The sequence below is a fragment of the Empedobacter sp. R750 genome, from assembly GCF_030324345.1.
GTDB classification, from domain to species: domain Bacteria; phylum Bacteroidota; class Bacteroidia; order Flavobacteriales; family Weeksellaceae; genus Empedobacter; species Empedobacter falsenii_C.
In genome coordinates, this window is sequence record NZ_JACAGF010000018.1 from 1 (window position 1) to 57,671 (window position 57,671).

At 30.4% G+C, this 57,671-nt stretch carries 62 protein-coding genes (1 of these 62 running past the window's edge); 47 read left to right on the forward strand and 15 right to left on the reverse strand.

What is annotated here, in order from left to right; genetic code table 11:
- Positions 1-224 precede the first annotated feature (224 nt).
- Positions 225-914: a hypothetical protein gene (locus HXZ74_RS14705; RefSeq protein ID WP_286476073.1), complete on the forward strand. Its 690-nt coding sequence runs from the start codon at positions 225-227 to the stop codon at positions 912-914.
- A gap of 217 nt (positions 915-1,131) precedes the next feature.
- Complete coding sequence (locus HXZ74_RS14710) at positions 1,132-1,908, forward strand: 2OG-Fe(II) oxygenase (RefSeq protein WP_114998560.1); 777 nt, start codon at positions 1,132-1,134, stop codon at positions 1,906-1,908.
- 26 nt (positions 1,909-1,934) lie between these two features.
- On the opposite strand, the gene HXZ74_RS14715 is transcribed toward HXZ74_RS14710, so the two are convergent.
- The 6 genes from HXZ74_RS14715 to HXZ74_RS14740 all read right to left on the reverse strand — a co-directional run bounded on the left by HXZ74_RS14715 (position 1,935) and on the right by HXZ74_RS14740 (position 7,983).
- Positions 1,935-3,020: a DUF1972 domain-containing protein gene (locus HXZ74_RS14715; RefSeq protein ID WP_114998558.1), complete on the reverse strand. Its 1,086-nt coding sequence runs from the start codon at positions 3,018-3,020 to the stop codon at positions 1,935-1,937.
- Complete coding sequence (locus tag HXZ74_RS14720) at positions 3,020-4,198, reverse strand: glycosyltransferase family 4 protein (protein ID WP_286476075.1); 1,179 nt, start codon at positions 4,196-4,198, stop codon at positions 3,020-3,022. Before HXZ74_RS14720 ends, HXZ74_RS14715 begins: the two co-directional genes overlap by 1 nt.
- Positions 4,182-5,423, reverse strand: a complete 1,242-nt coding sequence (locus HXZ74_RS14725) for a hypothetical protein (protein WP_114998555.1) — start codon at positions 5,421-5,423, stop codon at positions 4,182-4,184. The genes HXZ74_RS14720 and HXZ74_RS14725 overlap by 17 nt, the downstream gene beginning before the upstream one ends.
- A 7-nt stretch (positions 5,424-5,430) precedes the next feature.
- Positions 5,431-6,666, reverse strand: coding sequence for an oligosaccharide flippase family protein (locus HXZ74_RS14730; protein ID WP_114998553.1), 1,236 nt, complete (start codon positions 6,664-6,666; stop codon positions 5,431-5,433).
- A gap of 9 nt (positions 6,667-6,675) precedes the next feature.
- Entirely contained in the window at positions 6,676-7,461 is a 786-nt protein-coding gene (locus tag HXZ74_RS14735) for a hypothetical protein (RefSeq protein ID WP_286476077.1), read from the reverse strand.
- A gap of 333 nt (positions 7,462-7,794) precedes the next feature.
- Positions 7,795-7,983, reverse strand: a complete 189-nt coding sequence (locus tag HXZ74_RS14740; RefSeq protein ID WP_038336022.1) for a hypothetical protein — start codon at positions 7,981-7,983, stop codon at positions 7,795-7,797.
- A gap of 39 nt (positions 7,984-8,022) precedes the next feature.
- Between HXZ74_RS14740 and HXZ74_RS14745 the strand changes: the two genes are divergently transcribed.
- Complete coding sequence (locus HXZ74_RS14745) at positions 8,023-8,967, forward strand: DUF6427 family protein (RefSeq protein ID WP_114998549.1); 945 nt, start codon at positions 8,023-8,025, stop codon at positions 8,965-8,967.
- Here the strand turns inward: HXZ74_RS14745 and HXZ74_RS14750 are convergent.
- Both HXZ74_RS14750 and queD read right to left on the reverse strand, forming a co-directional pair.
- Entirely contained in the window at positions 8,902-9,729 is an 828-nt protein-coding gene (locus tag HXZ74_RS14750) for a UDP-2,3-diacylglucosamine diphosphatase (protein WP_114998547.1), read from the reverse strand. The two genes, HXZ74_RS14745 and HXZ74_RS14750, sit on opposite strands and share 66 nt — an antisense overlap.
- A complete protein-coding gene (gene queD / locus HXZ74_RS14755) occupies positions 9,705-10,157 on the reverse strand; it encodes a 6-carboxytetrahydropterin synthase QueD (RefSeq protein ID WP_180905560.1) in 453 nt (150 codons plus the stop codon). Before queD ends, HXZ74_RS14750 begins: the two co-directional genes overlap by 25 nt.
- A 34-nt stretch (positions 10,158-10,191) precedes the next feature.
- Between queD and HXZ74_RS14760 the strand changes: the two genes are divergently transcribed.
- On the forward strand, positions 10,192-10,857 hold the full coding sequence (locus HXZ74_RS14760) for a ComF family protein (protein ID WP_280035031.1): 666 nt from the start codon (positions 10,192-10,194) through the stop codon (positions 10,855-10,857).
- A gap of 27 nt (positions 10,858-10,884) precedes the next feature.
- Complete coding sequence (locus HXZ74_RS14765) at positions 10,885-12,642, forward strand: Ig-like domain-containing domain (protein WP_286476079.1); 1,758 nt, start codon at positions 10,885-10,887, stop codon at positions 12,640-12,642.
- 20 nt (positions 12,643-12,662) lie between these two features.
- Here the strand turns inward: HXZ74_RS14765 and HXZ74_RS14770 are convergent, their stop codons facing one another.
- The 3 genes from HXZ74_RS14770 to radA all read right to left on the reverse strand — a co-directional run bounded on the left by HXZ74_RS14770 (position 12,663) and on the right by radA (position 14,895).
- Positions 12,663-13,073, reverse strand: a complete 411-nt coding sequence (locus HXZ74_RS14770) for a DUF2752 domain-containing protein (RefSeq protein ID WP_280062275.1) — start codon at positions 13,071-13,073, stop codon at positions 12,663-12,665.
- Between the two features lie 4 nt (positions 13,074-13,077).
- Complete coding sequence (locus tag HXZ74_RS14775) at positions 13,078-13,455, reverse strand: CD225/dispanin family protein (protein WP_280062274.1); 378 nt, start codon at positions 13,453-13,455, stop codon at positions 13,078-13,080.
- Between the two features lie 75 nt (positions 13,456-13,530).
- A complete protein-coding gene (gene radA, locus HXZ74_RS14780; protein ID WP_125349136.1) occupies positions 13,531-14,895 on the reverse strand; it encodes a DNA repair protein RadA in 1,365 nt (454 codons plus the stop codon).
- Between the two features lie 198 nt (positions 14,896-15,093).
- Between radA and HXZ74_RS14785 the strand changes: the two genes are divergently transcribed.
- From HXZ74_RS14785 to HXZ74_RS14805, 5 genes are read left to right on the forward strand one after another with little or no spacing between them, the layout of a single operon-like run.
- Positions 15,094-15,903, forward strand: a complete 810-nt coding sequence (locus tag HXZ74_RS14785; protein WP_286476081.1) for a hypothetical protein — start codon at positions 15,094-15,096, stop codon at positions 15,901-15,903.
- Entirely contained in the window at positions 15,896-16,366 is a 471-nt protein-coding gene (locus tag HXZ74_RS14790) for a hypothetical protein (RefSeq protein ID WP_286476083.1), read from the forward strand. The genes HXZ74_RS14785 and HXZ74_RS14790 overlap by 8 nt, the downstream gene beginning before the upstream one ends.
- Before the next feature lie 46 nt (positions 16,367-16,412).
- Entirely contained in the window at positions 16,413-16,685 is a 273-nt protein-coding gene (locus tag HXZ74_RS14795) for a hypothetical protein (RefSeq protein WP_286476085.1), read from the forward strand.
- Positions 16,678-17,460, forward strand: a complete 783-nt coding sequence (locus HXZ74_RS14800) for a hypothetical protein (protein ID WP_286476087.1) — start codon at positions 16,678-16,680, stop codon at positions 17,458-17,460. Before HXZ74_RS14795 ends, HXZ74_RS14800 begins: the two co-directional genes overlap by 8 nt.
- Complete coding sequence (locus HXZ74_RS14805; RefSeq protein ID WP_286476089.1) at positions 17,453-18,229, forward strand: hypothetical protein; 777 nt, start codon at positions 17,453-17,455, stop codon at positions 18,227-18,229. The genes HXZ74_RS14800 and HXZ74_RS14805 overlap by 8 nt, the downstream gene beginning before the upstream one ends.
- Positions 18,230-18,386: 157 nt before the next feature.
- On the opposite strand, the gene HXZ74_RS14810 is transcribed toward HXZ74_RS14805, so the two are convergent.
- From HXZ74_RS14810 to panC, 3 genes are all read right to left on the reverse strand, one after another.
- Complete coding sequence (locus tag HXZ74_RS14810) at positions 18,387-19,406, reverse strand: lysylphosphatidylglycerol synthase transmembrane domain-containing protein (protein ID WP_286476091.1); 1,020 nt, start codon at positions 19,404-19,406, stop codon at positions 18,387-18,389.
- 23 nt (positions 19,407-19,429) lie between these two features.
- Positions 19,430-19,777, reverse strand: a complete 348-nt coding sequence (panD, locus tag HXZ74_RS14815) for an aspartate 1-decarboxylase (RefSeq protein WP_038336011.1) — start codon at positions 19,775-19,777, stop codon at positions 19,430-19,432.
- An 85-nt stretch (positions 19,778-19,862) separates the two neighbouring features.
- Positions 19,863-20,705, reverse strand: a complete 843-nt coding sequence (panC, locus tag HXZ74_RS14820) for a pantoate--beta-alanine ligase (protein WP_286476093.1) — start codon at positions 20,703-20,705, stop codon at positions 19,863-19,865.
- A gap of 118 nt (positions 20,706-20,823) precedes the next feature.
- Here panC and HXZ74_RS14825 point away from each other — a divergent pair, with 118 nt between their 5' ends.
- The 6 genes from HXZ74_RS14825 (at position 20,824) to HXZ74_RS14850 (ending at position 27,997) form a co-directional block, all read left to right on the forward strand.
- The gene (locus HXZ74_RS14825; RefSeq protein WP_114998530.1) at positions 20,824-21,636 is read left to right on the forward strand and encodes a glycogen/starch synthase; all 813 of its coding nucleotides are present in this window, start codon (positions 20,824-20,826) and stop codon (positions 21,634-21,636) included.
- Positions 21,637-21,651: 15 nt separating this feature from the next.
- Positions 21,652-23,262, forward strand: a complete 1,611-nt coding sequence (locus HXZ74_RS14830) for a DUF4270 family protein (RefSeq protein WP_286476095.1) — start codon at positions 21,652-21,654, stop codon at positions 23,260-23,262.
- Positions 23,263-23,307: 45 nt separating this feature from the next.
- On the forward strand, positions 23,308-25,155 hold the full coding sequence (gene glmS / locus HXZ74_RS14835) for a glutamine--fructose-6-phosphate transaminase (isomerizing) (RefSeq protein WP_286476097.1): 1,848 nt from the start codon (positions 23,308-23,310) through the stop codon (positions 25,153-25,155).
- Positions 25,156-25,258: 103 nt separating this feature from the next.
- Positions 25,259-25,846 (forward strand): riboflavin synthase, encoded by a 588-nt coding sequence (locus HXZ74_RS14840; RefSeq protein WP_286476098.1) that lies wholly within the window; start codon positions 25,259-25,261, stop codon positions 25,844-25,846.
- 2 nt (positions 25,847-25,848) lie between these two features.
- Complete coding sequence (locus HXZ74_RS14845; RefSeq protein ID WP_286476100.1) at positions 25,849-27,297, forward strand: sensor histidine kinase; 1,449 nt, start codon at positions 25,849-25,851, stop codon at positions 27,295-27,297.
- 49 nt (positions 27,298-27,346) lie between these two features.
- Positions 27,347-27,997: a tRNA1(Val) (adenine(37)-N6)-methyltransferase gene (locus HXZ74_RS14850; RefSeq protein WP_286476102.1), complete on the forward strand. Its 651-nt coding sequence runs from the start codon at positions 27,347-27,349 to the stop codon at positions 27,995-27,997.
- A 192-nt stretch (positions 27,998-28,189) separates the two neighbouring features.
- Here the strand turns inward: HXZ74_RS14850 and pckA are convergent, their stop codons facing one another.
- The gene (pckA, locus tag HXZ74_RS14855; RefSeq protein WP_286476104.1) at positions 28,190-29,761 is read right to left on the reverse strand and encodes a phosphoenolpyruvate carboxykinase (ATP); all 1,572 of its coding nucleotides are present in this window, start codon (positions 29,759-29,761) and stop codon (positions 28,190-28,192) included.
- A gap of 228 nt (positions 29,762-29,989) precedes the next feature.
- On the opposite strand from pckA, the gene HXZ74_RS14860 reads away from it, so the two are divergent.
- The 31 genes from HXZ74_RS14860 to wecB form a co-directional block, all read left to right on the forward strand.
- On the forward strand, positions 29,990-30,226 hold the full coding sequence (locus HXZ74_RS14860) for an acyl carrier protein (protein WP_038336002.1): 237 nt from the start codon (positions 29,990-29,992) through the stop codon (positions 30,224-30,226).
- 13 nt (positions 30,227-30,239) lie between these two features.
- Positions 30,240-31,493, forward strand: a complete 1,254-nt coding sequence (fabF, locus tag HXZ74_RS14865; RefSeq protein WP_038336001.1) for a beta-ketoacyl-ACP synthase II — start codon at positions 30,240-30,242, stop codon at positions 31,491-31,493.
- Positions 31,493-32,245 carry a ribonuclease III gene (gene rnc / locus HXZ74_RS14870; protein WP_286476106.1) on the forward strand — a complete coding sequence of 251 codons (753 nt, stop codon included), beginning with the start codon at positions 31,493-31,495 and terminating at the stop codon, positions 32,243-32,245. Before fabF ends, rnc begins: the two co-directional genes overlap by 1 nt.
- Before the next feature lie 4 nt (positions 32,246-32,249).
- Positions 32,250-32,708 carry an IPExxxVDY family protein gene (locus HXZ74_RS14875; RefSeq protein WP_280045920.1) on the forward strand — a complete coding sequence of 153 codons (459 nt, stop codon included), beginning with the start codon at positions 32,250-32,252 and terminating at the stop codon, positions 32,706-32,708.
- Between the two features lie 32 nt (positions 32,709-32,740).
- Entirely contained in the window at positions 32,741-34,183 is a 1,443-nt protein-coding gene (pyk, locus tag HXZ74_RS14880) for a pyruvate kinase (RefSeq protein WP_286476108.1), read from the forward strand.
- A gap of 129 nt (positions 34,184-34,312) precedes the next feature.
- Positions 34,313-35,305, forward strand: a complete 993-nt coding sequence (locus HXZ74_RS14885; protein ID WP_286476110.1) for a mannose-1-phosphate guanylyltransferase — start codon at positions 34,313-34,315, stop codon at positions 35,303-35,305.
- A gap of 101 nt (positions 35,306-35,406) precedes the next feature.
- Positions 35,407-35,826, forward strand: coding sequence for an adenylyltransferase/cytidyltransferase family protein (locus HXZ74_RS14890; RefSeq protein ID WP_286476112.1), 420 nt, complete (start codon positions 35,407-35,409; stop codon positions 35,824-35,826).
- Positions 35,826-36,842 (forward strand): NAD-dependent epimerase/dehydratase family protein, encoded by a 1,017-nt coding sequence (locus HXZ74_RS14895; protein WP_286476114.1) that lies wholly within the window; start codon positions 35,826-35,828, stop codon positions 36,840-36,842. The genes HXZ74_RS14890 and HXZ74_RS14895 overlap by 1 nt, the downstream gene beginning before the upstream one ends.
- Positions 36,839-38,182 (forward strand): nucleotide sugar dehydrogenase, encoded by a 1,344-nt coding sequence (locus tag HXZ74_RS14900; RefSeq protein ID WP_286476115.1) that lies wholly within the window; start codon positions 36,839-36,841, stop codon positions 38,180-38,182. Before HXZ74_RS14895 ends, HXZ74_RS14900 begins: the two co-directional genes overlap by 4 nt.
- 7 nt (positions 38,183-38,189) lie before the next feature.
- Positions 38,190-39,236 (forward strand): dTDP-glucose 4,6-dehydratase, encoded by a 1,047-nt coding sequence (rfbB, locus tag HXZ74_RS14905; protein WP_286476116.1) that lies wholly within the window; start codon positions 38,190-38,192, stop codon positions 39,234-39,236.
- Positions 39,237-39,389: 153 nt separating this feature from the next.
- Positions 39,390-39,740 carry a four helix bundle protein gene (locus HXZ74_RS14910; RefSeq protein WP_114998499.1) on the forward strand — a complete coding sequence of 117 codons (351 nt, stop codon included), beginning with the start codon at positions 39,390-39,392 and terminating at the stop codon, positions 39,738-39,740.
- Positions 39,741-39,822: 82 nt separating this feature from the next.
- Positions 39,823-40,383: a dTDP-4-dehydrorhamnose 3,5-epimerase gene (gene rfbC / locus HXZ74_RS14915; protein ID WP_286476117.1), complete on the forward strand. Its 561-nt coding sequence runs from the start codon at positions 39,823-39,825 to the stop codon at positions 40,381-40,383.
- Positions 40,384-40,582: 199 nt separating this feature from the next.
- Positions 40,583-40,945, forward strand: a complete 363-nt coding sequence (locus HXZ74_RS14920; RefSeq protein ID WP_038335987.1) for a four helix bundle protein — start codon at positions 40,583-40,585, stop codon at positions 40,943-40,945.
- A gap of 262 nt (positions 40,946-41,207) precedes the next feature.
- A complete protein-coding gene (rfbA, locus tag HXZ74_RS14925) occupies positions 41,208-42,068 on the forward strand; it encodes a glucose-1-phosphate thymidylyltransferase RfbA (RefSeq protein ID WP_286476119.1) in 861 nt (286 codons plus the stop codon).
- A gap of 17 nt (positions 42,069-42,085) precedes the next feature.
- Complete coding sequence (locus HXZ74_RS14930) at positions 42,086-42,427, forward strand: phosphomannose isomerase type II C-terminal cupin domain (RefSeq protein ID WP_286476121.1); 342 nt, start codon at positions 42,086-42,088, stop codon at positions 42,425-42,427.
- A complete protein-coding gene (locus tag HXZ74_RS14935) occupies positions 42,424-43,407 on the forward strand; it encodes a mannose-1-phosphate guanylyltransferase (RefSeq protein WP_286476123.1) in 984 nt (327 codons plus the stop codon). The genes HXZ74_RS14930 and HXZ74_RS14935 overlap by 4 nt, the downstream gene beginning before the upstream one ends.
- A 25-nt stretch (positions 43,408-43,432) precedes the next feature.
- A complete protein-coding gene (locus HXZ74_RS14940; RefSeq protein ID WP_286476125.1) occupies positions 43,433-44,953 on the forward strand; it encodes a lipid II flippase MurJ in 1,521 nt (506 codons plus the stop codon).
- Complete coding sequence (locus tag HXZ74_RS14945) at positions 44,950-46,038, forward strand: glycosyltransferase family 4 protein (protein ID WP_286476127.1); 1,089 nt, start codon at positions 44,950-44,952, stop codon at positions 46,036-46,038. Before HXZ74_RS14940 ends, HXZ74_RS14945 begins: the two co-directional genes overlap by 4 nt.
- A gap of 126 nt (positions 46,039-46,164) precedes the next feature.
- Positions 46,165-47,070 (forward strand): glycosyltransferase family 2 protein, encoded by a 906-nt coding sequence (locus HXZ74_RS14950; protein WP_286476129.1) that lies wholly within the window; start codon positions 46,165-46,167, stop codon positions 47,068-47,070.
- Positions 47,067-48,059 (forward strand): CgeB family protein, encoded by a 993-nt coding sequence (locus HXZ74_RS14955; protein WP_286476131.1) that lies wholly within the window; start codon positions 47,067-47,069, stop codon positions 48,057-48,059. The genes HXZ74_RS14950 and HXZ74_RS14955 overlap by 4 nt, the downstream gene beginning before the upstream one ends.
- Position 48,060: 1 nt before the next feature.
- On the forward strand, positions 48,061-49,176 hold the full coding sequence (locus tag HXZ74_RS14960; RefSeq protein ID WP_286476134.1) for an EpsG family protein: 1,116 nt from the start codon (positions 48,061-48,063) through the stop codon (positions 49,174-49,176).
- 13 nt (positions 49,177-49,189) lie between these two features.
- Complete coding sequence (locus HXZ74_RS14965) at positions 49,190-50,182, forward strand: glycosyltransferase family 4 protein (protein WP_286476136.1); 993 nt, start codon at positions 49,190-49,192, stop codon at positions 50,180-50,182.
- 3 nt (positions 50,183-50,185) lie between these two features.
- Complete coding sequence (locus HXZ74_RS14970; protein ID WP_286476138.1) at positions 50,186-51,193, forward strand: glycosyltransferase; 1,008 nt, start codon at positions 50,186-50,188, stop codon at positions 51,191-51,193.
- A 117-nt stretch (positions 51,194-51,310) separates the two neighbouring features.
- Positions 51,311-52,447, forward strand: coding sequence for an N-acetyl sugar amidotransferase (locus tag HXZ74_RS14975; RefSeq protein ID WP_286476140.1), 1,137 nt, complete (start codon positions 51,311-51,313; stop codon positions 52,445-52,447).
- Positions 52,444-53,058: an imidazole glycerol phosphate synthase subunit HisH gene (gene hisH, locus HXZ74_RS14980; protein ID WP_286476142.1), complete on the forward strand. Its 615-nt coding sequence runs from the start codon at positions 52,444-52,446 to the stop codon at positions 53,056-53,058. Before HXZ74_RS14975 ends, hisH begins: the two co-directional genes overlap by 4 nt.
- Before the next feature lie 3 nt (positions 53,059-53,061).
- The gene (locus HXZ74_RS14985) at positions 53,062-53,832 is read left to right on the forward strand and encodes an AglZ/HisF2 family acetamidino modification protein (RefSeq protein WP_286476144.1); all 771 of its coding nucleotides are present in this window, start codon (positions 53,062-53,064) and stop codon (positions 53,830-53,832) included.
- 2 nt (positions 53,833-53,834) lie between these two features.
- Entirely contained in the window at positions 53,835-54,869 is a 1,035-nt protein-coding gene (locus HXZ74_RS14990) for a polysaccharide biosynthesis protein (RefSeq protein WP_286476146.1), read from the forward strand.
- A gap of 58 nt (positions 54,870-54,927) precedes the next feature.
- The gene (locus HXZ74_RS14995; protein WP_286476148.1) at positions 54,928-55,341 is read left to right on the forward strand and encodes a WxcM-like domain-containing protein; all 414 of its coding nucleotides are present in this window, start codon (positions 54,928-54,930) and stop codon (positions 55,339-55,341) included.
- Between the two features lie 46 nt (positions 55,342-55,387).
- Positions 55,388-56,542: a polysaccharide biosynthesis C-terminal domain-containing protein gene (locus HXZ74_RS15000; protein ID WP_286476150.1), complete on the forward strand. Its 1,155-nt coding sequence runs from the start codon at positions 55,388-55,390 to the stop codon at positions 56,540-56,542.
- 20 nt (positions 56,543-56,562) lie between these two features.
- The gene (locus tag HXZ74_RS15005; protein ID WP_286476152.1) at positions 56,563-56,904 is read left to right on the forward strand and encodes a four helix bundle protein; all 342 of its coding nucleotides are present in this window, start codon (positions 56,563-56,565) and stop codon (positions 56,902-56,904) included.
- A gap of 49 nt (positions 56,905-56,953) precedes the next feature.
- Positions 56,954-57,671, forward strand: partial view of a non-hydrolyzing UDP-N-acetylglucosamine 2-epimerase gene (gene wecB / locus HXZ74_RS15010; protein ID WP_286476154.1) — the 5' portion only. It continues 449 nt past the right edge of the window; only the first 718 of its 1,167 coding nucleotides appear in the window; it begins with the start codon at positions 56,954-56,956; the stop codon falls past the right edge of the window.

Genomic DNA, 57,671 nt, shown 5'->3' on the forward strand with positions numbered 1-57,671 from the left:
ATTTTTTATTCCTTTCATAATTGTAAGATAAGTATTATATACCTTTTCTTACTCTGGAACTTTCGTTAGGATATCCAATGTTATTTCTTGTAAGTAAATACTCTCAAAAATTAACAACTTATATATCATTATACTTTGTTATTATTTCCTTTCCATTGATGGGATCTTTTGCAAATTTATTAAAAGATCAAGATCAATTTCAGACTACAATTGTATATGATGTAATGTCAAAAACAGATTTGAATGGAAAATATTTAATTGTAGATGGTCAAGTACCGTGGTCAAGTCAATCAGAGAACTTAATTTATGGATATGATTTTATTAATTATTTACATATAAAATTTTTAGGAAATCAAAATTTTGGATTAGAGGAATTTTTTGTTTTGAAATCAAATAATTTATATAATATTAGTTTTCTTAAAGATAAAAGAAGAGAGGAGGTATTAAATAATAAAATGAACATTCCAATTATAAATAGAACAAGTTTCTACAATTTGAGAGCAGATGGAAAGCATGTTATTATAGATTTTAATAAAATAGATATTTTTATTCCGGAATTAATTAATATTGAATTAAAGCCATCAGAAAATGTTACTGGTAATTTTGATATTGTAACAAATGATAAAGAAATTTATTCTATAAAAGGTTGGGCAATTATTTTTGGAGCAAATAGTATTAAAGATAATGTGAAATTATTACTAATTGGAGGTTCAAAAATTTATGTATCTGAACTTTCTAAAGAGAAGAGATTAGATGTTAGTGAAGCAATGAATGGACAATATAATGACTCTGGTTTCTCAGGCAAAATAAATACTAATACAATGGACAAAGGAGTATATAAACTTGGGTTGATTATTGAAAATGAGAATGAGAAAAAAATCTTAATAAAAGACAATAAAATTACGGTTAAGTAAGAGTAATAAGTTTATGTATTTTTAATCATTGAAAATATGTATCTATTTTTGGGTTGGTCAAAGTTGCAAAAAGACTAAATTATAATTCTGTTCAAAAAATAATGAAATTACAATTATTAATTTAGAAATGAAGAGGGTTCAAAATAACCTTAATTATAAACAATAAAAGGCTAAATTTATAGTTATAAAATAATATCTAATCAAACAAAGAATTACTATGATTAATTTTGACATACTTGAAAAAAAATTAGATGAACTAAGGTTAGAATATCTAATAGCTAAACCGTATCCCCATCTTATTTTAGATAACTTTTGTGATGAAGAAAAACTAATAAAGGCATATAATAGTATTCCAGAATTAGATAATAAAAGTAGAGATTATGCTTTTGCAAATAACAAATTTGAGAAATCAAACTATAAAGTTTTAGGATCAGAGTTAGAAGAATTATATAAGGACTTATCTTCAGACCGTTTTAATAAAATATTGTCATATATTGTTAATAAAGACATATTTGTAGACCCTAAAAATCATGGAGGAGGATTGCATCAAGGTAAAAAGAATAGTTTCTTAGATATGCATTTAGATTTTAATTATCATCCAATAAATAAGAATTGGTATCGAGAATTAAATCTATTACTTTACTTAAATAAAGATTGGAAACCTGAATACAAGGGAGATTTGAAATTAGTTGATTTACGTACAGATGAACAAGCTGAAGTTGGAGTTCCATTTAATCGATTAATTATTCAACAATGCGCTCCATATACATTACATGGTTATGAAATGACCAATTTTCCTGAAGGGGTATATAGAACTTCTATTGCAACATATGCTTATCAAGAGCATAAAGTACATATTGAAGAACCTAGGACAACTGATTGGCATCCGAATGAAGATGCATCTTTTTTTAAGAAGCAATTAGCTAAAAACTATAATGTCTTAGTACAAACAAAAAATAAATTTTTTGGATCTGGAACTGCCAAAAATCAATAAAAAAAGGAAGATTTATCTTCCTTTTTTTATTGATTACTTTTCAAAAGATAATAATATTTTTCGTTAATCATATTCCAGCTAAATTCATTTTCTATAGCAGCTGTATTTTGATTAATTTTTTCTAATTCATTTTCTTTATCTAAAGTGTCATAAAGTTGTTTTACTTCATTTTTGTTAGAAAAATAAAATGCATTTTCTTTTAGAACACCTTTGTTAAATTCATTATTATTAGCACAAATTAAGCAGTTGGATGCCATTGCTTCTAATAATGAAGGGTTTGTACCACCAACAGAATGCCCATGAAAATATAAACGAGAATAATAACGAATATTGTTTAATTCTTCGAAATTATAGATACCTCCTGTAAAAATAATGTTAGAGAAAGCTTTATATTTTTCTTTTAAAAACTCACCGTATGGTGTTTCATGTTTTCCAATCACTAAAAAGGTTTCTTTTTTTGTAGAGGTAGCTACTCCGTCCAAAATCATTTCTAAGTTATTTTCGGGTTCAAATCGAGCAATTAACAAACTATACTTATTTTTTTCGATATTATATTTTTCTAAAATAGAATCATTAGGATTAATAAATATATCGGCACCGTAAGCAATATAAGTAGAATCTTTGTTGTATTTATTTTTCAGATAGGTTTGTATTCCTAAAGAATCTGCTATCAAATGATCAGAATGTTTCGCACCTAATTTTTCAGCATATTTAAGGAAGTTTTGTACTTTTTTGGAATATTTGCTACGTTTCCATTCTAATCCATCCATGTTGGTTATGATTTTAGCTTTTTTTGGCATTAACCACCACCATATGGTACTACTTGTGTAACCTAATTGTAAGATGATATCAAAATTGCGTTTGCGAGCATCTAAAATACAATTTAAGTCGTAGAGAAATTGTCCGGCAGTTCCCATTTTATCTTCAGGATCTTTGCAATGAATTAGTTTGACTCCGTTGAATATTTTTTCTTTGTATGGATGCAATGAAGAATTGTAGACATAAACATCTTCCCCTTTGTTTGTTAAATAAACGGCAAAAAACTCTGCAAATTGTTCAAATCCACCATGGTAGTTTGGTATACCTCGAGTTCCTAAGATGGCTATTTTCATTAAATTAGTTTTTTACAAATTATAGCAATATTATCAACATATCTGTCTACATTAAATTTTTCTAGCACAATTTTCTGTCCATTTTCTCCATAAAGAATTCGTTTTTCTTTATCTTCAGTTAATTCTTTCATAGCAGACACTAACTCTATTAAGTTGTTAGGTTCAAACTTTATTCCTGTAATGTTGTTGTCAACAATTTCTGTAAGTCCACCGTGATTAGCAACTATTACAGGTTTTTTAACCAACATAGCTTCAATAGCAACTAACCCAAATGACTCAGGTTCTTTAGAGGGAATAATAACAATATCCATAGCTTGCCAATAAGGATAGACATTATTGACAAAAGGAACAAATTTAACATGATTTGTTAGCTGATATTCTTTTATTTTTACTTCCATTTGATCTAAAAAATCTTCTTTTCCAGGAGCAGGAGATCCTACTAAAAGTAAATAACTGTTTGGGTATTCTTGATGAATTACTTGAAAAGCATCAATCAATATTTCAATTCCCTTTCTATCGCTAATTCTACCAATATTACCATAAATAAGACTGTCATGCGTTGAATTAGGAAATAGGGATAGTCTTAATTTATTTACATTTTCATTTGTTTCTATGATTGGATTTATATCAATTCCATTGTAGACCAAATTTGCTTTTTTTAATATTTTTGAATCTTCATTGACCCAGCATTTCATTGTAGATTTTGAATTGTAAATAACAGTATCAACTAGTCTAGATTTGATAAGTTTATAATATATTTTCACAAAAAGTTTTGGTGAGTGAATAATTTCATGACAATGCCAAATATGTTTTGTTTTAAACCAATAAGCATAGACATTTCCAAGCATTACACTAAAAGCATTTGTGTAAATTAATTTTACATTATTTTTTTTTACAATCTTTCTAAGTTTAATTACACTTAGAATAGAATCTTTTGCTAAACCAAGAAGATATTTTAAAGAAAACATCTTTTTATGAAGTTTAAGTACTGGGATATAGTGATATTCTATATTATATTTATCTAATTCTAAATTTAATAAACCAGGTTGTTGCATTATAACAATAGGATCAATATTGTAATTGGTTTTAAGACCAACAACTAAATCTAGCAATGTTTTATCAGATCCATATAATTCTGATGATTGATTAATGAATATAATTTTATGTCGTTTTTGCATTTTTCAGAATTTCATAATAAGCTAATAAACCTCCAACAAATAAAGATTTGTTATCTAATTTTAAATAAAAACCTAGGAATACTAAACTGGATACAAATAGGAATATACCAGTGCTATTGATAAGTAGCTTTATTGCATCTAATTTTGGTATAGCTGTTTTTTTCTTCATAAAAGTCAAGTAAAGAATAGAGGATGTGTATATAATCAATCCAAGTATTCCTGTTTTTAAAAAAATTGTTGTAAAACCATTGTGCAAAATAGGGGCATGTCTTACTTGTGTTCCATCATTTGTCCACATTAGAGAACCATAATTTACACTTGAACCAAATCCGCTACCTAGCCAGATTCCACTTTCATCTTTATTTAAAACTTGTAAAATCGTTATTTTAGTTTCATATGATCTAAAGTTATCATGAAACCTAGGTGAGTTATCGTTTACGACATAAGGATCATAAATCTCTTTTGGAGCATTTTTAATTTTGTATAAAAAATTCTCAAAACCTGTCGCACCTCTAGAAGGATTCATGTCATAAATTATTTTATAACCGAATGCTCCAATAATTATTAAACAAGTTAAAGTAATTATTTTAAAGCGATTTAATTGAAATAAGCCTAATAACCCACAGCACACAATAAACATTTGAATTAAATTGGTTCTTGCTAAATATAGACACAATGATATACTTATTATTGTAAGTAATATAAGTCTTTTTTGTAAAGAGAATTTTAAACCAAATTTTTTATGAAATAGTAGAATGATAACAGCAAATGTTTCAAAATCAGAAAAATAACCACCGTGATATCTAATCTCATTTACATAACGTATGTGATGAATAATAAAAGCATTTGCTAATATAGTGAGGTGAATAATTGCAATAACTAATGAGCAGTAAATAATGGTTGTGAAAAAATTATTATCCTTGCTTCTGAAGCATTGATAACCAATCAACAAGCCAACGATTGGTTTTATGAAATATGAAATATCTCTAATAATTTCGTATAAATTATAGTTATAATAAAAAGATCTTATTGTACCAAGTAATACTATAACAACAAAAAACGAACATAAAAACAAAATACTTTTCGAGTAGTATCTTTTTATAGTTACACATAATATAATCAACCATACAGCTAAACTTAATTCATAATTATTGATATACGAAAAACCTACTGCTATTAAAAACAACAGTTGATAAGGCCATTCGGATGATAATTTAATTTTCATAAAATTGTTAAGCTTTAATTTTTTTGATAATATTAATTGAATATAATGATATAATAATTAGCTCTACAGTAATCATTGAGATAAAAGCTCCTTTTAAACCATAATAATTAACAAAAAAGCTTAATAAAACAATCGATAATGAACACATCAAATAGATAATATGAGTATATGTTCTTGATAAATTTATTGCGAACATTAACTGTCTTAACGCTTGAGAAATAACTAATAAAATAGGAACAATTAATGCAATTTTTAAAATCTCTATAAAGGTTGATACATCTTTTGTGGTAATATGGAAATATGATAGTATAAAATTCTTTGAGAATAGAATTACAATAATACCAATGGTAATAAAGAATAAATTAGCAAGATGATATAACTTCCAAATTTTTAACCCTTTTTTTAAGTTCTGTTCTATGTCATAACAAACAGTTGGATAACTAAAATTGAAAAACATAAATGTGAAAGTCCTAAATACACTAAAAATTTGTTCGATTATACGATATAAACCAGCCATTGATGCTCCTGTAAAATACCCTACTATTAATATCGGAAAATACTGATAAATAGATAAACAAAACTCTGAAACACAAATGTTAAAATCTGCTCTCAAAGTTTGAATTCCTCTTTTGAAATTTATTTTCTTAAAACTTATTTTATACTCCTTTTTATAGAAAAATAGAAAAAATATATAAACAATAATCCCACTAGTTCCTAGATAAAAATTAGCCCATATGTAGTCATCTTGTTTTTTTATAAAGTAAAAAATGCAACCAATATAAATGATTTTTGAAATCACATTTAGAGAAGCAATTACTTTAAACTTTTCTAATCCTTGTAAAAACCAATTGGGATTAATCAATTGAGAAATAACAATAGGTAAGCTTAGAAGCAATAATTTTTTTTCGTAAAAATTGGGAAATATTAAGCTTCCAATTAAAAATAAACAAGAAATACAACCAAAAATGATAATTTTATAGGAATATGTATTACTAATTATATTATTTATATACCTGTTATTCTTTTTGTTAATTACAATATCTTTTGTTCCATTTAAATAAGAACTATAATCAACAATACAACATAATATTAAACTAATAGAAAATGCAATCCCAATTTTCCCTAACCCATCTTCTTTACATATATTCATTAAATAAGGCATCACAATTAAAGGGCTAATCAAATTAATTGATTGCCCAATTGCATAGACTATAAAATTGGTTATTTTAGTTGGGATTTTCATCCTAAAAAATTATTTTGTTTTTCTAGACAAAGAAAATAATAGAAATAAACCAATTAAAATCAAAGGGAATATAAGGTGATACTTACCATTAATGCCAGAAATATCAAGAATGTTTTCTGAATAATTTAATGGTGTTATAATATATTTTAGATTGTGTTGATGAACCTTTAACTGTTGAGCTTCTTCAACTAATTTTATTTTTTCTTGAATAAGACTATTTAATTGAGAGTCTCCATTAACTGAAATTGTAGAATTATTATTAGGAAACAAACTTGCTTTTTTTAAGATTCCATCAATTTGATAAATTGTAGAATCATTAATAGCAATTTTATCTTTTACATTTTGTAAAATTTCAATTCGAAAAACTTCATAAGTTTTACTTGTATTTAAATACTTAACAATATTACCTAAAACCTTTTCTTCAATTTTTTCATTTGAATTAATAGTAATCAAATGATTTGTGAAATTTTTGCTTGTAGAAGGATCTTCTGCAACTTTTTTAGCATCATCATTTTCAGATAGTGTTTTAAAAATTTCATAATAATTATTCTCTTGATTTAAAAAACTGTAAAGATTTGTAATCGGTTTTACACTAATTTTAGTAATCTTAGAAGTTTTATTTATCCCAATTTTATTTAAGAAAATAGTATCGTTCTGTTGAATTTTTGAGTTTAATAATATTATTTTTTCATTCAATAAATCAACTGAATTAAAGTTTGGAGTTACGATTATATTACTCTCATATTTTTCAGCATATCTATTATAAAAAAAGCCACCAATTCCTCCAATAATCAACAATGATATTAGAATAAGAATATTTTTCTTTATAAATAGAAATGTTTTGGGAATAAAACTCAATGTATTTTGTAAACCTTTTTTTATAGAGTTTGATACCTGCAATAAATCAATTTCATTATTCTCTTGTTGAGTAGAATTATTATCCATTTTATCGTGTATGTTTAGTTTTAGTAATTCAAAAAATTTAATTATCGATCTACAAGTCGTTCTTCTACAACGTAGAAAAATAGGATTTATTCTACGTTTAGGAGACAAAAAAAACCTCTTATAAAATTTATAAGAGGTTTTTCGAATTAATTCGAAAATATATTTTATACAATATAAGATAAATTATCTTTCGTATCTTTTTTCATTTTCGGTTCCAAAGCTAGCGATTTTATATAACCACCATCCAAGTAATGCGCATCCGATGAATGTAAATAACCATCCAAAGATAACACCAACTGGAGATAATAAGTTTTCAAAAGTCCATTTGAAAATATCACCAATCGCAAAAAATAAATCAGTTATAACTCCCATATTCTAGTTTATTGCTTAATTTGCATCAAAGTTAATAAAATGTTGGTTAATCTACTTGACAAAAGGAATTTTTTTATACAGATTTTTATCATTGTGCTGTTTACATTGCTTGGAGCAACGAATTTTAACAGTATTGATCTGAGTAATTTAGAAAAATTAGGCGTAGTCCTGACGATTTTGACGATTGCTTTTGTGGGGTATATCGACAATACAAATGATTTAATTTCGACTTCTTCCTACCCAACTTTTACTTACATTTTGTGGATAATGCCTTTTATTGCAGGTTTATCAGATTATAGAATTGCTGGAAGTTTGTTGCTTGTGACTTATGTAACAGTGCAATTACTCTATTTTGAGTCCGAAAAAAACGATACGTACAATGCTTTTGATATAGGCGTTTTCATGAGTTTTGCAATACTATTAAGTCCGCCACTTATTTTCTTAGGAATTGTAGTTTTCACTTATTTCTTAACTTTAAGAGTTGTAGAACCAAAAATTCCTATTCTTGGTTTTCTAGGATTTATTCTTCCAATATTAATCGTTGCTCAAGTAAGTTTTCTGCTTGATTATTACTTTATGTTCGATTTTTATAAAGAACAATTGATGTTAACAATAGTGCATTTCGAATGGAAACAATTGTTTTTAGTTCCCATTGTAATTATTCTAATTTATTCAATTATTAATCATTTTAAGAATGTGAATAAATTGACAGCACAAAAGAAACGAATCTTTTTGTTGATGCATTTTATGTTTGGAACAATGTTGATTACGTATATTCTTTACGGAGGAAATAACGATGCTTATCTTGCCTTCTTAGGTTTTAGCATTATGTTGATGTTAACAAGATATTTTAGCGAAAGCAAACCCAAAATAGAATGGCTAAAAGAGGCATTTCTTTGGGTTTTTATGATTTGCTTGCTAATCTATAATTTTTATGATAGAATCCCGAGATTCTTCTCCTTGATTACGGAGGTAAGTTTTTAATTCGAATTCTTTTCCATCAAAAATACCATAAGTAAAGTAGTTAATCCAATCGCCAAGATTGATATGACGCGCTTTGCCTATCGCAATCTCCATTGGTAAATGTCGATGTCCATAAATTAGATAATCGTAGTATTTTCGATGCAATTGTTTACGGCTATACATGATTAACCATTCGTTGTCAACGCCCAAAAAATTAACATCTTCATCACCCGAAATCATTTTATTTTTTCGCGAAGCTGTAATTCCCAACCACATTGCCAAATCGGGATGAAGTAGATAAAAAAGAAATTGACAAACTTTGTTAGTAAAGACCTTTTTCATTCGTTTGTAGCCTTTATCGCCAGGTCCTTTTCCGTCACCATGTACAATAAAAAAATCTTTTCCATTGATGATAAAATCTTGTTTGTCTCGAAAAACAATTGCATTGATTTGTTCTTCCAAATAATCTTTCATCCATAAATCATGGTTTCCAACAAAGAAATAAATTGGAATTCCACGATCAGAAATTTCGGCTAATTTTCCTAAAACACGTACAAATCCTTTCGGAACAACGTGTTTATATTCGAACCAAAAATCGAATAAATCGCCAATCAAAAATAAAACACCACAATCGTCTTTTATTTCGTCAAGCCATTTTACAAACAATTTTTCGCGCACCAAACTATCTTTTTCATTCGGAGCACCAAAGTGATGATCCGAAGAAAAATAGGCTTTTTTACCAGCTTCTAACTGAATGTTTATTGGTTGTCCTCCGCTAACCATTCTGCATAAGAATTTTCAGTTTCGTGTAATTTCAAAGCAACCAAATCGATATTCGTTGGTAAAAGTGGTTTAATTTTATCCACAATCCACAAAATCATGTTTTCAGCAGATGGTTGATAATCTGTAAAAACAACATTGTGTCCTTCTGCTAATAATTTTTCTCCTAATGTTTTGTGAGGCGAATTTTCGTTCAATAAAATGGCGTGATCAAAAAGATTAACAATTTCTTTGTTCACAATTTTTTTCAAATCCCCAAAATCCATCACCATTCCAAGTTTCACATCGTTTGTGTCCTCAGAAGGCGTTCCTTTCACAGTTACAAATAATTTGTACGAATGTCCATGTATATTTTTACACTTTCCGTCATAACCATGCAAAGCATGTGCAGTTTCGAACGTAAAAGCTTTTGTAAGTCGAATGATTTTCATTAAATTTAGTACTAAACTTTAATTTGCAAAGGTAATGGAAATCAAAACAATCGTAAATTCTTTGGTTGATTTATTTTTTCCGATGCGTTGTTTGGATTGTCAAGACGTCATTCAACCTTCGCAATTTCTGTGTGTTTCGTGCTCAACCAAACTTGTTTTTACGCATTTTAATTTTGATCAAAATAATCGAGCTTATGATAAATTGAGAAATTTTTGCGAGGTCGAAAACGCTTTTTCTTTGTTAGAATTTAAACATCATAATACAACGCAAGCCATTTTACACGAAATGAAATATAGGAATCGTCCAGAAATTGGAATTGATTTAGCGCAATTGATTAAGTTTGATTTGAGTGATTATGACGGAATTATTCCGATTCCATTGCATTCAAAACGATTGAAAACAAGAGGCTACAATCAAGTAGAAAATTTTGCACTAACGTTGGCTGAAATCAACCAGATAAATTATTTTTCGGATGGATTAATCCGAACTAAATACAATTCATCTCAAGTAAATGAAGACAAAAAACACCGATTGGAAAATTTGAAAGATGCGTTTGAAATCAATCCAAATCTTAAACCTGGACATTATATTTTGATTGATGATGTCTTAACAACTGGTGCAACAATTGCATCGGCAATAAAAAAGTTTAATCTTTCTGAAAATTTTAAGATAAGTGTAATTACCATTGCTTGTGCTTAATAACAAGCTTTTTCTTAACTTGCGCCCATGAATAAGACGACACGTTTTTCGCTTTTGATGTTAACCATTTTGACGGTTATTTCTTGTGCAAGACAAGGTTCACCAACAGGAGGACCTAAAGATGAAACTCCGCCAGTTTTCCTAAAAGCTGATCCAGATACATTGGCTACGAATGTAGATGTCAATTTGCAAGAGGCTACAATCAACTTTGATGAGTATATTCTTCTGAAAGAATACAGTAAAAATGTGGTTGTTTCGCCATCGTTTCAGATTCCTCCAATTGTGACGCCGCAAGCTTTAGCGAAGAAGAATATTTCGATTAAATTTCAAGAACCATTGTTACCAAATACAACATATAGTTTCAATTTTGGTGATGCGATTCAAGATTTTAACGAAAATAATAAGTTATCAAACTTTCAATATGTTTTTTCGACAGGTAGTTTTATCGATTCGTTGAAGGTAACAGGTCGTGTAAATTCGTCTTATGATTTCAAATTACCAGAAAAGATATTGGTCGGGCTATATAAAGTAGATAGTACATACAAAGACAGTATCATTCTGCAAAAGAAACCATATTACATTGCGAGAGCCAATGATAAAGGAGAATATCAATTAAATTATTTGGCTTCGGGTAAGTATAAATTAATTGCTTTTGAGGATAAGGTAGAAAATGTGATGTACGATTATGGAAAAGAGCGTTTGGCTTTTCATAACGAACCAATTGAGCTGAATGCGAATCAACAAATCAACTTGAATTTATTCAATCAAAAACCAGATTATCGTAAACCTGAAGCGAGTTTTAAACAAGAAGGTTTAATTGTTTTTAAAACGACAGGAGCAACGGATGATGTTACGATAACGCCGGTTGGGAAAGAATTCAAAACGGCTTATATTCAGAAGTTTCCAAGACAAGATTCGATTAATTTTTGGTTCAATCCAAAGGTGGATACAATTGTAGGAAGAAGTGCAAAATTGAACTTCAAGGTTCAACATAAAGATCAAATTGATGAAGTAAGTGCATTATATTCAAAATCGAATACAGAACGAAAATTAGAATTTAAAGCATTAAATGATCAAAAATTAGCACCAAATAAACCATTTAAAATTCAGGCAAATGCGCCAATAAAATCATTGGATTTATCTAAAATTTATGTGTTTAAAGATACAGTTTCAATTCCATTCAAAGTTTCCATTGATACAGTGAATGCACAGAACTTGAATTTTGCTTTTGAGAAAAATTTGGATGAAAAATTTGAAGTTAATATCTATCCAAATGCTTTGACAGATGTGTTAGGAGAGAAGAATGATACGCTTGCTTATCCAATAAAAATGGGAACGCGTGGCGATTTTGGACATTTAAAATTAACGCTTCAAAATACTCCAAGCAAACCATTTATCTTACAATTTCTAAAAACAGATAAAGACTTTACAGTGATTGAAGAATTATATAATCCAGCAAATAAAAACTATTTCGAATTCAACTTTATTGAACCAGGAGAATATTTGTTCCGTTTATTGGTTGATGAAAATGAAAATGGAAAATGGGATACAGGCGATTATTTATCAGGTAAACAGCCCGAACCAATTTATTTGTATCCAGAGCCAATCAAAATTAGAGCGATGTGGGATGCGACTGAAACATGGGTTTTAGGTGAGGCAAATCAACCCGTTTCTTTACCAAATGATGACAAAGATTCGGACAAAAATAGAATACGTCGAGGAGAATTGAAAGAAGGCGAGGAGCGCCAAAATCTACGAACAACAAATAAGAAATCAGAGGAATAGTTCTCTGATTTTTTTTGATTCTAACTTTCTGGTGCTAAATATATAAAAGGAGAAATAGGAATATTTCTCAAAATAGAATAAACCAAAAGGAAGATTAAGAAATTTCGCGCAAAACTTGCAGGGAGATGTAATTTGCCTGACATTGGTTTGCCTAAAAAAATATTTCCAACAATAGCATAATACAATTGTACACAAATGTAAAGTGCAAAAGGCAAAATAAGATTGTAACGTAAGGATTGTAAAAGATGTCCGTGAACAAGCAAGGAAAAAGCGCGCTGACCACCACAGCCAGGACACCACAAACCTGTTATTTCATGAAACATACATTTGATAGAAAACGGACTTTGGTTGCTGTAATAACTATAAAAATAGACAATTACCAAAATGGGTAAAAGCGTTGCTAGTCCATAAACCAAAATCCGTTTTATCATATGATTAATTTCCGTTAGAGCTTTCTAAAATACTTTTATATTGCTCCATATAAGCATCCATACCTCCTGTAATTAACATCACAACATTAATAATAACACCGATTACGCCTAAACCAATTGCAATGTAAGCTAATAATTTAGAATTTTTAGCTGCTTGTTCAGCACCTGTATAATCACCAATATTGTGTTTTGTATTCACTTGATTTGCAAAAACAATTGCAATAATACCCACAATAGTACCGATGCAACAAGGAGAACAAAGCCCTAAAACAGTACCGATGATGGCCAAGACAAGGTTGTTTTCTGGTTTTGGTTTAATTTCTTCAAAAGAAGATTGTTGAGGTTGATTAAAATCTTGAGTAGATTGGTTAGAATAATCCATAATAATGTTTTTTAGTTTCGAATAAAAATAGAAAAAATAATGTATAAATCAAGTGTTTATAAAATATTTAATATTCTATTGAAATAGCATACGATATAAATCTTCAACTTTTGAGATTCTAACGATTCGAATTCCAAAATCTGTATCTTTTATTTTATTGTATTTTGAAACAAAAATTGCGTCAAAACCTAATTTTTCAGCTTCGGTAATGCGTTGTTCAACACGATTTACAGCTCTAATTTCTCCACTCAAACCAACTTCTCCCGCAAAACAACAATTATCTGGAACAGCAGAATCTTCACTTGATGAAAGAATTGCCGCAATAACAGCCAAATCAATTGCAGGATCATCCACTCGAATTCCACCTGTAATATTCAAGAAAACATCTTTCATATTCAATCGAAAACCTGCACGTTTTTCTAAAACTGCTAACAACATATTCAATCGTTTGGCATCAAAACCAGTCGCAGTACGTTGTGGAGTTCCATAAACTGCCGTTGAAACCAAAGCTTGAATTTCAATCAACATCGGGCGAACACCTTCCAAAGTCGCTGCTATTGCATTTCCGCTTAGTAATTCATCTTTCTTCGTGATTAACACTTCAGATGGATTTGTGACCTCTCTCAAACCAGCGCCTTGCATTTCGTAAATTCCAATTTCGGCAGTTGAGCCAAAACGGTTTTTATTTGCGCGTAAAATTCGGTAAATATGGTTGCGATCGCCTTCAAATTGTAATACAACATCTACCATATGTTCCAAAATTTTTGGTCCAGCAATTACACCTTCTTTCGTAATATGACCAATTAAAATAATCGGTGTATTAGTTTCTTTCGCATATTGAATCAACTCAAAAGTTGTTTCTCGAATTTGCGAAATACTTCCTGGAGATGATTCTACATAAGTGGTTTGAAGCGTTTGTACAGAATCGACAACAATCAGTTGAGGTTGAATTTCTTTGGCATGCGCAAATATTTTTTGCGTATTAGTTTCGGGTAAAATAAAACATTGATCCGATTCAATTCCGATTCGTTCGGCACGAAGTTTTACTTGCGAAACAGATTCTTCTCCAGATACATATAAGATTTTAATCGTATCTAACTTTAAGGCAACTTGCAACATCAATGTCGATTTTCCAACACCAGGTTCTCCACCAACCAAAATCACTGATCCAGGAACAATTCCACCACCTAAAACCCTGTCTAATTCTTGGTTTTTCGTTGAAATTCTTATTTCTCCTAATGGATTTATTTCGCGAATATTCAGGGCAAAAGTTTTTTCTTTTTTGTCCGATTTATCTTTCCACGATTTTTTTTCGTCGCCTTTGTCTACAATTTCTTCAACAATGGTATTCCATTCGCCACAACTTTTGCATTGTCCCATCCATTGCGCGGTTTGCGTGCCACAGTTTTGGCAGAAATATGTAGTTTTTGTTTTAGCCATAGTTTCAAATTTAGACAAAAATAATGTTTTATCGCGACAAGATATGGAGTTATAAGTGTGAAAAATTTTAATACAACAACTAAAAAACGTTAATAATAATTTACTTTTTTAACAAATTATCAACTTTAGATAAAGTTGAGTTAAATATTGATTTTCAATCATTTTCTCGATTATTTTTAATCATGTTTTAAAATGCCAATGAAAAGAACTTTACTTCTTAGCTTTTTTTATATTTTTTGTATTTCTGCCAATGCACAATCGACTTTAATTTCGGGGAAAATTATGGTAGATAATGCGGATGAAATCGTTAATCTTGATGATTTTGTAATCGAAAATTTAACGTCAAATGCACGAACAAAATCAAATGAAAAAGGTCTTTTTTCGATTCGAGTTCAGCCAAACGATGTTTTACTTTTCAAACAAATAGGAATTGAAGAACGTCAGCTTAAGATTTCTGAATCAATGATTAGAAAGGGTTTTATAGACGTTCATCTAAATGTTGAAGTGATAGAATTATCCGAAACGAAAATAAAACCGCTTAAAAAGAATTGGAAAGAAAATATTAGCAAAGAAGAAACGCAAAGCGAAAAAATCAATAAAAGTTTAGGTATTAATGAAGAGTTTAAAAATGATATGGTGAAAGCCTATTTTGCTTCGGAATATCTTCGAAAATTAAGAGTTCCCATTCGTTATGAAAATGTGATGGGTTTGATAGAGCAATATTCGGACAAAGAAGTGCAGACGTATAAACATTTTCTGAAAAAGAAAAACCTTGATAAATATGATAAAATCATTCAGCTCAAAGATTATTTCACCGAATATTATTTTGAGCATGATTTGAAAATTCCAAAAGGAAATATTCTTGATTTTATTCATTATTGCTTTGTTGAGTTTAAGTTAGAACCACTTTTAAAAGCAAATAATTATGATAAAATCACTTTAATTTTCGAAGAACAAGCACCAAATTATCTTTCTACTATCAACCAAAAAACAATCGAATATGAATAAATTTTTATTCTTTTTATTAATCATTTCATCAAGTTATCTTCAAGCACAAAGCACTTTAATCACAGGAAAAATTATTGTGGATGATACAGAAGAAGTTATTGATTTGGAAGGAACTTCGATTGAAAACTTAACGACAAAAGCCAAAACAAAAGCAAATAATGTTGGCTTATTTTCGATAAATGTGAATTTGAATGATGAATTGTTAATCAAACATACGGGAATTGAAGAAAGAAAATTGAAAGTTTCGGAAACTATGATAATGAAAGGTTTTGTGACGATTCACGTAAATATTGAAGTGATAGAATTGAAAGAAGCAAATATCTCGAAATTAGATAAAAATTCGCTCAAAAATTTGGGAAAAGAAAAATCATTTCAAGAAAAATTGAATGATGAAGCGGGGTTTACTTCTCTAGAATTTAAAGCGGAACTGAATCTTAAACATGATGAAGAAATGGTAAAATAGAACGATTAAACAAGTTGGTGGGGTTAATTTACTTGGGTTGTTAAATGTGTTTAAAAGTCCAAAAAAGCGAATAAAAAATCCAGTTCCGATAAAAGTTGTGAAAGAAGATCAATTGTCGGCGTTGCATAAATTTTTTACGACTTATTATTTTGTGAATGATTTGAAAATTCCAGAAGGAAAAATAAACGAGTTTTTGGATTATTGTTATTCAAATTTTGATTTTCCGAAATTGTTGAGAGATAATAATTTTGATGAAATTCTTTTTGTAATTGAAGAACAAGCGTCGATTTATTTAGCAAAAATGAAGAAAAATGAGTAGAATAAAATACCTTATATTATTGAATTTGTTGAGCGTTTTCACATTTGCGCAGACGACTTTGATTACCGGAAAAGTGGTGATTGATGATGGAGTTGCTGGGCAAGATGCGGTGGACAATATTTTGGTGACAAACGAATCGACGAATGCGAAAGCGTTTACAAATGCGAGCGGAATGTTTTCGATTAAGGCGTCTGTTGGAGATGAATTGATTTTTACGCACGATTTTTATATCGAACGAAAAATCAAAATTACATCGGATATTTTAGCAAAAGGAATGTTGACGATTCATTTGAATATTGAAACGATTGAACTTGCTGAAGCGCGAATTAATACGTTAGACAAAAACTTTAAGAACAATATCAAGCTCAAATATGACCAAGTTGATGAAATGTACAAACAGTTGAATTTGGGAATTGATCCGAATTTGCGCTTCAGAAAAATCGATCCTAATGCGACATCAAATATTGGAAGTTTTGGATTATTGAATCCTGCGGCTTGGATTACTGCGATTTCAGGTCAACGTAAGCGAGAAAAAAATCAGTACGAATATTTCAAAAAAGAAGATAGAATCAAAGATTTGGAGAATTATTTTACACCAAATTATTTCATCGAAACATTGAATATTCCAGAAAATAAAGTCAGTGAATATGTAAAGTATTGTTATATTAATTTTGAATTAGATAAATTGGTCACAGCAAATAATTACGACAAAATAACTCAGATTTTAGAGGAGCAAGCGCCGATTTATTTGTCAAAAATCCAAAAGAATGAATAAAATTTTATACGTTATAATTTTTGGTTTGATAAGCACTTTTTCTTTTGCGCAAACAACTTTGATTACAGGAAAAGTGGTGATTGACGATGGTGTTGTTGGACAAGATGCTGTGGATCATATTTTGATTGTGAACGAAATGACTAATGCCAGAGTATTGACAAACGAAAATGGAATGTTTTCGATCAAAGCTTCTGTTGGAGATGAATTGATTTTTACGCACGATTTTTATATCGAACGAAAAATCAAAATTACATCGGATATTTTAGCAAAAGGAATGCTGACGATTCATTTGAATATTGAAACGATTGAACTTGCTGAAGCGCGAATTAATACGTTGGATAGAAATTTTAAGAATAACATCAAGTTAGAACATGGAAAAGTAGATGAAATGTACAAACAGTTGAATTTGGGAATTGATCCTAATTTGCGCTTCCGAAAGATAAATCCTAACATGACTTCTACAATTAATAATAACGGGTTGTTGGATCCTTCTTTGTGGATAGCATCTATTTCTGGGCAAAAGAAAAAAGATAAAAAACAAAACGAGTATTTCAAAAAGGTAGATAAAATCAAAGATTTAGAGAATTATTTCACTTCAAATTATTTCATCGAAAGTTTAAATATTCCAGAAAATAAAGTCACCGATTATGTGCGATATTGTTATGCGAATTTTGAATTAGAAAAACTCGTAAAAGAAAATAAATACGATAAAATCACAGAAATTTTAGAGGAACAAGCACCTAAATATTTGGAAATGATAAAGAAATAAAATGTATATTTAATAAAACTTATTAGTTATGGAATTACTTTTTGTACTATTAGACAATCTTATTTTCTTTCTAATTATGAAAATATTTTATAAAATAAATCCTTGGGAAATCAATAAAATGGTAAAACTTTGGAATCGTAGCTTTGGAGGTATGTAACTATTGTGTAGAATCTCGTCGAATTCGTGCGATTTTGTAAATAGCAATCAATCCAAAACTAATCATCGATATAACTTGAGCCATATAAAGAATTAACCCAAAATAATCGCCAATTGCTCGTCCTTCATGCTGATCTCCACCTTTCGCAAGATAAACAGCCGAAAATGCAATCGACATAATATACGGATAAGCCAAACCGCCCGAAACAGGCAAAATCATTCCCAAAGATCCTGCAATCAAAAGAAATAAACCTTCTGGAATTCCAAAATTTTTGGTGTCTGGAAAAGCGAAGAAAACAAGGAAAGTCATTAAAAAATAACAAATCCAAAGTGCGAAAGAATAAAAGATGAATAAGCCTCTTTTTTCTAATTTCGAGATTGATTTTATACCTTCCCAAAGTCCAAATAGAAAGGTTTTGATTTTTTCAAAAAACTTTAATTGACTAATTTTTTTCCAGAAAATAGCGATTAATCCAATTCCTAAAACAAGAATTCCAATTGCGATGTAATGTTTTAAGAAAGAAGGTTCTGTTGTTGGTTGGTGCGCCTTTTCTTTGTTTCCTAATTCTACAAATTTGATGAATGTTTCATAATTGAAAATAAGTGTTAAACCGAAAAATAATCCCAAAAATAAAACGTCAATTACACGCTCTAAAACTACTGTTCCGAAAGATTTCTCAAACGGGACTTTTTCCATTTTATAGAAACTTGTTGCACGAGCCACTTCGCCACTTCGAGGAATGGTCAAATTCATAAAATATGCAAATGCAATTGCCCAAAAACCAGATGAGGTTTGTGTGTTGTAGCCCATTGGCTTTAGAAGAAGATTCCAACGAGCGGCGCGTATCCAATACGTGAGAATACTGATTGCCATAGATGCAAAAATCCAAAAATAATTGGTTTGTTTTAAAACTTTTGCAACTCGTTCGAAATCAATTTGCTTCACTGTTACCACGACAAAAAATACGGCTAACAATGAAGCAGTGATTAAGAAGAGCGATTGTTTGATCTTACTCTTCATATAAATTATTGAAAATTAATTTCTTAATCTAAACGATTGTTCTCGTTAGGGAAAACAATTGTTGGTTCGTATGTTTTGGCTTCCTCAAACTCCATCATCGCATACGTAATGATGATAACTGTGTCACCAACTTGTACTTTACGCGCTGCAGGTCCATTCAGACAGATTTCGCCACTTCCACGTTTACCTTTTATAATATAAGTTTCAAATCGTTCGCCATTCTCTTGTACCACGATTTGTACTTTCTGACCCACAACCATATTGGCAGCATCTATCAAATCTTCGTCGATTGTAATACTTCCGATGTAGTTTAATTTTGCGTCTGTTACCTTAACTCTATGTATCTTAGAGTGAAAAACTTCTACCATCATAATCTTGCAAAGTTACACTGAACTTATAAATTTCAAAACCTGTTTCAATATTTTTCTATTGATTTGAGAAATTTATTATATTTAATTAAAACTGAATATTATCGATTAAACGTACATCGCCTGCATAAGCAACGACAAATCCACGAATATGTTTGGCATCAGAAAAATGTTCGATTGACAACAAGGTTTCTTCATCTGTGATTTCAAAATATTCTAATTCGAAAGGTGAATTTTTGAATTCATTTTCGACGAAAGCTTTTACTTCAGCAACATCTTTTCCTTCTTTTTTAAGCGTTATAGCTTGTGATAAAATTGAATAAATTTGTGGTGCATCCGAAGTTTGTTGCGTTGATAAACGTGCATTTCTTGAACTAAATGCTAAACCAGAATCTGCTCTGTGAATTGGCATTGGAACAATTTCGACATCTAAATTCTCTTGTTTTACCATTTCTTGAATGATACGAATTTGTTGAAAATCTTTCTCTCCAAAATATGCTCTTGTTGGCTGAACTGCTTTGAATAATTTGCAAACAATTGTAGCTACTCCATCAAAATGTCCAGGGCGAGAAGTGCCTTCCATCACTTGGTCTATTGTACCAAAATCGTAATGTTTTGCACCTTCATTTGTTTCATATAAATCTTCAACAGTAGGCATATAGACAAAATCACAGCCATTTTTCATTAACAATTCTTTATCATTTTCCTCAGTTCGAGGATATTTTGCTAAATCTTCTGGATTATTAAATTGTGTTGGGTTAACAAAAATGCTAACGATTGTGTAATCATTTTGAGCTTTAGAAGCTTTTACTAAAGACATGTGACCTTCGTGTAAAGCGCCCATTGTAGGGATAAATCCAATGGTTTTGTTTTGGTTTTTTAACTCGTCGATTGCGGGAGTTAATTTTTCCTTTTCGTTAAATATAACCATAACACTGATTTGTTAAAAAAAAACTAATATCTCGCAAAGCTACTATAAGCAAATAATATATCAACATTTTTTTGTAAATTTGTGCCTTATTATTCATTAGGAAAAGAGAGTAGAAATTATGGAAGGAAAGCGCATATTGTATGTAACAACAGAAATGGTACCTTACTTTCCTGAAAATCCGATGTCTTCACAAGCATTAGATTTGCCAAAAATCATGCAAAGTAGTGGTGCAGATGTAAGAATCTTTATGCCAAGATTTGGAGCAATTAACGAAAGAAGACACCAATTACACGAAGTAATACGACTTTCAGGTATGAACATGATTATTAATGATTTGGATCAACCATTAATCATTAAAGTCGCTTCTGTTCCAGGAGAAAGACTACAAGTGTATTTTATTGATAACGAAGAATATTTCAAACGTAAAGAAGTTTATGGAGAACATAATGGACTATTTTCTGATAACGACGAACGTTCTATTTTCTTCGCAAAAGGAGTTTTAGAGACAGTAAAAAAATTAAACTGGAAACCAGATGTTGTTCACGTAATGGGTTGGATGTCTAGTTTAGTACCATTGTATCTAAAAAAATATTATTCTGACGATCCTTTCTTTCAAGATGCGAAAGTTGTTGTTTCTTTATTTGACAACGGATTTGAAGGAGAATTAGATAACGAATTAGTTAAAAAATTAGCTTTTGATAAAGTAGAAGCTGATGTACAAACATATTTAGAAAAACCTACACATTTGGGTATGATTCAAGCTTCTTTAGAATATGCTGATGCAGTTGCGAAAGGAGAAGAGATGATTCCAGAAGATGTGAAAAACTATATCAACCAACAAAATATTCCTCTATTAGACTATTGTTCTAAAGAACAAGCAAAAGAAGTTTACAATAACTTTTATCTTGAGGAAGTAATGAACTCTAATTAAAATCTATTTAGATTAATGAAAAAATTTTTGAATGTCCTTTCTGTATCTGTTGCAATGATGATTGGAATGGGAGCAATTGTTTCGTGTGAGAATGAAACACTAGGATTAGATAACAATGTGATTGGAGGTGAGGCAGAAGGAAATGTAAAATCCTTGGATGTTATTGCTTTTAATGCCAATTTTGACACGCTTCGTACAGATAAGTTTGTACTTCAAAATGGAGCTTTTGGTGTGTACAATGAGCCAATTTTTGGTTCTACATCTTCTAAGTTTTATACACAAATTAGACCTTCGTCTATTGGAGATCAAGATTTTGGAACAGAACCTAAAGTAGATTCTGTGAATTTGGTAATTCCAGTTTATTACAGCACGACTAAAGATCCAATTTCTAAAGATACGATCAATCTTTCTAAACCAGGAGAGAAACCAAAAGATACAGATACAATCCAAATTACAACAAAGTATGCAGTTGACTCTTTGTATGGGAATAAGGATTTAACCATGACGTTGAAAATTAAAGACATTCATACAGTTTTATATAAAGACACGAAATATTTTTCAACATTAAGTGGCCTTGAATCTCCAATTTCTGTTAATTCAAGAGTAATCGGAAAAGCTACAATCGGAAAAACAGTAACAGGAAAAGTTGTTAAACTAAAAACTGGAACTTCTAATATTTCTGAGGTTGTTCCTGGTTACAAAGTTTCTTTAGATCCAGATTATTTTGACGAAAAAATTATTAAAAATGCAAAAACAGGATTGCTTTCTGATTACGCAACATTTATTCGTGAAAATATCAAAGGTTTAGAGTTTTCTGTAGAAGAATCAAATGGATTTATTGTCAATTTTAATCCAAACAAGATTGATTTGAATATGTATTATTCTAAAAAGAATCCTACAGAAAAAAAACCAGATGAAAAGGATTATAAAGAGCGTGTAAGTGTTACTTATGCTTTTGATATGACAAATCAGTGGAATTCTGGTACTGCAAATAATGCCAATATTATTGCTTCTCAAATCGTAAATAATACAATAGGGTCTACTTATTCTACAATCAAACCTGATGAAATGAATGGTGATGCAAGATTGTATTTAAGCGGAATGAGTGGAAATTATGCAAAATTAAAATTCAAACAAACGCAATTAGATGAATTAAAATCTGAGATGACAAAAAGTAATATTGTGATTCTTGGAGCAAAATTAAAATTCTATATTGATGGTTCAACTAGTTTTCCAAAACCGCCTTATTTAGTAGCTTGGAATAACTACAAAAAAGATGATAAAGTTATAAATGAATTGTATGCAGACGTTTTAGAATTCTATAATTCATACCCTACATCAGTTCACTTTAATCCTATTGTAAAAGGAGATACGGATTATTATACAATTGATATCACGAAACATCTAAAAAGCATGTTAGAGAAAGGAAATGAGTTTAAAGATCAAACGATGTTTATTACAATAGGTAATTTTATAACATCTGTTAGCGATGCAACTACGATTAATAGTACAAATCCTTATCAAAATGATAGAGCTTATAATCCATACAGAATTGTTTTACATGGAAATAATTCGGAAGTAGCGGATAAAAAGCTGAAATTATTGGTATATTACTCTCAAAAATAGGGCGTATTATATTTAACGAATTTAACTAAAATACTATAAAATATTATGTGTGGAATTGTAGGATATATTGGACATCGCGAAGCGTACCCAATTATTATTAATGGACTAAAAAGACTAGAATATCGTGGATATGATAGTGCAGGTTTAGTTCTTTCTACTGGTACCGATTTTGAATTGGTAAAAACAAAAGGAAAAGTTTCAGATTTAGAAGATAAATCAGCAAATTTAGATAAAACACCTCATTTAGGAATTGGGCATACACGTTGGGCAACACATGGTGTTCCAAATGATGTAAACTCTCATCCTCATATGTCTAATAATGGACGTTTGGTATTGGTTCATAACGGAATTATTGAAAATTATGAATCAATCAAACAATTATTAAAAGACAAAGGGTACGTTTTTCATAGTGATACAGATACAGAAGTTTTAGTAAACTTTATTCAATTATTTCAAGAAGAACAAAACTTAAATTTAACTGATGCAGTTCGTTTAGCTTTGAATGAAGTGATTGGAGCATATGCGATAGCTGTTTTAGATAAAGAAGAAGCAAATACAATTGTTGTAGGACGTTTAGGTTCTCCATTAGCAATTGGTATTGGAGAAAACGAATTTTTTGTTGCTTCTGATGCTTCTCCATTTATCGAATTTACAAAAGATGCGGTTTATTTGGAAGATGGTGACATGGCAACAATTACTTTAGACAAAGAAGTTGATGTACGCACAATCCAAAATAACGAAGCGGTTTCTTTAGATGTTCAAGAGTTACAATTAAATATCGAAGCGATTGAAAAAGGTGGTTACGAGCATTTCATGTTAAAAGAAATCAACGAACAACCTCGTTCTATTCGTGATACAATGCGTGGACGTTTATTAGTAGACGAAGGCGTTATCAAAATGGCTGGTATTTGGGATCATCAAGAAAAATTCTTGAATGCAAAACGTATCATCATTGTTGCTTGTGGAACTTCTTACCACGCAGGTTTGGTTGCAGAATATATGATCGAAGATTTCGCTCGTATTCCTGTAGAAGTAGAATATGCCTCTGAGTTCCGTTACCGTAATCCAATCATCAATAAACACGATGTCGTGATTGCAATTTCTCAATCAGGAGAAACGGCAGATACATTAGCAGCGCTTAAATTAGCAAAAGAGGCTGGAGCATTTATCTTCGGAATTAATAATGTTGTAGGTTCTTCTATTGCTCGTATTACAGATGCAGGTGCTTATACACACGCAGGACCAGAAATTGGTGTTGCATCAACAAAAGCATTTACAGCTCAGTTAACAATTTTAGCATTGATTGCCTTAAAATTAGGTAAACACAATGGAGAATTATCAACAGAAAAATTCACGTTGTTAACACGCGAATTAGAGCGTATTCCAGATTTAGTTCAACAAATTTTAGACAACTGTGAAGGGGTTGTTGATCAAATCGCAGAAAAATACAAAGACAACAGAAATGCAATTTATTTAGGACGTGGATATAACTATCCATCAGCTTTAGAAGGAGCATTAAAATTGAAAGAAATTTCATATATCCACGCAGAAGGTTATCCAGCAGCAGAAATGAAGCACGGACCAATCGCCTTATTGGATGAAAATATGCCAGTTATTGTTATTGCAACGAAAAAAGGTTATTACGAAAAAGTAGTTTCTAACATTCAAGAAATTAAATCACGTAGTGCTAAAGTAATTGCAATCGTTAATGATGGTGATGAGCAAGTAACTTCTATGGCAGATGATTACGTAGTAATTCCAGAAACAGCAGAAGAATTCTCTCCAATCTTAACAGCTATTCCATTGCAATTATTATCGTACTGGATTGCCGTTAAATTAGGTAAGAATGTAGATCAGCCTCGTAACTTGGCAAAATCTGTTACTGTAGAGTAAAAATTATTACTGAGTTAATATATTTAAGGGATGATGTTTTAAAATCATCCCTTTTTCATTTTATAAGTTTAAATTAATTATTATTTTCACCAAAAATAACATCATGTTTACAGGAATCGTAGAAGGAGTAGGAAAGCTTATAAAAGCAGAGAAAGAGCAATCTAATTTACATTTATGGATTGAGGCTGATTTTTGTGATGAATTAAAAATTGATCAAAGTGTTGCACATAATGGAGTTTGTTTAACAGTTGTTGATTTCAAAGATGGGCTTTACAAAGTCACTGCTATAGAGGAAACGCTACAAAAAACAAATTTTAACACATTAAAAAACGGTGATTTAATCAATTTAGAACGATGTTTGCAATTCAATGGTCGTATCGATGGTCACATTGTGCAGGGTCATGTAGATCAAACCGGAAAAATTGTTTCGATAGAAAACCAAAATGGTAGCTTTTTTGTTACAGTAGAATATGATGAAGCATCGTCTGGAAATGTTACAGTAGAAAAAGGTTCGATTTGTCTTAACGGAATTAGTTTAACAGTTGTTGACAGTAAAGTAGGGCAGTTTTCGGTTGCAATTATTCCATATACTTGGGAGTTTACAAACCTTAATCAAGTGAAAGTGGGCGATACAATGAATTTAGAATTTGATATCTTAGGAAAATACGTCAAAAGATTATTCCAACAATAAAAATGATTAGAAAAAAAAATAACCTATCGCTACCCGTTCGTATTATCATTTATATGGTATCGATTTTGTTATTTACAGCAGGCGCTATCTTGTTGATTACTGCCAATCATTTTAATGAACAAACAAAACAATATCACGAAGATATTCTCAAACGAAAAGTTAGAGCGGTAGAGTCTGCGATAGATTATGAAATGGATAATTATCCTGGAATTGCAACCAAAGATAATATTCATGAGATTTTAGAAGATGGTTTTCTTCGCATCGGTGATATTAATAAAACCGATATTGTAATTTATGATTTACGTGGTAATAAAATTTTAACCACTCAGCCGGTTTCAACGACTTATAATGTTTTACCTCAGAAAATATTAGACCAACTACAAAAATCAAATGATTTTATTGTAACGAATAAAGATACAGCCGACGACAATAATGTTTATTCGTCTTATAGTAATATCAAAAATTATTACAACGAAAATATTGCTGTTCTCTGTCTACCTTATCAATCTAACCAAGATTTTTTACAACAAGACATGTTTACATTAATTGGTAGTTATGGATTGGCTTTTGGAGTTATTCTTTTGTTTGGAACATTTGCGGTCTATTTTGTTACTAAACGTACGCTTAATAAACTTTGGTCGTTTGCAGATCGGATTCGAGAAACAGAAGTTATTGTAAACAATATGCCGATTCGTTACGATGGTAACGATGAAATAAAGGTTCTGGTAGATTCTTATAATGATATGTTGTACCGATTGCGGGAACAATCAGATTTATTAGCTAAGCAAGAACGTGAAGAAGCATGGCGAGATTTTGCGAAACAAGTTGCGCATGAAGTCAAGAATCCATTAACACCAATGCGATTAATGCTACAGAATTTTATGCGAAAATTTGATGTAAATGATCCAAATCTTGAAGAAAAAACAATGCGTACAGGTAATATTTTATTGCAACAAATTGACACCATTTCTGCGATTGCCGAAGCTTTTTCAGATTTTGCTAAAATGCCTTCTCGTAACGATGAAAAAATCGATGTAGTTGATGTTATAAAAAACACGCTTTATGTTTTTCCAATGGAGTTTATCGAATTTAATTATTCTCCAAACATCATCATGATGCGTTTTGATAAACAATATTTGAATCGAATTATTACAAATATTACAAAAAATGCGTTTCAATCTATTCCACAATCTCGTATTGCGAAAGTTAAAGTAGATGTGTTTTTAGTAGGAGGTTTCTTACATCTAACCATTCAAGATAATGGGGATGGAATTCCTGTCGAATCGCAAGATTCTATTTTTGTTCCAAAGTTTACAACAAAGAATAGTGGAATGGGAATTGGTTTACCAATGGTCAAAAAAATTATTGACGATTATGACGGATCAATTCGTTTCGAAACCGAAATTTCTGTCGGTACAACATTCTACATTTTGATTCCTTACAATGAATAGAAAACCTTTTCGATTCAAACAATTCGAAATTTTTCAAGATAAAACCGCAATGAAAGTAGGCACAGATGGTGTTTTACTTGGCGCTTGGGCTGATTTAAAAAGTGGAAATACTATTTTAGACATTGGTACAGGAACTGGATTAATTTCGTTGATGTTAGCGCAACGTTTTCCTCTTTCTATGATTGAGGCAATAGAAATTGATAACGATGCTTTTTTACAAGCAAAAGAAAATTTCGAGAATGCATCTTTTTCAGATCGATTAACCATTTTTAATTCATCGCTTCAAGATTATTCAACCAATAAAAAATATGATTTGATTGTCAGTAATCCACCTTTTTTTGTGGTGAATGATACTGTTGATTTTGATGCGCGTAAACAAGCACGCCAGCAAGAAACCTTGACTTTCGAAGAATTAATAAAAAAAACTGCCGAATTACTACAAAAAGACGGATTAGCGAGTTTTATAATTCCATACGATCAAATGGGTGATTTTTGTATGATAACGGCTCAAAACGCTTTAAAATTATCTAGAGTTGTTTATATCAAAGGGAATTCGACAACGGTTACAAAACGTGTGTTGTTAGAATTTAGTTTTCATGAAAAAGATATACAAGAAAAAGAATTAATTATCGAAGTCGATCGTCATCAATACACAGAAGATTATATCGATTTAACAAAAGACTTTTACTTGAAAATGTAATTTTCATCAAAGACGAAAAACTATGAGTAAACTACTGATTTTTTATCAAATAATCATCAATTTCTATGTGTCTATGTGGAAAATTATTCAAAGTATAAAAACATAAAAAAAACCGAGCAATTTGCTCGGTTTTGTATTTATTTCTGATTTTCAAAATGAGTTAAAAACTCATTCTCAACCTCAATCTTAACCTTAAATAGTTGGTCCACCAGCTAATAAATCAGCAGTTGCAAACTCTTCAAATTTCTTGAAGTTCGCTTTGAATTTATCTGCTAATTCTTTCGCATTTGCTTCGTATGCTGCTGTAGAATCAAAAGAAGTCGCTGGACTTAATTTTTCTGAAGCAACACCTTCGATTGCAACTGGAACTTCAAATCCGAAATAAGGATCTTTTTTGAATTCAGCGTTGTTCAAATCTCCGTTTAAAGCTGCATTGATAACCGCACGTGTATCTTTTAAAGACATACGCTCTTTTTTACCATTCCAACCTGTATTGATTAACCAAACATTTACTCCCGTTTTCTCAACTTTATCGCTCAACATTTCAGCATATTTAGTTGGATGTAACGGCATAAATGGCGCACCAAAACATGTAGAGAATGTAGTTTGAGGCTCTGTAACACCAGCTTCTGTACCAGCAACTTTAGATGTATATCCTGAGATAAATAAGTAAGCCGCTTGATCTGGGTTTAATTTTGCAATTGGAGGGAAAACTCCGTAAGCATCAAACGATAAGAAGAAAATATTTTTAGGATTTTTTCCTACAGATGGAACTGCAATATTTTCGATATAATCAATTGGATAAGAAACACGTGTATTTTCTGTGATAGATGTATCTGTAAAATCAACCTCGTTAGTTCCTGGAATTAATTTACAGTTTTCTAATAAAGCTCCGTCTTTGATCGCTGCAAAAATTTCTGGCTCACCTTCTGGAGATAAGTTAATTACTTTAGCATAACAACCACCTTCAAAATTGAAAACCGTATTGTCTTCTGTCCATCCGTGCTCATCATCACCAATTAAACGTCTGTTTTTGTCTGCTGATAAAGTTGTTTTTCCTGTACCAGATAAACCAAAGAACATTGCTGTATCTCCGTTTTCACCTGAGTTAGCAGAACAGTGCATTGGTAAAGTATTTCTAAATACTGGCATGATGAAGTTTAAGGCAGAGAAAATACCTTTTTTCATTTCTCCTGTATAACCAGTTCCTCCGTTTAAAACGATTTTACGTTTAAAGTTTAAGATAGAGAAATTGTGTTGTCTTGTTCCATCTTCATCTGCATCAGCTATAAAAGTTGGCGCATTGATAATTGTCCATTCAGAATCACCAAAGTTTTTTAATTCTTCTTCCGTTGGACGAATAAACATGTTATAGATAAATAAATTAGCCGCAGGAGTTTCTGTAATTGCTCTAATTTTTGTTTTGTAAGAATCATCAGCACAAGCAAAAGCATCACGTACATAAATTTCGCGGTTGCTTAAATGCTCAACAACTTTATCATACAAAGCATCAAATTTATCAGAATCGAAAGGAATATTGATGTTTCCATCCCACCAAACGTTTTCTGCAGTAATATCATCTTTTACAATAAAACGGTCTTTAGGAGAACGTCCTGTAAATTCTCCTGTTAACATATTTACTGCTCCAGAAGATGTAATTTCTCCTTGTCCTAGCTCTACCATTTTCTCCGTAAGCTCTTGAGGAGATAATTGATAGTTAATTTTGGAATTTTTTATTCCGTAAGATGCCAATTCTATGCTCATTTTTGTGATTTTTATAGTATTTTAAAATATTAAAGGTAAAAACTTTGGACAAAGTTACAATAAAAAGAAGCGTGAAAAATTTGACTTATGTCATTCACTTAAACGTTTTCGTGAATATTTATTCACCATATATTTGCAAGTTCTTATGCGTGCATATAAAAAAAAGCTTGTATTTAATATAAGTTTTATATTTTTGCACTAGTTTACAACAATTAAAATTAGAAAATTATGTCTGACATTACATCAAGAGTGAAAGCAATTATCGTAGATAAATTAGGAGTTGACGAAAGCGAAGTTACGCTAGAAGCAAGTTTCACTAACGATTTAGGAGCTGATTCATTAGACACAGTAGAATTAATCATGGAATTCGAAAAAGAATTTGATATCCAAATTCCAGACGATCAAGCAGAAAAAATTTCTACTGTAGGTCAAGCTGTAACATACATCGAAGACTTAAACAAGTAATAGTTCCTATTTTATGGAATTAAAAAGAGTAGTAGTAACAGGTTTAGGCGCGCTAACACCAATCGGAAATACATACCAAGAATATTGGAATGGATTAGTGAATGGTGTAAGTGGCGCTGCGCCTATTACGCTTTTTGACGCAACTCTTTTTAAGACACAATTTGCTTGTGAGATCAAGAACTTCAATATTGAAGATCATTTTGATCGTAAAGAGGCAAGAAAAATTGACCGTTGTGCCCAATTGGGAATTATTGCAGCTAGAGAGGCAATAAAACACAGTGGAATCTTAGAAGATGCAAATGTAAACAAAGAGCGTATCGGCGTTATATGGGGATCTGGTATCGGTGGAATTAAAACTTTTGAAGAAGAAGTTTCTAATTACGCAACAGGAAATGGAACACCACGTTTCAATCCTTTCTTTATCCCTAAGATGATTGCAGATATCACGCCTGGTCATATTTCAATGGAATTTGGTCTTATGGGACCTAATTATACAACTGTTTCGGCATGTGCCTCTTCTACAAACGCAATTATTGATGCTTACATGTTATTAAGACTTGGAAAAGCTGATGCAATTGTTGCAGGAGGGTCAGAAGCTGCGATTACAGCTGCAAGTATTGGAGGTTTCAATGCATTACATGCGTTATCTACACGAAATGATGATCCGCAAACTGCTTCTCGTCCATTCGATAAAGACCGCGATGGTTTTGTAATGGGAGAAGGAGCTGGAAGTATTATTTTAGAAGAATACGAACATGCAATTGCACGTGGCGCTACAATTTATGCAGAATTAGTAGGAACAGGAATGACAGCAGATGCTCACCATATTACAGCACCACATCCAGAAGGATTAGGCGCACTTAATGTGATGAGAGAGGCTTTATTAGACGCAAATATCAATGTAGAAGATGTAGATCATATTAATATGCATGGAACATCTACACCATTAGGTGATATTGCAGAATCTAAAGCAATTCAAAAATTATTTGGAGAACATGCTTATAATATTCAAATCAATTCAACAAAATCTATGACTGGTCACTTATTAGGTGGTGCAGGAATTATTGAAGCGATTTCGGCTATTGGAGCAATCAATAACAGTATCGTTCCACCAACAATTAATCATTTTACGGATGATGAAAATCTTGATCCGAAAATCGATTATACATTTAACAAAGCAAAAGAGAAAAATGTAGATTATGCATTGAGTAATACTTTTGGTTTCGGTGGTCACAATGCTTGTGTGATATTTAAGAAGTATAAGTAATGTCTTTCTTAAAAAAATTATTTTCTTTTAAAAATCATCGTGATGATTCAAATTCATCTGATCCTTTTTTGAAATTTTTGAAGTCGATTTTGGGTTATACTCCTCGCAATGTTGAGGTTTTTAAAGAAGCATTTACCCATAGATCTGCACAGAAAAAAGATGAGAACGGAAACAGTATAAACTTTGAAAGATTAGAGTTTTTAGGAGATGCATTACTTGGTGCTTCTGCAGCAATGCACTTATACTACAAAGCGCCAGATCAACAAGAAGGTTATTTAACAAAAATGCGCTCTAAAATTGTTTCGCGTAAACAATTAAATGCCGTTTCCAAACAACTTGGATTGTTAGATTATTTGGACCCAATGAACAATCACAACAATTTGGGTGAAGACGTAAATGGTGATATGTTGGAAGCTTTAATTGGTGCAATTTATGTTGATGGAGGCATAGATGCTGTACAAAAATTTATTCAAGTCAAAATTATTGACCCTTATGCGGATTTAGATCGTTTGGAACACACGATTACAAGTCATAAATCGTTGATTTTGGAATGGAGTCAAAAAACGAGAAATACGATAAGATTCAATACATTTGAGGAGCAAAACGCAGAAGATTTGCAGGTTTTTGTATCAGTAATCCGTCTCAATGATAAAGTCATCTCGAAAGGGAGAGGAACTTCTAAAAAGAAAGCGGAAGAAAGCGCAGCAAAACGCGCCTACTATTCGCTACAAAAGAAAATAGAAAAAGTTTAGAAACATGGCAGAATTACTCTTATATGATGATTGGATAGATTTTCATCTCATAGGCGTAAATTCTAGTTTTAACACTTCTACACAATTTATTTTCCATCTCAACTCTACTTTTGATACGCGTTTTGAGCGTATTCACGATTTGGATATTCGGTTAGATGAGCATACTTATTTTTTCGAAACCTATCAATGGTTAGACGAAGCAAATAAAATAGATTATCATATCATTAAAAATACACCAAATCAATCCGATTTTAAAAAAAATGAAGTAGATTTATCAAATCTTTTCAAAGAGAGCGTTATTCTTGTGCCAAATTACAAGGATTGCAATTATGTTGTAAAAATCTCTGGTTGGGAAGATGAACTACAATATCTTCAACTACCATTTGTAGAAAAAGATTTTATAAAAACGATCAAAAAAATAGATATCGATTTGATTAGCAATGCGGATCAATTGGTTTTCTAACAAAATATTGTGCATAAAAAAAGGGAAAAATTATGATTTACGATAGACAATATCTTAAAAAGACAAAAATTGTCGCGACTTTAGGTCCGGCAACAGAAAGTCCAGAGATTTTATTAGAAATGATGAGAAAAGGAACAGATGTGTTCCGTATCAACTTTTCGCACGCAGACTATGCGGATGTGAAACGTAAGATTGAAACAATTCATCAATTAAATAACGATCATGGCTACAATACAGCAATTTTAGCGGATTTACAAGGACCTAAATTGCGTATTGGAAAAATGGAACACGAAGATTTTATCATCAATCCAGGAGAAATTTTAACTTTCACAAACGAAGATGTTGTAGGAACGAAAGAAAAAGTTTTTATGACGTACAAAAAGTTTGCGCAAGATGTGCAAGTGGGAGAAAATATTTTGATTGATGACGGAAAATTAATCTTCAAAGTAATCGAGACAAACGGAACAGATATTGTAAAAGCAGAAACGATTCAAGGAGGTCCGCTACGTTCTAAAAAAGGAGTTAACTTACCAAATACCAATATTTCTTTACCTGCTCTAACAGAAAAAGATAAAGAAGATGCAAAATTCGCAATCGAAAATCGTGTCGATTGGTTTGCATTATCTTTCGTTCGTTCTGGACAAGATGTAAAAGATTTATCAGAATTTATCAAAGAACATGGAACAGTAAAAATTCCAATTATCTCTAAAATTGAAAAACCAGAAGCATTAGAAAATATCGATGATATTTTAGAATTTTCTGATGGATTAATGGTTGCTCGTGGAGATTTAGGAGTTGAGGTTCCGTTTGAAATCGTTCCAAAAGCGCAAAAACAATTAATTGACAAAGCGAAATTAGCTCGTAAACCAGTTATTGTTGCAACGCAAATGATGGAAACAATGATTTCTAGTTTGACACCAACTCGTGCGGAGGTTTCTGACGTAGCGAATGCAGTTTTTGATGGAGCAGATGCGGTAATGTTATCTGGAGAAACTTCTGTAGGACAATATCCTGTACAAGTTATCGAGAAAATGACGAAGATTCTTCAAACTGTTGAAGATGATGATCACGTACATGTACCAGAACACAAACCAAAGATCAAAAACGAACGTTTCGTAACTGATATGGTTTGTTATAATGCAGCTAGAATGGCAGAAGATACAGGAGCGAAAGCAATTGCAACTTTAACGTATTCTGGTTATACAGCTTTCCAAATTTCTTCTCATCGTCCAAATTCATTTATTTTGGTTTTCAATCCAAGTAAACGTATTAACCGTATGTTGAATTTGTTATGGGGAGTAAAAGCTATCAATTACGATCCTCGCGATACTTCTACCGATCAAACGGTTACAGAGGTAAATATCTTAGCGAAAAATGAGGGTTATGTAGAATATGGTGATTATATCATCAATCTGAATGCAATGCCAGCATTTGAGAAAGGAATTACCAATACACTACGTATTTCGATGATTTAATAAAATCAATACCAATACTTTAAAGCGTTCAATTTTGAACGCTTTTTTTGTGTTTAAAAGAAAAATCATAATAGAATGTTATGATATAGTAGTTTTTAATATCTTTACGAGTTCGAATTAGAAGAATTTATGTGTATTTATAATGTGATCTTATCTGGTGGTGTTGGGAGTAGACTTTGGCCACTTTCACGAAAAAGTCATCCAAAACAATATTTACCTCTGTTTAATGGGCAATCTTTATTTGAGTTAACGATTCAACGTAACCGTCCAATTGCTGATAAATTAATGGTGATTGGGAATAAAGATAATGACCATTTAAGTCAAGAAGTACTTGATAAAATGAATGTTGAATACACGAAAATTGTAGAAGCTGTTCCACGTAATACTGCAGCGGCAATTGCATTTGCAGCTTTAGCAGTTGAGGATGATGATATTCTAATTGTGACACCATCTGATCATTTGATCGAAGATATGGAAGCGTATCAAGTTGCAATGAAAAAAGCGATTGCGTTAGCACAAAATGACTATATCGTCACATTTGGAGTGCATCCAACTCGTCCAGAAACAGGGTATGGCTATATTGAGCACAAAGGAGATAACGTACTTTCTTTCCGCGAAAAGCCCAACCATATTACGGCGCAAGATTTTATCGAGCAAGGAAATTTTTTGTGGAACAGTGGGATGTTTTGTTTCAAGGCGAGAATTTTACTGAAAGAATTAAAGAAATTTGAGAAAGAAATTTACGAAGCGTCTAAAATAGCATGGTCTGAAAATATGAACGGAGAATTGAACGAAGAACTTTCAATGAATATTCCATCAAATAGTATCGATTATGCCGTAATGGAACGAAGCAAGAAGATAAAAGTAGTTCCAGCAAAATTTGTTTGGAATGATTTAGGTTCTTTCGAATCGTTGTATGATTATTTTGTGATGAACGGTCATTATGTCGATCGTAATGGAAACATGGTGATTGGGACAGATGTGTATACTTCTTTTGTTGGTTTACAAAACACCATTTTTGTGAATACCCCAACCGCGAATTTAATTCTACAAAAAGAATATTCGCAGGAAGTAAAGAATGTTTATACGCATTTAGAAAAAAGAAATTCTGAATTAATTTAAATATTTAGCACACGATTTGAGTGCTTTTTTTATGTCATAAAAGCTTAAAATTAATTCAATATAAATCCTTAAATTTGTCGTTCCAACAATATTATTATAAAATGACAACGGGAATTACATTCGGTATATTTGACCTTCTTCATGCAGGTCATGTAATGATGCTCGAAGAAGCCAAAAGACAATGCGATTACTTGATTGTAGGACTTAATACTGATCCTGCAGCAGTAGACCCTTCAAAAAATAGCCCTACTCAATCCATCGTAGAGCGCTATATTCAATTAGAAGGTTGTCGATATGTCGACGAAATTATTCCATACGAAACCGAACAAGATTTGTTTGATATGTTAAGTGCTTTGCCTGTAAATGTTAGAATTATAGGGGAAGAATACCGAAATATCGACTTTACGGGAAAACAATATTGTTTAGATAATCATATTCAAATTTACTACAACAAGCGTACACACCGCTTCTCTAGTTCAGGATTAAGAAAAGTAGTTGCGACTTCTGAAAAGGAGAAATAATGAAAACAGTATTCATAACTGGTGTAGCTGGTTTCATAGGTTACCATTTAGCTGAAAAATTAATCGAAAAAAACATCAAAGTTGTTGGAATTGATAACATTAATGATTATTACACTATTCAGTTAAAATATGATCGATTAAAAGAATTAGGAATCAATCAAGAATTTGCTTCAAATTTTGGGCAGAAAGTTCTTTCTTCTAAACACGAAGAAAAGATGATTTTCTATCGAATGAATTTAGAAGATAAAGAGTCATTGGCTCAACTTTTTAAAACATATTCGTTTGATGCGGTTGTTAATATGGCAGCTCAGGCTGGTGTTCGGTATAGTATCGAAAATCCTGATGCCTATGGACAAAGTAATTTGGTTGGTTTTCTAAATATTTTAGAATGTTGCCGAAATTATAACGTCAAAAAATTACTGTACGCAAGTAGTTCAAGTATTTACGGAAACTCTTCTGATGTTCCTTTTTCAACAAATCAAAACGTTGATCATCCTATTAGTTTATACGCAGCAACCAAAAAGGCAAATGAATTGATGGCTCATGCGTATAGTCATTTGTACGATTTCCAAACGATAGGTTTACGTTTTTTTACCGTTTATGGACCTTGGGGAAGACCAGATATGGCCATGTTTTTGTTTACAGATGCTATTTTGAATCATCAACCTTTAAAAGTTTTTAATCACGGCGATTTGTCACGTGATTTCACTTACATTGATGATATTATTCAAGGAATAGACAAAATACTTGAAGATAAAAATATTAAAGAAAAATACCAATTATACAATATTGGGAATAGTAAACCTGTTCAATTAATGGATTTTATCAAAGAAGTTGAGCTTTCGACAGGTGAAAAAGCTATTTTAGAAATGTATCCGATGCAAGCAGGAGATGTCAATCAAACATGGGCTGATGTCCAAGAGTTGAAAGATAAATTTGGTTATAATCCTAATTATCCTGTTGACAAAGGAGTGTATAACTTTGTACAATGGTACAGAAAATATTATAATAAATGAATCAACAACATAAAATAGCAGTAATTGGCTTAGGGTACGTAGGTTTACCTTTGGCTCGATTATTTGCAACAAAATACCCTGTTGTTGGGTTTGATATCAATCAGAAACGTATTGCTGAATTAAATAATGGAGTAGATTCAACTTTAGAAATTGAGAATAATGTTTTACAAAATGTTTTAGTTAAACAAAATCCTTTTAATTCACATTCTGACCTTGTCGAAGAATCTCAAAACGGATTGTTTTGCTCTTCGAATACAGAAGATATTAGAGATGCGACAATTTATGTGGTAACCGTTCCTACGCCAGTGGACAAAAATAATCGACCAGACTTGACTCCTTTGAAAAAAGCTTCGGTAACGGTAGGTAAAGTGTTGAAAACAAATGATATTGTTATTTACGAATCAACGGTTTATCCAGGTGTTACAGAAGAAGAATGTATTCCAGTATTGGAACATTTTTCGGGATTGAAATTTAACCAAGATTTTTATGCAGGATATTCGCCAGAGCGAATTAATCCAGGCGATAAAAAACATACGGTTGAGAAAATTTTAAAAGTAACATCAGGTTCAACGCCAGAAATTGGAAAAATTGTTGACGATTTATATCAATCCGTAATTGTTGCAGGGACGCATTTAGCACCGACAATCAAGGTTGCAGAAGCATCGAAAGTCATCGAAAATTCGCAACGTGATATCAATATTGCTTTTATTAACGAATTATCAAAGATTTTTTCGCTAATGGATATTGATACCAATGACGTATTAGAAGCTGCTGGAACAAAATGGAATTTTTTACCATTCAAACCAGGTTTGGTTGGTGGACATTGTATTGGTGTTGATCCATTTTATTTGGCTCAAAAAGCACAAGAAATTGGATATTATTCTGAATTAATTTTAGCAGCAAGACGATTAAATGATTCTATGGGAGCCTTTGTAGCTTCTCAGGTTGTTAAATTGTTAATTCACAACGATATCAAAGTAAAAGGCGCAAAAATTCTCAATTTAGGAATTACCTTTAAAGAAAATTGCCCTGATATTCGAAATTCAAAAGCAATTGATGTGATTCATGCTTTAGAAGAATATGGAATAGAGGTGACAACGTTAGATCCTTGGGCTAACCCAGATGAGGTAAACCATGAATACGGAATAACTTTTTGTAATACATGGGATCAGGTTTTCCAGTTCACCAATTCACAAGTTCGCCAATTCGACGCCATCATTCTAACAGTATCACACGACGAATTTTTAAATCTTCAGTTAACGGATTATTTAAAAGAAAATGGTGTGATTTATGATGTAAAAGGGGCTTTGCCTAAAGAAGAAGTTGATAAACGACTATAAAAATACTATGAAAACTATTTTAATTACAGGTGGAGCTGGATTTATCGGTTCTCACGTTGTAAGAGAATTTGTCTTAAAATATCCTGAAACGAAAATCATCAACCTTGATGCGTTGACGTATGCTGGAAATTTAGAGAATTTGAAAGATATCGAAAGTAAATCAAATTACGAATTCGTAAAAGCTGATATTACAGACGCAAAACATATATTAGAGGTTTTTGAAAAACATCAACCAGATGGTGTTATTCATTTAGCTGCCGAATCTCACGTGGATCGTTCTATTACAAATCCGTTGGATTTTGTGATGACGAATGTGATTGGTACGGTTAATCTTTTGAATGCTGCAAAAACGATTTGGAACAATAATTTCGAAGGAAAACGTTTTCATCATGTTTCAACAGATGAGGTTTTTGGTGCTTTAGGAGATGAAGGTTTTTTTACAGAAGAAACTTCTTATGATCCGCATTCGCCATATTCAGCATCAAAAGCATCTTCGGATCATTTTGTAAGAGCATATCATGATACATATGGTTTACCAATTGTGATGACGAATTGCTCGAACAATTATGGACCAAATCATTTTCCAGAAAAATTAATTCCATTGTGTATTCATAATGTTTTGAATGGAAATCCATTACCAATTTATGGAGACGGAAAATATACACGCGATTGGTTATTTGTAATCGATCATGCCAAAGCGATTGATTTAGTTTTCCATGAAGGAAAAAATGGAGGTTCTTATAATGTAGGAGGTTTCAACGAATGGAAAAATATCGATTTGGTAAAAGAATTGTGTAAACAAATGGACGGAAAATTGGGTAAAGAAGCAGGAACTTCAGAACAATTAATCACATTTGTGAAAGATCGTCCAGGACACGATTTACGTTACGCGATTGATGCAACAAAAATCAACAAAGAATTAGGCTGGAAACCAAGTGTGACGTTTGAGCAAGGTTTGAGTCTAACAATCGATTGGTTTTTATCAAACAAAGAGTGGTTAGACAATGTAACATCTGGCGATTACCAAAATTATTACGAAAAACAGTATAATTAATAGTTAATAAGGTTAAGAAAGTTAAGAAGGTTAAGAAAGTTAAGAAGGTTAAGAAAGTTAAGAAAGTTAAGAAAGTTAGTTCTCCCCATTTCTCTATTTTCTCATTTCACCTTAAGCCTTTTTTACCACCACACATATAAAACTTTAAAAAATATGGCTAGTCATAAAGAATTAAAAGTTTGGCAAGAATCTATGGATTTAGTCGTCTGTATTTATGAAACTGTAAAAATTTTCCCTAAAGAAGAACTTTACGGATTGACAAGTCAAATGAAACGGAGTGCGGTCTCTATCCCAAGTAATATTGCAGAAGGAGCAGGTCGACAAAGTCAAGCTGAGTTTATACGTTTTCTTTATATTGCGCTAGGTTCAGTAAGTGAACTTGAAACGCAATTGGAAATAGCTTTTCGATTAGGATTTATTGGTAATTTAATACAATTTCAAAAGAGTATAAATTATATAAAAAGTATGCTTTCTAAATTGATTAAATCATTGAGAATAGATTAACCTTTTTATATCTATCTAACCTTATTAACCTTTTATAACCTTATCAACTTTATTAACATTATAAAACAATATTGACAATTAAATGAAAGCAACAGAAACGAAATTAAAGGGTTGTTTTATTTTAGAACCAACTGTATTTGAAGATTCAAGAGGTTATTTCTTTGAGTCGTATAACGAAAATAAAATAGAAGAAATTTTAGGGTATAAACCAACTTTTGTTCAAGATAATCAGTCTAAATCTTCTTACGGCGTTGTGCGTGGACTACATATGCAAGCAGGTGAGCATGCACAAGCAAAATTAGTTCGTGTGGTAGAAGGTGCTGTAATTGATGTTGCAGTTGATGTTCGTCCAGGTTCTGAAACCTATGGTCAATCAGTTGCAGTAGAATTATCTGCTGAGAATAAACGTCAATTGTTTATTCCTAGAGGATTTTTACATGGATTTTCGGTGATTTCAGAACAAGCAACTTTTTTCTATAAATGTGATAACGGCTATAATAAAGAGTCAGAAGACGGCGTTAACCCTTTAGATCAAGAATTGAATATTGATTGGCAAATCCCAACAGATAAAATGATAATCTCTGAAAAAGATCAAGAAGCACAGTCGTTTGAGGAATTTAAAGTTAAGGGGTTAGAAGGTTAAGAGGTTAACAAGTGAAGGAGTGAAGAAGTGAAGAAGTGAAAAAGTGAAGAAGTGAAGGAGTTAACAAGTGAAGGAGTTAACAAGTAAACAAGTTAAGGAGTTAACAAGTGAAGAGGTGAAGGAGTTAACAAGTGAACAAGTGAAAAAGTGAAGGAGTTTACAAGTTCACAAGTTCACAAAATCACATAAAATACAATAGATGAAGAGCCATAAGGATTTATTAGTATATCAGAAATCATTAGATCTGGTCACAAATATTTATTCTATTACAGATTGCTTCCCAAAAGAAGAGCAATTTGGTTTGACAAACCAATTAAGAAGAGCATCAGTATCTGTCCCTTCTAATATTGCGGAAGGAGCTGGAAGAAAAAGTAAAAAAGAATTTATTCATTTTTTGTACATCGCTTTAGGCTCATTGAATGAAATTGAAACACAATTAGAAATATCTAAAAGATTAAATTATATAAGTAATTTAGATGATTTTGATACACAATTTTTACACATCAAAAGAATGCTTTTAAAATTAATCGAATCATTGAAAAGGGATATTGAAGAAGGTTAACAAGAGAAAAAGTGAAAAAGAGAAAAAGTGAAGAAGTGAAAGAGTGAAGAAGTGAAGGAGTTAACAAGTGAAGGAGTTTACATGATCACACGTTTACAAGTTTACAAGTTTACAAGTTCACACGTTCACAAGTTTACAAGTTCACAATTTGACAAGTGAAGAAGTGAAGAAGCTAACAAGTTCACAGGATTACATGATCACACGTTCACCTTTTAACCATATAACCATATAACCATCTAACCGTTTTAACAACAAAAAAAACATGAAAGGAATAATTTTAGCTGGAGGATCGGGAACAAGATTGCACCCATTAACATTAGCAGTTAGTAAACAGTTAATGCCAGTATATGATAAACCAATGATCTATTACCCATTATCAACATTGATGTTGGCTGGGATAAATGAAATATTGATTATTTCTACGCCTCACGATTTACCTCATTTTGAGAAGTTATTAGGAGATGGATCTCAAATCGGTTGTAAATTTTCTTATAAAGAACAACCAAGTCCAGATGGTTTAGCACAAGCTTTTATTTTAGGAGAAGAATTTATTGGAGACGATAAAGTAGCTTTAATTTTAGGAGATAATATTTTCTATGCATCGGGGATGTCAAAATTATTACAAGACTCAGCAGATCCTGATGGTGGTTTAGTTTTTGCTTACCAAGTTTCAGATCCAGAAAGATATGGAGTGGTAGAATTTAATGAGAAAAACGAAGTGGTTTCTATTGAAGAAAAGCCTACTGAACCAAAATCAAATTATGCTGTTCCTGGATTATATTTTTATGACAATAATGTAGTTGAAATAGCAAAAAATATAAAACCATCTCCTCGTGGAGAGTTAGAAATTACCGATATCAATGCTGAATACCTGAAAAGAGGTAAATTGAAAGTTGGTGTTTTCAACCGTGGTACGGCTTGGTTAGATACAGGAACAATCAATTCGTTGATGCAAGCTGGACAATTTGTTCAAGTGATTGAAGAACGTCAAGGAATGAAAATTGGTGCAATCGAAGAGGTGGCGTATCGTATGGGATACATCAATAAAGAACAGTTAAATAAGATTGCTGAACCATTACGCAAAAGTGGTTATGGGGAGTATTTAATGAAGATCAACAAATAAACTTAAATTACTATAAAATGGAACATGATATTAGACCTTGGGGGGAATATTGGGTATTAGAAGATTCTGAGACTCATAAAGTAAAAAGAATTCAAGTTAATCCTGGAGGAAGATTGTCTCTACAATATCATTTTAAAAGAGGTGAAGTTTGGACAATTGTTTCAGGTATTGGTACAATTACAATCAATGACGAAATAAAAGATTATAAAACTGGAGACGTAGCTCAAATACCTCAAGGAGCTCATCATCGTATTGAGAATAAAACAAATGAACCTGTTGTATTTGTAGAAGTGCAATATGGAACTTATTTTGGAGAAGATGATATTGTAAGAATTGAAGACGATTACAATCGCGCATGAAAATCATCAATGTAATTTTAACAGGAGGTGTTGGTAGTCGACTTTGGCCATTGTCTAGGAAAGAAAAACCAAAGCAATATATTGATTTATTTGAAGGTAAATCTTTATTTCAACAAACAATAATTCGAAACAAAGATATTTGCGACGAGCTTATTGTTGTAGGTAATGTTGATAATTACTATTTATCAAGAAAGGCTCTAGAAGATTTGAAAATTGAAAAATTTCATGAAGTAATAGAAGCTACTCCAAGAAATACTGCAGCAGCGATTGCTTTTGCAGCTTTCAAGGCTCAACCTGAAGATATTTTATTGGTTTCACCTTCTGATCATTTAATTGAAGATCTTGATATATATAATTCAGCAATTCAGGAAGCAATTGAACTAGCAAAAAAAGGAAGCATTGTAACTTTTGGATTACAACCTACAAAACCAGAAACTGGTTATGGATATATCCAAATTAGAAATGGTGATGTTTTAGGTTTTAGAGAAAAACCAAATTTAGATACAGCGCAAGAATTTTTGAAATCTGGTGATTTTTACTGGAATTCAGGAATGTTCTGCTTTAAAGCTGATACTTTTTTGAATGAGTTAAAAATACACGAGCCAGAAGTTTATCAGAGCGCTTTAAAAGCTTATGAATTATCATCGGAGAACATTCTTCCTTTAGCCGAGAGTTTATTAATTCCGTCAATTTCTGTAGATTATGCAGTAATGGAAAAAACTGAAAAATTACAAGCCGTTATTGGTAATTTTAAATGGTCAGACATGGGATCTTTTGAATCTATATACGATTATTTAGTTTCGAAAGGGAAATTTGTCGATAAACATGGAAATATGGTAATCGGATCAGATTTACATACGGAATTTTTAGGATTTAAGAAAAGTATTTTAGTTATAACAGATGATGCTATTTTGGTTTTAAAAAAAGAAAAAGCCCAGGATGTTAAAGGAATTTATGAAAATTTGTCTCATTACAAATAATGATATTTTGTAATAATAGTAAATAATGCAAAAAAAATCATTAATATTTTTTATCTTAAAATTAATTAAAATGCCTTTGACAATATTGACATTGGCACTTACTGCAAAATATTTTGGAGTAGGAATTAATAAAGATGTTTGGTTATTAGCTTTAGGGGCTGTTACAATGATAGATCTAGCAATTTGGGGTCCTGTAAACGAAACGTTTAGATCTAGATTTGTTTTAATGAAGGAAACAGAAGGAGAAGAAAAATCATTTAAGGACGTACAGTCACTTCTATTTTATATATTTATATTTTCTATTTTACTGACAGTTTTCCTCGAATTATTTCCACATTTATTAGCTCGATTGATTGCTCCTAGTTATAATGAAGAAGATTTGTTAAAATTGGTGACTATGATACGTATTTTGGCTCCTTTTCTACTAGTGAATCAATTTATATTAATAAGTACATCAATTTTGAATGCTTATGAAAAGTTTTATATTCCTGAAATAGCATCATTTGTATCTCAAATAATAAATCTAATATTAATAGTCTTTTTTGCAGATATTTTAGGTATAAATTCATTAGCTATAGCATTATATATTAGTTCTTTTTTACTTATAGGTTTTTTAATTTATCAATTTAAGAAAGGAAAAATTAATTTGTTTCAATGGTCTTTCCCAAATTTTAGTGGATTTAGAAAATTCTTTTTTTATGCTATACCCTTTTTTATTCCTTATTTTATCGGTCAGATAAGTGGTACTATAGAAAGAACCTTAGCTACTGAACTAGGAAAAGGAGTTGTCTCTATTGTAGATTTTTCAAGGAAAATTCCCGAAATGCTTAATGGTATATTAATAACAGTTGTATTAACTATTTTAGTTCCCGTTTTAACAAAAGCTTTTGCAAATAAAGAAGAAAGTAAATATGAGGCAGAATTTCTATCTAGTTATAAATTAGGTTTATTTGGTTTAGTTGCTTTCATTACTTTTTTTATCAATGGTTCTGACCCTATTTTAAATTTACTTTATAGTAGTAAGTCTATAAGTGAAAATGATATGTCTAGTATTATTCTTTTAAGCAAATTTTTTGCAATATCACTATTAGGTGTTTACTCTTATATCGTATTTGGTATGAGTATGTTGTCTGTTGATAAAGGAAAGTTGTATGCAGGATATGGAAGTATGGCTCAAATTCTTTTAATCGTAATTAATTTTACATTAATTAAAAAAGTAGGAATAATAATTTTCCCAATTTCATATTTTATTTCCCATTTTATTGCTGCAATTTTTATGTACTCTAATTATCCTTATGATAAAAAACCAATATTGAAAACATTTTTTAAATATATTATTTTTGGAACAGCTTGTGTTATTATTAGTAGTTATTTATTTCACTCTATACCAAAGATTCATTTTAATACAGCATTTTCGCAACAAATTTATTCAATTTGTATTTCAATTTGTATTTCCATTCTAATTTTAGCCTTTTTTGGTTATATATTTAGAATTGGAGAACTAATGAAATTTTATTCACTAATTAAAAATAAAATTAAAAGATGAAGAAAAAAGTTTTTGTAACTGTTTTTCCTCCAGCTGAAAATATTCAGCTTGTAAAAGATGTTGGTATGATACCTTATTTACTACATAAGAATCATAATTATGATTCTTATGTAGCTTGTTACAATAATGATATATATAAATATTTAGATACAGATGTAGTAGGTCTTAAAATCAATTTTATAAAAAAAAGATTCAATAATGATTTTGTTAATATAATGATTATGCTTTTTACCTTTAAAAAGATTGATATCATTCAATTTTATCATTTTTCTATGTCTAAATTATTGATTTGTTTCTTTTTTAAAATTATGACTTTTGGTAAAGGAAAAACATATATCAAATTAGATGCTAATGAAAAAATATTTGAGATTCAATACAGAGGATTAAAAAAAATATTGAATAGAGTTTTTGTAAAATGTGTAGATTTATTATCTGCCGAAACTCAAATTATAACTGATCGATTGAATGCGGATAATATTTTAGATAAAAAAGTTGAATTTATACCCAATGGTTTCTTTCAAGAAAAAAATACAGAAATATTTAATAAAAGAAATCTTTTTATAACTGTAGGGAGAATTGGAGATAAGAATAAAAATAATATTTTGTTTTTAAATGCTTTAAAGCGTATTGACTTAAAAGACTGGAAAGTTGAATTTATAGGTCCAATTGAAACGGAGTTTAAGACTATTATAAAACAATTTTATGAAGATAATTCAGAATTAAAGGAAAAGGTATACTTTACAGGTAATATTTCTGATAGGGTTACTTTGGAAAAAAAATATGCAGACGCTCGAGTTTTTGTTTTAACATCAAATTCTGAAGGATTTCCTTTGGTTTTTCTTGAAGCAATATCTAACGGTTGTTATTTAGTCTCTACTGAATTAATTGCGGCTAATGAGATTTCAAATAATCAAGAATATGGAAGTCTTTTTCGTTTTGATGATACTACAGGATTAGCGAAGGTATTAGAAGAAATAATAGATAATAAAATTATAATGCCACCACCTGAAAAAATAACAAAATTCGCAAATGATAAATACTATTGGCCAAAAATAGTAGAAAAAATAATCAATCGATTAAATTGAGGTAAATGTTTCTTTAGTTTTGTGTAACACGATTTTTCGAAATATCTCTTAACAATAATGATTTTTTCGTTTTTTATATTGAAACGTGAATCAAATAGTATAAATAATTATGACTAATCTAAAAATATGAATATTCAGGTTTCAATTATAATAGTTAACTACAATACTAAGCAGATGACTAGTGAATGTATTGATAGTATAATTAAGCATAGTCATGATACTAAATATGAAATCATCTTAGTTGATAATGGTTCCTTAGATGGATCAAAAGAATATTTTAGTCAACTTGAGGAGATAACATATATTTATTCGGAAGAAAATCTAGGTTTTGGACGAGCAAACAATTTAGGTGCTGATTCAGCAAAAGGTGAGTTTTTGTTTTTATTAAATTCTGATACATTACTAATTGAAAACTCTATAAAAAAAATGTTTGATTTTTACACTTCAAAAGAAAAAGAATTAAATATAGGAACATTAGGATGTATATTGGTTAATAAAAATATTCAATTTAATGGATGTGGTAGTTCTTTTCCAACATCTCATGAATGGATAAAAATATATAAATCATCTATACCTATTTTAAAGTTGTTTCAAAACCCTATTAAAAAAAATAACTTTCCATTATCAACCAGTTTTTTTCAAATTGATTATGTTATAGGTGCAGATATTTTAATAAAAAAAACAATTTTTGATCAAGTTAAAGGTTTTGATGAAGCATACTTCATGTATTATGAAGAATCAGACCTTCAAAAACGAATGTATGATTTAGGATACAAAGCTTATATCACAACTAATACAAGTATAATTCATTTAGAAGATGCTTCGGGTAAATCTATTCGTAACTATTCAAATAGAAAACGAATAATAACGCATACAAGTAGAAATATTTATTTAAAGAAAAATGATTTTGAAAATTTTAATGAATATAAATTTTATGATAAATTATTTCTTTTTTTGAATATAATAAATCCGAAATATACATTTAGAGAGAATATGTCTTATATAAAGGAAATAAAAAAAACATATAAATGAAAATAGCATTATTAGGAAGTAAAAACTTTGATAGTTTAGAATATCATCTGAATGATACATTATTACATCTCGGCTATAATGTTTTTCATATAGATATTTCTGATGTTATAAATATTCCCTATAGATATAGTTATTGGGCAAGTAAACTATTTTCTAAATATGATTTAAAATTGTTTTTAAAAATAGCTAGGAGAATTATTGATGAAAAGCCAGATTTGGTTATTTGTACTTATCGATTTATACATCCAGAATGTATCAAAATGATAAAGAGAGAGAGTCCAACCACAAAAGTTATCCATATTAATCCAGATGCAATTACTACATTTGAGAATCAACAAATATTTGCATCACCTTATGATGCATATTTTACTAAGGATCCTTTTATTGTTAATTTTATGAAAGATAAAATGGGACTCAATACATTTTATTTACCAGAAGCACTAAATCCTAGAGTTCATAAACCATTAACAAATAATCGAATTGAATTGGAAAATAAAGTCGCAATAGATGTTGTAGCTTTTGGTACTATGTATCCATATAGGGCAAAAATGGTTAGTAAATTAATCGAAAAAGATATTAATGTAGCTCTTTTTGGTGTTCCAGATAAAAGATACCCTAGAGAAGAAATAACTAATAATTTTCGAAATGAATATATTGTAGGTGAACGTAAATCAGAAGTTTTATCAGGCTCTAAAATTGTATTCAATAATTTTCATTATGCAGAAATACAATCAGCGAATGTTAAGTTTTTTGAGATAGCAGGAATTGGAGGATTTCAAATTTGTGATTATAAAGAAACATTACAAGAATATTCTGTATTAGATGTAAAAGATTTCACATATAAGAATATAAATGAAGCAATAGAGTTGATTCAACATTATTTACCACTTACAGACAAGAGGCATTCTATGGCTGATTTACAAATGAAACATTTTCATAAATATCATACCTATGAAAAAAGAATAGAACAAGTTTTAAATAGTTTATAGTATGTATTTTTATTATTTAACAATAATTATTTTCTTTTGTTTTGCGTTATATGAAACTTATGAACCTAAGGTATTAGGTAAAATGCCTGCCAAGAATATATTGATAATTATTATTAGTACTATTTTTATTATTCAATTAGGTTTACGATGGGAAACAGGATCAGATTGGAAACCTTATCTAGATCATTTTGATTCGCAGAATATATTAACGCCTACAAAAAATCCAGGTTTTCAATTTGAAGCGGGTTATAACTTATTTGTGTCCTCCATAAAAACAATTTATAATGATTATTCTTTTTATCTTTTAATTCACGCAGTTATATTTTTTCTTTTGTTAAAGAAAGGATATGAATACTTTACTCCTTTTTCGATAATATCATTATTAATATTTTATGTTAGTTTTCTAGGATTATGGGGAGCTAATAGACAGTTTCTTGCGATAGGAATAGGAATGCTTGCTTTGATTTTTTTAGATAAAGGAAAATGGAAAATCTTTATTTCTTTAGTAGGTCTTGCTTGTTTATTTCATACAACAGCCTTTTTATTGTTAGTTTTTTTATTTTTAAAAAAGAAATTTTCTAGTAAATTTTTATTTATTACAATAGGAGTATGTATTGTAGTAGGAGCAACTCCTTTACCCTTTAAACTTTTTGGATTATTAGGAGGAGTCAATGATATTATAACGCATAGAACAGAGGCTTATATGGAAAATGCAAAAGAAAGTGGAGCAGTAGCCATATCAGTTATTGGAATGATAAAAAGATGTCTTCTTTTTTTTATTTTTTATTTTTTTAGAGATAAAATTTATAAAATATTTCCAAAGAATAATTTGATTTTTAATGGATATTTTGTAGGTATATGTTTTTATTTTATCTTTTATAAATCACTCCCTATTATGATTAGTAGAGGAAGTGTATATTTCAACATGTTAGAACCTATTCTTATTGCAAATTTATTGATTCTTTCAAAAGACAGAATAAAGGTTTTTTTTATACAAGTTGTCATATTAATATACTGCTTTATTACAGTAAATCAATCAATTGCAGCTTATCCAGATGCTTACGACCCTTATAAAGGTATTTTTATAAATAAAGAATATCTTAGATTTAATATATAAACTATTTATAATTATGAAGATAACTTTTTTTGAAAGGAAATTTAATCCAGATGTAATTAGTATTGAAAAATTGTTTAATGTAATCCGAGAAAACTTAAAAAATAAGTCAATTGAGATTGAAGTAGTCAATAATCCTTATGATATTAAATCAATATGGAAAAGCGTTTTCTTTTTTAAAAAACGTCAGGGAAAAATAAATCATATTTCTGGAGATATACATTGGGCTTCTTTATTATTGGATAGAAGAAAGTTGGTTCTTACAATTCATGATTTAGTAGGATTAGAAGATTTGAAAGGAATAAAACGTACTTTGTATTATTATATATGGATGTATTTTCCTATAAAAAAAGTGAAGTATATAACCGTTATATCAGATAAAGTTAAAGAAGATATAGTTAAATTGATTCCTTCTTCAGCTTCTAAAATTAGAGTAATCCCAAACTGTGTTACTATAGAAATAAAACCTCCAATTGAAAAAAATGAAATAAAGAAAATATTGATAATCGGAACACGCAATAATAAGAATATAGAACGTATAATAATTGCATTGAAAGGGCTTGATATAGAATTATCAATTGTAGGTAAATTAAGCAATGTACAATTATCTTTATTAGATAATAATAAAATAAACTTCATAAATTTCATTAATATTAATGAAAAAGAGTTAATAGACTTATACGATAATTCAGATATTCTTTGTTTTATCTCAATATATGAAGGATTCGGTTTACCTATTTTAGAAGCTCAAGCTAGATCATGTAATGTCATTACGTCTAACATTTCACCCATGAAAGAAGTTGCCGGAAATGGAGCTATTTTAGTAGACCCAACAAATATAGAAGAGATTAAAATGGCTGTGATTGATATAATGAAAAATAAACAAAAAAGAAATATATTAGCTCAATTAGGATTTGAGAATGTACAAAAATATTCTCCTGATATAATCATAAAAAAATATATAGAAATTTATGATTTAATTGAAAAAGAATATAATCTTCAAAATTAAAATATGATATTAATTGATGCAATATATATAAACAATAGTGGAGGTAAAATTTTACTTGATTATCTAATAGAGGAATTAGAGAAATCAGGTAAAAAAGTATTTTATTTATTAGATCAAAGAGTAGAGGAAAAAATACAATATTTAGATAATACAGACAATGAAGTATTGTTAATGAAAGCATCTTTGATAAATCGGCATAAATTTTATGTTGAAAATCGGCATAAATTTACATCTGTTCTATGCTTCGGAGATTTACCACCAAGTATAAAATTAGACGCTAAGGTGTATACTTATTTTCATCAACAGCTTTACATTAAATTCCCGAGTGATATACCTTTTAGTCATAAAGTACTATTTACCTTAAAAAGATATGTTTTAAAATACTTATTTAAGTATAGTGATTATTGGATGTTACAAACAGAGGTTATTAAAAATAATTTTCAAGAAAAATTTAAAACGAGTTCTGAAAAATTATTACTAATGCCATTTTATCCACCAATACAGAATGATCAGCAAATAAAAAGAAAAGCACATACTTATGTATATATAAGCAATGCACCTCCTCATAAAAATCATGTAAGATTGATCAATGCTTTTTGTGCTTTCTATGATAAATACCACCAAGGTGAATTAATTTTAACAATTGACGAAAATTTTCCTGAACTTTTAGAGTTGATCAAACAAAAATTAGAATTAAATTATCCTTTAAAAAATATTGGATTTGTACCAAGAGCAAACTTAAGTGAAATTTATAGTTCATCAGAATACTTAATATACCCTTCATTGGCTGAAAGTTTTGGTTTAGGTATTGTTGAAGCAATAGAAAATGGTTGTAAAGTAATAGGAGCTAATCTCCCATACATGTATGCTGCATGTGAACCAAGCTTAGTATTTAATCCTTTAGATGAGAGTTCTATAGCCGATGCGTTAGAAAAATCATTAAAACAAAAAGTTAAATATTCAATTTCAAATGTTAACAACAGAATAGATGATTTAATCTCAATTTTGTAAAAAATAAATTTTAGAAAGAAGTAAAATTCTTATTTAATAAATAAAAATATTTTAATCAATATATAGATCTATATAAGAAAGTAATATAGAAAAGCTAACTAACATAAATTACACTATATGACTAACTACAAAGTTTGCTCTAAAACGATTATGGATACTACCGACCCTAACATTGTTTTTAATGAAAATGATGAAAGTGACTATTATATAAATTTTCAAAAAAATATTGTACCTGAATGGAATTTTGGAAAAGATAAATTAGATGAATTATTAAAATTTGCCGAAAAAGTAAAACAAGAATGCAAAAATAAAGAATTTGATTGCATTATTGGATTAAGTGGAGGTTTAGATAGCTCCTACTGTGTATATGTTACAAAAAAAATTATGGGATTACGTCCCTTAATTTATCATGTAGATGCGGGCTGGAATACAGAACAAGCAACTTCAAATATAGAAAAATTAATCACAGGTCTAGATTTAGATTTATATACAGATGTCATAAATTGGAAGGAGATGAAAGATTTGCAACGTTCATTTTTTAAATCTCAAATTCCAGATCAAGATATGCCTCAAGACATCGCTTTTTTTTCAAGTTTATATAAATTTGCTAAAAAAAATAATATTAAATATGTTTTTACCGGAGCAAATTATAGTACAGAATGTTGTAGAGAAACTGAAGAATGGGGTGCATATCCAGGTATAGATGTTACTTTAATTAATGATATTTTTAAAAAATTTGGAACAGGAAAATTAAAAACATTTCCAATAGTAGATATTTTTAAATACAAGATTTATTATCAAAGAATTTTGGGTATGAAAGTATTTCACCCTCTAAATTATGTTGAGTACAATAAAAAAGATGTTGAGAAATTATTAAACGAAAAATTTGGATGGGAGTCTTTTAAGCACAAACATCATGAATCTCGTTTTACACGTTTTATAGAAGATTATTGGTTACCAAGAAAATTTGGATTTGATAAAAGAAAAGCACACTTATCAAGCTTAATTCTGACAGGTCAAATGACTCGTGAAGAAGCATTAGAAAGAATTTCAAAACCAGAATTAGATGAACAAACTTTAATGAATGAAAAAAACTATATTTTGAGTAAATTAGGATTTTCACAAGAAGAGTTCGAAGCTATTTTTAAAGGAGAGAATAAAACATATAAAAATTATAAATCTAAAAGAAAGTTGATAGGATTTGGCATACAGTTTATGCGTACTTTTGGTTTAGAAAAACGATTATTTAGATGATAACTATTGTTGACTATGGAGTTGGAAATATACAAGCCTTTGTAAATATTTACAAAGAGTTAGGTATTCCTTGTTTCTTAGCCAAAACAAAAGAAGATCTTAAAAACGCATCAAAAATAATATTACCAGGTGTTGGTCATTTTGATTTTGCAATGAAAAAATTAACTGATTCTGGTATGATAGAAATACTTAATCATAAAGTATTACAAGAAAAAACGCCTGTTTTGGGAATTTGTGTAGGTATGCAAATGATGGCAAAAAATAGTGATGAAGGCGTTTTGAATGGATTAGGTTGGTTTGATGCACAAGTTAAAAAGATAGATACAACATCTTTACAACAAAAAACACGATTGCCTCACATGGGATGGAATAGTGTAAAACAAGTAAAAGAAAATATATTTTTTAACAATAGAGAAAAATATGAGGAATTCTATTTTTTACATTCTTTTTCAATGAAATGCGAAGAATCTGACGACATTGTTGCAGTTGCAAATTACGGAGAAGAGATTGTAACGATTGTTCAAAAAGAAAATATAGTTGGTGTCCAGTGTCATCCAGAAAAAAGTCATCAAGTAGGAATACAATTTTTACAAAACTTTGCAAAATTGTAGATTATGTTGAGACCAAGACTTATACCAAGTTTATTAATAGAGGACGGTTTAGTTGTAAAAACAACCAAATTTAAAAATCCAAAATATATTGGAGATCCAATCAACACGGTAAAAATTTTTAATGAAAAATATGTTGATGAAATTTGCATTTTTGATATTTCTGCAACCGTAGGAAATAATGAGCCAAATTATCAATTAATTAGCGATTTAGCCTCTCAATCTCGTATGCCAATGTGTTATGGAGGTGGTATAAAAACAGCAGAACAAGCTCGTAAAATATTTAATTTAGGAGTCGAAAAAATAGCATTAAGCAGTATCCTTTTTCAAAACTTAGAAATCATAGATGAACTTGCTGCAGAAGTAGGAAGTCAAAGTATTGTTGTTGTTTTAGATATAAAGAAAAGAATGTTAGGTGGTTATGATATACATACACATAATGGAAAAGTCAATACAAAAATTGACTTATTTCAATTTCTTAAAATGATTGAAAATAAACAATATGGCGAACTGATTATCAATTCTATTGATTTAGATGGAACAGAGAAGGGATATGATATAAGCATGATTAGAAAAGTATTTGATATCGTATCCAAGCCAATTACTATTTTAGGAGGTGCAGGATCTTTAGAAGATGTCAAAAAATTATATAAAGAATTTAAAATAATTGGTGCAGCTGCAGGAAGTTTATTTATTTTTAAAGGTAAATTTAAAGCAGTTTTGATTAATTATCCAGATTTAGAAAAAAAGAAAAATTTATACAACCAACAATCATAAATATGCAAATTAAAGATAAAGTTTTACTAATCACGGGTGGTACAGGCTCTTTCGGGACGGCTGTTTTGAACCGTTTTTTAGAAACAGATCATTTCAAAGAAATTCGTATTTTTTCTCGTGATGAGAAAAAGCAAGATGATATGCGAAATCTTTATAAAAATAATAAGATAAAATATTACATCGGAGACGTTCGTGATTATAGTTCAGTAGAACCAGCAACACGCGGAGTCGATTATGTTTTTCATGCAGCAGCATTAAAACAAGTTCCATCGTGCGAATTTTTTCCTATGCAAGCGGTAAAAACCAATGTAGAAGGAACTCAAAATGTTATCCGTGCAGCATCATCAAATGGAGTAAAAAAAGTAATTTGTCTTTCAACAGATAAAGCGGCTTATCCAATCAATGCGATGGGAATTTCTAAAGCAATGATGGAAAAAGTTGCTGTTGCAGAAGCACGTAATCTAACTGAAACTGTGGTTTGTCTTACACGTTACGGAAACGTAATGGCATCTCGCGGATCGGTAATTCCATTGTTTTTGAATCAAATTCAAAAAGGCGAACCAATCACAATTACAGATCCTAATATGTCACGTTTTTTCATGTCATTAGAAGATGCTGTAGATTTGGTTTTGTTTGCTTTTGAGCATGCAAACCCAGGTGATTTATTTGTGAATAAAGCTCCAGCAGGAAGTATTGGCGATTTGGCTCAGGCTTTGATCGAATTAACAGGAAAAGAAGTTCCTGTAACGGTCATTGGAACTCGTCATGGCGAAAAATTGTACGAAACACTTTGTACACGAGAAGAAATGTTGAAAGCAGAAGATATGGGCGATTTTTACCGTGTTCCGGCAGATAATCGCGATTTGAATTATGCAAAATATTTTTCTGAAGGAGAGCAAGATGTTTCAAAAATTGAAGATTATCATTCACACAATACACATCAAGAAGGTGTTAAAGGTCTTAAGAAATTGATTTCAACTTTACCTTTAATTCGAAAAGAAGTTTTTGGCGAAGACGTGAGGCAATATCCTTATTAAAAAAGGCAAAAGTAGAAAGGTAAATAAACACATTAAGTCAAAAGTCAAAAGTTTAAAAATGATTTTAGAAGGAAAAAAACATTCCGATGAGCGTGGAATTATCACTTATAACAATGATTTTGACGCTTCGCAGATTAAACGTATTTATACCATTGAAAATCCTTCTACCGAATTTATTAGAGGTTGGCAAGGCCATAAAATAGAACAACGTTGGTTTTCGGCGGTCAAAGGAAGTTTTAAAATTTCTGTAATAGAAGTTGATGATTTTGAAAATCCGTCTAAAAACTTAGCTGTTAAACATTATACTTTGAATGACGAAAATTTGTCTTATTTACATATTCCAAAAGGAAGAATAACAGCGATACAAGCTTTGGAAAATAATAGTAAATTGCTTGTTTTGGCAGATTATGCTTTGGGTGAAGTACAAGATGAATATCGTTTTCCGATTGATTATTTTGAAAATAGAAATTAGGATGTCCGAATCTCTAACCTCCAAAACAAATTATAAATAAAAAACAATGAGTAACCAATCACAAATCTCAGATAATCAGTCCTTAAAAAAAATTGGAATCACAGGACAAAACGGTTTTGTAGGAAACCATTTATATAATACATTGGGATTATTCCCTGAAGAATTTGAAAGAATTGATTTTCAAAAAGAATTCTTCGAAGATGATACTAAATTAGATGAATTTACATCGAAATGTGATGTAATTGTGCATTTAGCGGCAATGAATCGTCACGAATCTGAGCAATTTATCTACGAAACTAATGTTGCTTTGGCTAAAAAAATGGTTGCTTCTTTAGAAAGAACAAATTCTAAAGCGCACGTTTTAATTTCCTCTTCAACACAAGAAGAACGTGATAATTTGTACGGAAAATCAAAGCGTGAAGGTCGTGAAGTAATTGTAAATTGGGCAAATAATAATGATGGAAAAGTAACAGGATTAATCATTCCAAATGTTTTCGGAGCGTTCGGTAAACCTTTCTATAATTCATTTGTTGCAACTTTTTGTCATCAATTAACACATGGCGAAACGCCAACAATTGCAAATGATGGTGAAGTGAAGTTAATTTACGTTCAGGAATTGGTAGATTTAATTATCGAAGAAATTCGTTCAGAAAAAAGTCAACCCGAATTATTCATCGAACCAACTTCTATCAACAAAGTTTCGGAAGTTTTAGTTTTATTGAATGAATATAAATCGAAATATTTTGATGGCGGAGAAATTCCAGCGATTAACAATACTTTTGAACATAATTTGTTCAATACCTATCGTTCGTACATCGATTACGCAACACATTATCCAGTAAAATTTACACAACATACCGATCCTCGTGGAGCTTTTGTAGAGGTAATTCGTTTGGGAATTGGTGGGCAATGTTCCTTTTCTACGACTGTTCCAGATATTACGAGAGGAAACCATTATCATACCCGAAAAATTGAACGTTTTGCTGTAATTAAAGGAAAAGCGTTGATTCAACTTCGTAAAATTGGTACAGATGAGGTTTTAGATTTTTATCTTGACGGAAACGAGCCGGCTTATGTGGATATGCCAATTTGGTACACACACAACATAAAAAATATTGGCGAAGAAGAATTGTATACTATTTTTTGGATTAATGAAGCTTTTAATCCAGAAGATGCAGACACTTATTTTGAAGTAGTTTAAAAGAAGTAAAAAGTAATAATATGAAAGAAAGTTATTTGTTGCATAGAACATTTACTTTTGGTGTTATTAAATTTCTTAGAACTTTACCTGATACTTCTGATTTAAAAATAATAAAATACCAGTTAGTAAAGGCGGCAACTTCCATTGGTGCAAATTATGAAGAAGTTCAAGCCAGATTATCAAATACAGATTTTATAAATAAAGTGAATATTTCACTTAAAGAAGCAAGGGAAGCGAATTATTGGTTAAGGATGATTCAAGCTTTAGAAGTAGAAACAACAGAACTTTCTGATATTATTCAGGAATCAAAAGAATTAAAAAATATATTAGGAACAATTGTGAAAAACTCGAGAGAAAATTAAAGATTATATATTATTTCCCTTTAACTTTTTCCCTTTAACTTAAAAAACTATGAAAAAACTAAAAGTAATGACGGTCGTGGGAACACGTCCAGAAATCATACGATTATCAAGAGTATTAATGGCTTTAGATGCTTCTGAAGCGATAGAGCATATCATAGTCCATACAGGGCAAAATTACGATTACGAGTTAAATCAAATTTTCTTTGAAGATTTAGGACTTCGTAAACCTGATTATTTCTTAGAGGCTGCTGGTAAAACGGCAACGGAAACGATTGGAAATATTTTAATAAAAGTTGATCCACTTTTAGAGGAATTACAACCAGATGCCTTTTTGGTTTTGGGTGATACAAATTCTTGTTTATGTGCGATTCCTGCAAAGAAACGTCATATTCCTATTTTCCACATGGAGGCTGGAAACAGATGTTTTGACCAACGTGTTCCTGAGGAAACCAACCGTAAAATTGTAGATCACACGGCAGATATTAATTTAACCTATTCGGATATTGCACGCGAATATTTGTTGAGAGAAGGTTTACCTGCTGACAGAATTATCAAAACGGGTTCGCCAATGTTCGAGGTTTTAAATCATTATTTACCAGAAATTAACGCTTCTAAAGTTTTAGAAAAATTGAATTTAGAAAAAGGTAAATTCTTCGTTGTTTCGGCTCACAGAGAAGAAAACATCAATTCTGAGAAAAATTTCCGTGGTTTAATGACTTCTCTTAATGCAATTGCAGACAAATATCACTATCCAATCATCGTTTCTA

What these genes read in the sequence shown, in the direction of transcription:
- HXZ74_RS14800 (WP_286476087.1), top strand. Translation starts at nt 16,678, where the DNA reads ATGAGTAGAATAAAATACCTTATATTATTGAATTTGTTGAGCGTTTTC.
- HXZ74_RS14750 (WP_114998547.1), bottom strand. Translation starts at nt 9,729, where the DNA reads ATGGTTAGCGGAGGACAACCAATAAACATTCAGTTAGAAGCTGGTAAA.
- fabF (WP_038336001.1), top strand. Translation starts at nt 30,240, where the DNA reads ATGGAATTAAAAAGAGTAGTAGTAACAGGTTTAGGCGCGCTAACACCA.
- glmS (WP_286476097.1), top strand. Translation starts at nt 23,308, where the DNA reads ATGTGTGGAATTGTAGGATATATTGGACATCGCGAAGCGTACCCAATT.
- panC (WP_286476093.1), bottom strand. Translation starts at nt 20,705, where the DNA reads ATGGTTATATTTAACGAAAAGGAAAAATTAACTCCCGCAATCGACGAG.
- rfbA (WP_286476119.1), top strand. Translation starts at nt 41,208, where the DNA reads ATGAAAGGAATAATTTTAGCTGGAGGATCGGGAACAAGATTGCACCCA.
- HXZ74_RS14825 (WP_114998530.1), top strand. Translation starts at nt 20,824, where the DNA reads ATGGAAGGAAAGCGCATATTGTATGTAACAACAGAAATGGTACCTTAC.
- HXZ74_RS15000 (WP_286476150.1), top strand. Translation starts at nt 55,388, where the DNA reads ATGAGTAACCAATCACAAATCTCAGATAATCAGTCCTTAAAAAAAATT.
- HXZ74_RS14770 (WP_280062275.1), bottom strand. Translation starts at nt 13,073, where the DNA reads ATGATAAAACGGATTTTGGTTTATGGACTAGCAACGCTTTTACCCATT.
- hisH (WP_286476142.1), top strand. Translation starts at nt 52,444, where the DNA reads ATGATAACTATTGTTGACTATGGAGTTGGAAATATACAAGCCTTTGTA.
- HXZ74_RS14785 (WP_286476081.1), top strand. Translation starts at nt 15,094, where the DNA reads ATGAAAAGAACTTTACTTCTTAGCTTTTTTTATATTTTTTGTATTTCT.
- HXZ74_RS14805 (WP_286476089.1), top strand. Translation starts at nt 17,453, where the DNA reads ATGAATAAAATTTTATACGTTATAATTTTTGGTTTGATAAGCACTTTT.
- HXZ74_RS14960 (WP_286476134.1), top strand. Translation starts at nt 48,061, where the DNA reads ATGTATTTTTATTATTTAACAATAATTATTTTCTTTTGTTTTGCGTTA.
- HXZ74_RS14710 (WP_114998560.1), top strand. Translation starts at nt 1,132, where the DNA reads ATGATTAATTTTGACATACTTGAAAAAAAATTAGATGAACTAAGGTTA.
- HXZ74_RS14930 (WP_286476121.1), top strand. Translation starts at nt 42,086, where the DNA reads ATGGAACATGATATTAGACCTTGGGGGGAATATTGGGTATTAGAAGAT.
- HXZ74_RS14945 (WP_286476127.1), top strand. Translation starts at nt 44,950, where the DNA reads ATGAAGAAAAAAGTTTTTGTAACTGTTTTTCCTCCAGCTGAAAATATT.
- HXZ74_RS14715 (WP_114998558.1), bottom strand. Translation starts at nt 3,020, where the DNA reads ATGAAAATAGCCATCTTAGGAACTCGAGGTATACCAAACTACCATGGT.
- HXZ74_RS14850 (WP_286476102.1), top strand. Translation starts at nt 27,347, where the DNA reads ATGAAAGTAGGCACAGATGGTGTTTTACTTGGCGCTTGGGCTGATTTA.
- HXZ74_RS14760 (WP_280035031.1), top strand. Translation starts at nt 10,192, where the DNA reads ATGGAAATCAAAACAATCGTAAATTCTTTGGTTGATTTATTTTTTCCG.
- HXZ74_RS14810 (WP_286476091.1), bottom strand. Translation starts at nt 19,406, where the DNA reads ATGAAGAGTAAGATCAAACAATCGCTCTTCTTAATCACTGCTTCATTG.
- HXZ74_RS14965 (WP_286476136.1), top strand. Translation starts at nt 49,190, where the DNA reads ATGAAGATAACTTTTTTTGAAAGGAAATTTAATCCAGATGTAATTAGT.
- HXZ74_RS14885 (WP_286476110.1), top strand. Translation starts at nt 34,313, where the DNA reads ATGTGTATTTATAATGTGATCTTATCTGGTGGTGTTGGGAGTAGACTT.
- HXZ74_RS14790 (WP_286476083.1), top strand. Translation starts at nt 15,896, where the DNA reads ATGAATAAATTTTTATTCTTTTTATTAATCATTTCATCAAGTTATCTT.
- HXZ74_RS14875 (WP_280045920.1), top strand. Translation starts at nt 32,250, where the DNA reads ATGGCAGAATTACTCTTATATGATGATTGGATAGATTTTCATCTCATA.
- HXZ74_RS14705 (WP_286476073.1), top strand. Translation starts at nt 225, where the DNA reads ATGTCAAAAACAGATTTGAATGGAAAATATTTAATTGTAGATGGTCAA.
- pyk (WP_286476108.1), top strand. Translation starts at nt 32,741, where the DNA reads ATGATTTACGATAGACAATATCTTAAAAAGACAAAAATTGTCGCGACT.
- HXZ74_RS14830 (WP_286476095.1), top strand. Translation starts at nt 21,652, where the DNA reads ATGAAAAAATTTTTGAATGTCCTTTCTGTATCTGTTGCAATGATGATT.
- HXZ74_RS14740 (WP_038336022.1), bottom strand. Translation starts at nt 7,983, where the DNA reads ATGGGAGTTATAACTGATTTATTTTTTGCGATTGGTGATATTTTCAAA.
- radA (WP_125349136.1), bottom strand. Translation starts at nt 14,895, where the DNA reads ATGGCTAAAACAAAAACTACATATTTCTGCCAAAACTGTGGCACGCAA.
- HXZ74_RS14900 (WP_286476115.1), top strand. Translation starts at nt 36,839, where the DNA reads ATGAATCAACAACATAAAATAGCAGTAATTGGCTTAGGGTACGTAGGT.
- queD (WP_180905560.1), bottom strand. Translation starts at nt 10,157, where the DNA reads ATGAAAATCATTCGACTTACAAAAGCTTTTACGTTCGAAACTGCACAT.
- HXZ74_RS14725 (WP_114998555.1), bottom strand. Translation starts at nt 5,423, where the DNA reads ATGAAAATTAAATTATCATCCGAATGGCCTTATCAACTGTTGTTTTTA.
- HXZ74_RS14720 (WP_286476075.1), bottom strand. Translation starts at nt 4,198, where the DNA reads ATGCAAAAACGACATAAAATTATATTCATTAATCAATCATCAGAATTA.
- HXZ74_RS14950 (WP_286476129.1), top strand. Translation starts at nt 46,165, where the DNA reads ATGAATATTCAGGTTTCAATTATAATAGTTAACTACAATACTAAGCAG.
- HXZ74_RS14970 (WP_286476138.1), top strand. Translation starts at nt 50,186, where the DNA reads ATGATATTAATTGATGCAATATATATAAACAATAGTGGAGGTAAAATT.
- HXZ74_RS14845 (WP_286476100.1), top strand. Translation starts at nt 25,849, where the DNA reads ATGATTAGAAAAAAAAATAACCTATCGCTACCCGTTCGTATTATCATT.
- HXZ74_RS14990 (WP_286476146.1), top strand. Translation starts at nt 53,835, where the DNA reads ATGCAAATTAAAGATAAAGTTTTACTAATCACGGGTGGTACAGGCTCT.
- HXZ74_RS14920 (WP_038335987.1), top strand. Translation starts at nt 40,583, where the DNA reads ATGAAGAGCCATAAGGATTTATTAGTATATCAGAAATCATTAGATCTG.
- HXZ74_RS15005 (WP_286476152.1), top strand. Translation starts at nt 56,563, where the DNA reads ATGAAAGAAAGTTATTTGTTGCATAGAACATTTACTTTTGGTGTTATT.
- HXZ74_RS14775 (WP_280062274.1), bottom strand. Translation starts at nt 13,455, where the DNA reads ATGGATTATTCTAACCAATCTACTCAAGATTTTAATCAACCTCAACAA.
- pckA (WP_286476104.1), bottom strand. Translation starts at nt 29,761, where the DNA reads ATGAGCATAGAATTGGCATCTTACGGAATAAAAAATTCCAAAATTAAC.
- HXZ74_RS14935 (WP_286476123.1), top strand. Translation starts at nt 42,424, where the DNA reads ATGAAAATCATCAATGTAATTTTAACAGGAGGTGTTGGTAGTCGACTT.
- HXZ74_RS14745 (WP_114998549.1), top strand. Translation starts at nt 8,023, where the DNA reads ATGTTGGTTAATCTACTTGACAAAAGGAATTTTTTTATACAGATTTTT.
- HXZ74_RS14895 (WP_286476114.1), top strand. Translation starts at nt 35,826, where the DNA reads ATGAAAACAGTATTCATAACTGGTGTAGCTGGTTTCATAGGTTACCAT.
- HXZ74_RS14840 (WP_286476098.1), top strand. Translation starts at nt 25,259, where the DNA reads ATGTTTACAGGAATCGTAGAAGGAGTAGGAAAGCTTATAAAAGCAGAG.
- HXZ74_RS14940 (WP_286476125.1), top strand. Translation starts at nt 43,433, where the DNA reads ATGCAAAAAAAATCATTAATATTTTTTATCTTAAAATTAATTAAAATG.
- HXZ74_RS14765 (WP_286476079.1), top strand. Translation starts at nt 10,885, where the DNA reads ATGAATAAGACGACACGTTTTTCGCTTTTGATGTTAACCATTTTGACG.
- HXZ74_RS14860 (WP_038336002.1), top strand. Translation starts at nt 29,990, where the DNA reads ATGTCTGACATTACATCAAGAGTGAAAGCAATTATCGTAGATAAATTA.
- HXZ74_RS14955 (WP_286476131.1), top strand. Translation starts at nt 47,067, where the DNA reads ATGAAAATAGCATTATTAGGAAGTAAAAACTTTGATAGTTTAGAATAT.
- HXZ74_RS14730 (WP_114998553.1), bottom strand. Translation starts at nt 6,666, where the DNA reads ATGAAAATCCCAACTAAAATAACCAATTTTATAGTCTATGCAATTGGG.
- HXZ74_RS14890 (WP_286476112.1), top strand. Translation starts at nt 35,407, where the DNA reads ATGACAACGGGAATTACATTCGGTATATTTGACCTTCTTCATGCAGGT.
- HXZ74_RS14910 (WP_114998499.1), top strand. Translation starts at nt 39,390, where the DNA reads ATGGCTAGTCATAAAGAATTAAAAGTTTGGCAAGAATCTATGGATTTA.
- HXZ74_RS14995 (WP_286476148.1), top strand. Translation starts at nt 54,928, where the DNA reads ATGATTTTAGAAGGAAAAAAACATTCCGATGAGCGTGGAATTATCACT.
- panD (WP_038336011.1), bottom strand. Translation starts at nt 19,777, where the DNA reads ATGATGGTAGAAGTTTTTCACTCTAAGATACATAGAGTTAAGGTAACA.
- rfbB (WP_286476116.1), top strand. Translation starts at nt 38,190, where the DNA reads ATGAAAACTATTTTAATTACAGGTGGAGCTGGATTTATCGGTTCTCAC.
- HXZ74_RS14975 (WP_286476140.1), top strand. Translation starts at nt 51,311, where the DNA reads ATGACTAACTACAAAGTTTGCTCTAAAACGATTATGGATACTACCGAC.
- rfbC (WP_286476117.1), top strand. Translation starts at nt 39,823, where the DNA reads ATGAAAGCAACAGAAACGAAATTAAAGGGTTGTTTTATTTTAGAACCA.
- HXZ74_RS14985 (WP_286476144.1), top strand. Translation starts at nt 53,062, where the DNA reads ATGTTGAGACCAAGACTTATACCAAGTTTATTAATAGAGGACGGTTTA.
- rnc (WP_286476106.1), top strand. Translation starts at nt 31,493, where the DNA reads ATGTCTTTCTTAAAAAAATTATTTTCTTTTAAAAATCATCGTGATGAT.